Source organism: Geobacillus thermocatenulatus (assembly GCF_002217655.1).
Taxonomy (GTDB): Bacteria; Bacillota; Bacilli; order Bacillales; family Anoxybacillaceae; genus Geobacillus; species Geobacillus thermocatenulatus.
Genome location: NZ_NEWK01000001.1, coordinates 930,271 through 987,793 on the forward strand (window position 1 = coordinate 930,271; position 57,523 = coordinate 987,793).

Annotated in this window: 56 protein-coding genes and 1 other annotated feature (2 of these 57 running past the window's edge); of the genes, 53 read left to right on the top strand and 3 right to left on the bottom strand. The window is 54.3% G+C overall.

Translation table 11 applies throughout. The features are described 5' to 3' along the window. A protein-coding gene (gene rnhC, locus B9L19_RS04715; RefSeq protein WP_047752686.1) for a ribonuclease HIII crosses the window boundary here: on the bottom strand, window positions 1-571 show its 5' portion. 365 nt of this gene lie to the left of the window's left edge; only the first 571 of its 936 coding nucleotides appear in the window; its start codon is at window positions 569-571; the stop codon falls past the left edge of the window. 111 nt (window positions 572-682) lie between these two features. Here rnhC and zapA point away from each other — a divergent pair, with 111 nt between their 5' ends. From zapA to uvrC, 27 genes are all read left to right on the top strand, one after another. Then, a complete protein-coding gene (zapA, locus tag B9L19_RS04720) occupies window positions 683-958 on the top strand; it encodes a cell division protein ZapA (protein WP_021322154.1) in 276 nt (91 codons plus the stop codon). Continuing rightward, on the top strand, window positions 951-1,490 hold the full coding sequence (locus tag B9L19_RS04725; protein ID WP_025949439.1) for a CvpA family protein: 540 nt from the start codon (window positions 951-953) through the stop codon (window positions 1,488-1,490). Before zapA ends, B9L19_RS04725 begins: the two co-directional genes overlap by 8 nt. A 41-nt stretch (window positions 1,491-1,531) precedes the next feature. Continuing rightward, window positions 1,532-3,256, top strand: a complete 1,725-nt coding sequence (polX, locus tag B9L19_RS04730) for a DNA polymerase/3'-5' exonuclease PolX (RefSeq protein WP_047752687.1) — start codon at window positions 1,532-1,534, stop codon at window positions 3,254-3,256. Between the two features lie 20 nt (window positions 3,257-3,276). Beyond that, complete coding sequence (locus B9L19_RS04735; RefSeq protein WP_341864960.1) at window positions 3,277-5,631, top strand: endonuclease MutS2; 2,355 nt, start codon at window positions 3,277-3,279, stop codon at window positions 5,629-5,631. A 14-nt stretch (window positions 5,632-5,645) separates the two neighbouring features. After that, window positions 5,646-6,053 (top strand): DUF350 domain-containing protein, encoded by a 408-nt coding sequence (locus tag B9L19_RS04740; RefSeq protein ID WP_025949436.1) that lies wholly within the window; start codon window positions 5,646-5,648, stop codon window positions 6,051-6,053. A 13-nt stretch (window positions 6,054-6,066) separates the two neighbouring features. Beyond that, window positions 6,067-6,231: a hypothetical protein gene (locus B9L19_RS18960; protein ID WP_162833771.1), complete on the top strand. Its 165-nt coding sequence runs from the start codon at window positions 6,067-6,069 to the stop codon at window positions 6,229-6,231. Window positions 6,232-6,308: 77 nt separating this feature from the next. Continuing rightward, entirely contained in the window at window positions 6,309-8,009 is a 1,701-nt protein-coding gene (locus B9L19_RS04745; RefSeq protein WP_025949435.1) for a long-chain-fatty-acid--CoA ligase, read from the top strand. Between the two features lie 59 nt (window positions 8,010-8,068). Beyond that, complete coding sequence (gene fadR / locus B9L19_RS04750) at window positions 8,069-8,656, top strand: fatty acid metabolism transcriptional regulator FadR (RefSeq protein ID WP_025949434.1); 588 nt, start codon at window positions 8,069-8,071, stop codon at window positions 8,654-8,656. A gap of 25 nt (window positions 8,657-8,681) precedes the next feature. Continuing rightward, window positions 8,682-9,455, top strand: a complete 774-nt coding sequence (locus B9L19_RS04755; protein WP_025949433.1) for an enoyl-CoA hydratase — start codon at window positions 8,682-8,684, stop codon at window positions 9,453-9,455. A gap of 64 nt (window positions 9,456-9,519) precedes the next feature. Beyond that, entirely contained in the window at window positions 9,520-10,296 is a 777-nt protein-coding gene (locus tag B9L19_RS04760) for an electron transfer flavoprotein subunit beta/FixA family protein (RefSeq protein WP_025949432.1), read from the top strand. Between the two features lie 64 nt (window positions 10,297-10,360). Beyond that, complete coding sequence (locus B9L19_RS04765; RefSeq protein ID WP_025949431.1) at window positions 10,361-11,338, top strand: electron transfer flavoprotein subunit alpha/FixB family protein; 978 nt, start codon at window positions 10,361-10,363, stop codon at window positions 11,336-11,338. Between the two features lie 151 nt (window positions 11,339-11,489). Beyond that, window positions 11,490-11,804, top strand: coding sequence for a thioredoxin (gene trxA, locus B9L19_RS04770; RefSeq protein WP_025949430.1), 315 nt, complete (start codon window positions 11,490-11,492; stop codon window positions 11,802-11,804). Between the two features lie 239 nt (window positions 11,805-12,043). After that, the gene (locus tag B9L19_RS04775) at window positions 12,044-13,045 is read left to right on the top strand and encodes a sulfonate ABC transporter substrate-binding protein (protein ID WP_047752692.1); all 1,002 of its coding nucleotides are present in this window, start codon (window positions 12,044-12,046) and stop codon (window positions 13,043-13,045) included. Window positions 13,046-13,204: 159 nt separating this feature from the next. Continuing rightward, complete coding sequence (gene ssuC / locus B9L19_RS04780; RefSeq protein ID WP_015375554.1) at window positions 13,205-13,990, top strand: aliphatic sulfonate ABC transporter permease SsuC; 786 nt, start codon at window positions 13,205-13,207, stop codon at window positions 13,988-13,990. A 77-nt stretch (window positions 13,991-14,067) separates the two neighbouring features. Beyond that, complete coding sequence (locus B9L19_RS04785; RefSeq protein ID WP_047752693.1) at window positions 14,068-14,850, top strand: ATP-binding cassette domain-containing protein; 783 nt, start codon at window positions 14,068-14,070, stop codon at window positions 14,848-14,850. 255 nt (window positions 14,851-15,105) lie between these two features. Next, complete coding sequence (locus tag B9L19_RS19265; protein WP_241771956.1) at window positions 15,106-15,390, top strand: type 2 periplasmic-binding domain-containing protein; 285 nt, start codon at window positions 15,106-15,108, stop codon at window positions 15,388-15,390. 144 nt (window positions 15,391-15,534) lie between these two features. Further along, window positions 15,535-16,065, top strand: a complete 531-nt coding sequence (gene ssuE / locus B9L19_RS04795) for an NADPH-dependent FMN reductase (RefSeq protein ID WP_025949426.1) — start codon at window positions 15,535-15,537, stop codon at window positions 16,063-16,065. A 24-nt stretch (window positions 16,066-16,089) separates the two neighbouring features. Then, window positions 16,090-17,208, top strand: a complete 1,119-nt coding sequence (gene ssuD, locus B9L19_RS04800) for an FMNH2-dependent alkanesulfonate monooxygenase (RefSeq protein WP_025949425.1) — start codon at window positions 16,090-16,092, stop codon at window positions 17,206-17,208. Between the two features lie 136 nt (window positions 17,209-17,344). Further along, on the top strand, window positions 17,345-18,550 hold the full coding sequence (locus tag B9L19_RS04805; protein WP_047752694.1) for a hypothetical protein: 1,206 nt from the start codon (window positions 17,345-17,347) through the stop codon (window positions 18,548-18,550). Window positions 18,551-18,769: 219 nt separating this feature from the next. Beyond that, window positions 18,770-19,714, top strand: a complete 945-nt coding sequence (locus B9L19_RS04810) for an NAD-dependent epimerase/dehydratase family protein (RefSeq protein WP_047752695.1) — start codon at window positions 18,770-18,772, stop codon at window positions 19,712-19,714. Beyond that, the gene (locus tag B9L19_RS04815) at window positions 19,704-20,630 is read left to right on the top strand and encodes a lysylphosphatidylglycerol synthase transmembrane domain-containing protein (RefSeq protein WP_025949422.1); all 927 of its coding nucleotides are present in this window, start codon (window positions 19,704-19,706) and stop codon (window positions 20,628-20,630) included. Before B9L19_RS04810 ends, B9L19_RS04815 begins: the two co-directional genes overlap by 11 nt. After that, window positions 20,627-22,126: an alkaline phosphatase family protein gene (locus B9L19_RS04820; protein WP_047752700.1), complete on the top strand. Its 1,500-nt coding sequence runs from the start codon at window positions 20,627-20,629 to the stop codon at window positions 22,124-22,126. Before B9L19_RS04815 ends, B9L19_RS04820 begins: the two co-directional genes overlap by 4 nt. After that, window positions 22,083-22,844, top strand: a complete 762-nt coding sequence (locus B9L19_RS04825; RefSeq protein WP_025949420.1) for a glycosyltransferase family 2 protein — start codon at window positions 22,083-22,085, stop codon at window positions 22,842-22,844. The genes B9L19_RS04820 and B9L19_RS04825 overlap by 44 nt, the downstream gene beginning before the upstream one ends. A gap of 92 nt (window positions 22,845-22,936) precedes the next feature. After that, window positions 22,937-23,698 carry a hypothetical protein gene (locus B9L19_RS04830; protein ID WP_047752696.1) on the top strand — a complete coding sequence of 254 codons (762 nt, stop codon included), beginning with the start codon at window positions 22,937-22,939 and terminating at the stop codon, window positions 23,696-23,698. Window positions 23,699-23,724: 26 nt separating this feature from the next. Beyond that, window positions 23,725-24,651 carry an FTR1 family iron permease gene (locus tag B9L19_RS04835; RefSeq protein ID WP_025949418.1) on the top strand — a complete coding sequence of 309 codons (927 nt, stop codon included), beginning with the start codon at window positions 23,725-23,727 and terminating at the stop codon, window positions 24,649-24,651. A 48-nt stretch (window positions 24,652-24,699) separates the two neighbouring features. Then, complete coding sequence (locus B9L19_RS04840) at window positions 24,700-26,133, top strand: hypothetical protein (protein ID WP_047752697.1); 1,434 nt, start codon at window positions 24,700-24,702, stop codon at window positions 26,131-26,133. Window positions 26,134-26,148: 15 nt separating this feature from the next. Then, window positions 26,149-27,921, top strand: a complete 1,773-nt coding sequence (uvrC, locus tag B9L19_RS04845) for an excinuclease ABC subunit UvrC (protein ID WP_047752698.1) — start codon at window positions 26,149-26,151, stop codon at window positions 27,919-27,921. Window positions 27,922-27,968: 47 nt separating this feature from the next. Here uvrC and B9L19_RS04850 read toward each other — a convergent pair whose 3' ends face one another. Further along, complete coding sequence (locus B9L19_RS04850; RefSeq protein ID WP_025949415.1) at window positions 27,969-28,421, bottom strand: YslB family protein; 453 nt, start codon at window positions 28,419-28,421, stop codon at window positions 27,969-27,971. Window positions 28,422-28,662: 241 nt separating this feature from the next. Here B9L19_RS04850 and B9L19_RS04855 point away from each other — a divergent pair, with 241 nt between their 5' ends. From B9L19_RS04855 to yihA, 25 genes are all read left to right on the top strand, one after another. Next, entirely contained in the window at window positions 28,663-29,271 is a 609-nt protein-coding gene (locus B9L19_RS04855) for a succinate dehydrogenase cytochrome b558 subunit (protein WP_047752699.1), read from the top strand. 215 nt (window positions 29,272-29,486) lie between these two features. Next, on the top strand, window positions 29,487-31,244 hold the full coding sequence (sdhA, locus tag B9L19_RS04860) for a succinate dehydrogenase flavoprotein subunit (protein WP_025949413.1): 1,758 nt from the start codon (window positions 29,487-29,489) through the stop codon (window positions 31,242-31,244). A gap of 1 nt (window position 31,245) precedes the next feature. Then, window positions 31,246-32,007 (top strand): succinate dehydrogenase iron-sulfur subunit, encoded by a 762-nt coding sequence (sdhB, locus tag B9L19_RS04865; RefSeq protein ID WP_025949412.1) that lies wholly within the window; start codon window positions 31,246-31,248, stop codon window positions 32,005-32,007. Window positions 32,008-32,240: 233 nt separating this feature from the next. Further along, window positions 32,241-32,465 (top strand): helix-turn-helix domain-containing protein, encoded by a 225-nt coding sequence (locus B9L19_RS04870; protein ID WP_008881129.1) that lies wholly within the window; start codon window positions 32,241-32,243, stop codon window positions 32,463-32,465. Window positions 32,466-32,674: 209 nt separating this feature from the next. After that, on the top strand, window positions 32,675-33,118 hold the full coding sequence (locus B9L19_RS04875) for a MarR family winged helix-turn-helix transcriptional regulator (RefSeq protein ID WP_025949411.1): 444 nt from the start codon (window positions 32,675-32,677) through the stop codon (window positions 33,116-33,118). A gap of 9 nt (window positions 33,119-33,127) precedes the next feature. Further along, window positions 33,128-33,922 (top strand): glutamate racemase, encoded by a 795-nt coding sequence (gene racE / locus B9L19_RS04880; RefSeq protein WP_047752701.1) that lies wholly within the window; start codon window positions 33,128-33,130, stop codon window positions 33,920-33,922. Window positions 33,923-34,025: 103 nt separating this feature from the next. Beyond that, window positions 34,026-35,099 (top strand): GerMN domain-containing protein, encoded by a 1,074-nt coding sequence (locus B9L19_RS04885; protein WP_025949410.1) that lies wholly within the window; start codon window positions 34,026-34,028, stop codon window positions 35,097-35,099. Window positions 35,100-35,473: 374 nt separating this feature from the next. Further along, window positions 35,474-36,244, top strand: coding sequence for a ribonuclease PH (gene rph / locus B9L19_RS04890; RefSeq protein ID WP_047752702.1), 771 nt, complete (start codon window positions 35,474-35,476; stop codon window positions 36,242-36,244). After that, the gene (locus tag B9L19_RS04895; RefSeq protein WP_047752703.1) at window positions 36,241-36,855 is read left to right on the top strand and encodes an XTP/dITP diphosphatase; all 615 of its coding nucleotides are present in this window, start codon (window positions 36,241-36,243) and stop codon (window positions 36,853-36,855) included. The genes rph and B9L19_RS04895 overlap by 4 nt, the downstream gene beginning before the upstream one ends. Then, entirely contained in the window at window positions 36,852-37,358 is a 507-nt protein-coding gene (locus tag B9L19_RS04900; RefSeq protein WP_025949407.1) for a metallophosphoesterase family protein, read from the top strand. The genes B9L19_RS04895 and B9L19_RS04900 overlap by 4 nt, the downstream gene beginning before the upstream one ends. A 285-nt stretch (window positions 37,359-37,643) precedes the next feature. After that, complete coding sequence (ilvE, locus tag B9L19_RS04905; RefSeq protein WP_025949406.1) at window positions 37,644-38,543, top strand: branched-chain-amino-acid transaminase; 900 nt, start codon at window positions 37,644-37,646, stop codon at window positions 38,541-38,543. A 22-nt stretch (window positions 38,544-38,565) separates the two neighbouring features. Further along, window positions 38,566-38,832 (top strand) — a binding site (T-box leader). Window positions 38,833-38,903: 71 nt separating this feature from the next. Beyond that, window positions 38,904-40,643 (top strand): acetolactate synthase large subunit, encoded by a 1,740-nt coding sequence (gene ilvB / locus B9L19_RS04915; protein WP_025949404.1) that lies wholly within the window; start codon window positions 38,904-38,906, stop codon window positions 40,641-40,643. Continuing rightward, window positions 40,622-41,140 (top strand): acetolactate synthase small subunit, encoded by a 519-nt coding sequence (ilvN, locus tag B9L19_RS04920; protein ID WP_025949403.1) that lies wholly within the window; start codon window positions 40,622-40,624, stop codon window positions 41,138-41,140. Before ilvB ends, ilvN begins: the two co-directional genes overlap by 22 nt. A gap of 105 nt (window positions 41,141-41,245) precedes the next feature. Continuing rightward, the gene (gene ilvC, locus B9L19_RS04925; protein WP_025949402.1) at window positions 41,246-42,271 is read left to right on the top strand and encodes a ketol-acid reductoisomerase; all 1,026 of its coding nucleotides are present in this window, start codon (window positions 41,246-41,248) and stop codon (window positions 42,269-42,271) included. Further along, the gene (locus tag B9L19_RS04930; RefSeq protein WP_025949401.1) at window positions 42,258-43,805 is read left to right on the top strand and encodes a 2-isopropylmalate synthase; all 1,548 of its coding nucleotides are present in this window, start codon (window positions 42,258-42,260) and stop codon (window positions 43,803-43,805) included. The genes ilvC and B9L19_RS04930 overlap by 14 nt, the downstream gene beginning before the upstream one ends. Before the next feature lie 16 nt (window positions 43,806-43,821). Further along, window positions 43,822-44,937, top strand: a complete 1,116-nt coding sequence (leuB, locus tag B9L19_RS04935; protein WP_025949400.1) for a 3-isopropylmalate dehydrogenase — start codon at window positions 43,822-43,824, stop codon at window positions 44,935-44,937. Between the two features lie 20 nt (window positions 44,938-44,957). After that, a complete protein-coding gene (leuC, locus tag B9L19_RS04940; protein ID WP_047752705.1) occupies window positions 44,958-46,373 on the top strand; it encodes a 3-isopropylmalate dehydratase large subunit in 1,416 nt (471 codons plus the stop codon). 96 nt (window positions 46,374-46,469) lie between these two features. Then, on the top strand, window positions 46,470-47,063 hold the full coding sequence (gene leuD / locus B9L19_RS04945; RefSeq protein WP_047752706.1) for a 3-isopropylmalate dehydratase small subunit: 594 nt from the start codon (window positions 46,470-46,472) through the stop codon (window positions 47,061-47,063). A 204-nt stretch (window positions 47,064-47,267) separates the two neighbouring features. Further along, window positions 47,268-48,248 (top strand): tetratricopeptide repeat protein, encoded by a 981-nt coding sequence (locus B9L19_RS04950; RefSeq protein ID WP_025949397.1) that lies wholly within the window; start codon window positions 47,268-47,270, stop codon window positions 48,246-48,248. A gap of 164 nt (window positions 48,249-48,412) precedes the next feature. Further along, window positions 48,413-49,699, top strand: coding sequence for a trigger factor (gene tig / locus B9L19_RS04955; protein WP_047752707.1), 1,287 nt, complete (start codon window positions 48,413-48,415; stop codon window positions 49,697-49,699). Between the two features lie 230 nt (window positions 49,700-49,929). After that, window positions 49,930-51,195, top strand: coding sequence for an ATP-dependent protease ATP-binding subunit ClpX (gene clpX / locus B9L19_RS04960; RefSeq protein WP_011232128.1), 1,266 nt, complete (start codon window positions 49,930-49,932; stop codon window positions 51,193-51,195). A 143-nt stretch (window positions 51,196-51,338) separates the two neighbouring features. Beyond that, window positions 51,339-53,012 (top strand): ATP-dependent protease LonB, encoded by a 1,674-nt coding sequence (gene lonB, locus B9L19_RS04965; RefSeq protein WP_047752708.1) that lies wholly within the window; start codon window positions 51,339-51,341, stop codon window positions 53,010-53,012. A gap of 28 nt (window positions 53,013-53,040) precedes the next feature. After that, window positions 53,041-53,232, top strand: a complete 192-nt coding sequence (locus B9L19_RS04970) for a hypothetical protein (protein WP_025949394.1) — start codon at window positions 53,041-53,043, stop codon at window positions 53,230-53,232. Between the two features lie 9 nt (window positions 53,233-53,241). Next, window positions 53,242-55,584, top strand: coding sequence for an endopeptidase La (lon, locus tag B9L19_RS04975; protein ID WP_047752709.1), 2,343 nt, complete (start codon window positions 53,242-53,244; stop codon window positions 55,582-55,584). Next, a complete protein-coding gene (gene yihA / locus B9L19_RS04980; RefSeq protein ID WP_047752710.1) occupies window positions 55,581-56,168 on the top strand; it encodes a ribosome biogenesis GTP-binding protein YihA/YsxC in 588 nt (195 codons plus the stop codon). Before lon ends, yihA begins: the two co-directional genes overlap by 4 nt. A gap of 41 nt (window positions 56,169-56,209) precedes the next feature. Here yihA and B9L19_RS19270 read toward each other — a convergent pair whose 3' ends face one another. After that, the gene (locus B9L19_RS19270; RefSeq protein ID WP_428839045.1) at window positions 56,210-56,728 is read right to left on the bottom strand and encodes a LiaI-LiaF-like domain-containing protein; all 519 of its coding nucleotides are present in this window, start codon (window positions 56,726-56,728) and stop codon (window positions 56,210-56,212) included. A 133-nt stretch (window positions 56,729-56,861) separates the two neighbouring features. Between B9L19_RS19270 and hemA the strand changes: the two genes are divergently transcribed. Beyond that, window positions 56,862-57,523, top strand: partial view of a glutamyl-tRNA reductase gene (hemA, locus tag B9L19_RS04990; RefSeq protein WP_025949392.1) — the 5' end (the start) only. 703 nt of this gene lie beyond the right edge of the window; the window shows 662 of its 1,365 coding nt (coding positions 1-662); it begins with the start codon at window positions 56,862-56,864; its stop codon lies off the right edge, out of view.

Genomic DNA, 57,523 nt, shown 5'->3' on the forward strand with positions numbered 1-57,523 from the left:
CAACGAGTTTCACGAGCGTCCGGTTGTGAAGCAGCGCCTTCATTTTCGTCTGCGGCATGCCGCTTCGCTGCCAGCGGTTGTATTGGGGGTTATCCAGCACGGTGACCGCATGCGGCACGGTTTCCATGATGGCTGGTGCGATCCGTTTGATCGCTTCATCGTTCAATTGTTTCGAATCTTTCACGCCAAGCGCCGCGATTTTGGCGATATGCGACCGCTCAACGTAGGCAGCGGCGACGACGATCGGGCCGAAATAGTCTCCGGTGCCGACTTCATCCGAACCGATGGCAGAAAGCTTCTCGAGCCTATGTTCCAATGGGGGAGAGGCGGTCTCTCTCTCCTGTCGTTTGCCTGGATCAGCCCCCCTCTTCACCATCCATTTCCCTGCTTCTTGCTCCGCCGCTTTCCCTTGAAACAGCACTTTGCCTGAGCGGTAGGCGGTGATCACGACATCCGGGCGCTTGACGGCAAACAACGCTCCAGCCGGAAGCCGGTCGGACAAGGCGTCTTGGTAGTGAGCGCGCAAGGCGTCAAGCAGCTGTTGGTCGGCTTGAATCACATAGTTTGACAACGTTCGATCGCTCCTTTATCTTCTCTATCGTTGCTGTGTGTCGCTTCTTTCCATTATACCAGCGTTCATGATATGATAAACAGTAGGATTTGGCGAAATGGGGGAGAAAGCTTGACAGAACAGCCAAAAACGCGGGTGAGCGTCCGCATCTATGGACAAGACTACACGATCGTCGGCGCGGAAAGCCCGGCCCACATCCGGCTCGTGGCGGCGTTCGTTGACGATAAAATGCATGAATTCAGTGAGAAAAATCCGCTGCTCGATGTGCCGAAGCTGGCCGTGTTGACGGCCGTCAACATCGCCAGTGAGTATCTCAAACTGAAAGAAGAATATCAACGGCTGGCGGAAAAGCTGAAACAGGAAAAGGACGGGAAACAGGATGATTGATGTCGTGCTGCTGTTTGTCCTGTTGCTGGGGGCGATGATCGGGCTGAAGCGCGGCTTTATCCTCCAATTCATTCATATGGCCGGGTTTTTCATTGCCTTTTACGTCGCTTACCGGTATTATGAACGGTTGGTGCCGACATTGCGCCTTTGGATTCCGTATCCGACGTTCGGCGATCCGGAGACGATGAAGCTGCTGTTTCAGAGCACCCATTTAGACGATGCCTATTATCGGGCGATTTCCTTTGCGCTTTTGTTTTTTGCAGTGAAAATCGTCCTGCAAATCATCGGCTCGATGCTCGATTTTGTCGCCCAGCTGCCGCTATTGCGCAGCGTCAACCGCTTGGCGGGGGCGGCGCTCGGATTTGCGGAAGTGTACTTGCTTGTCTTTTTGCTTTTGTATATCGGGGCGCTCGTGCCGATTGACAGCGTGCAGGAGCAGCTGCAGCGTTCGCTCATGGCGACCGTGATTGTGAAACATACGCCGGTGTTGTCGGACATGCTCAATCATTGGTGGATTCATGGCCGCGTCTGACCGAGCGCGGCCGCGGTTTTGCGGGAAAGGGAGGGACGGGGATGAGCGTCCATAAAAAAGAGGTCATCCGCCTGCTTGAGACAATTGCGTTGTATATGGAGATTAAAGGGGAAAACCCGTTTAAGGTAAACGCCTTCCGCAAAGCGGCGAACGCCTTGGAAACGGATGAGCGGAGCCTCGCGGAAATTGGCGATTTCACCGCCATTCCCGGCATCGGCAAAAGCACAGCGGCGATCATCACCGAGTTTGTCGAAACCGGTTCATCATCGGTGCTTGAGGAATTAAAACGCGACATTCCGGAAACGCTTCTTTCCTTGCTTAAGATCCCGGGGCTTGGCGGCAAAAAAATCGCCAAGCTGCATCAGGAGCTTGGCATTGTTGATATGGACGGATTGAAAGAAGCGTGCTTGGCCGGGAAAGTGCGAGCGCTTCCCGGTTTTGGCGCGAAAACGGAAGAAAAGCTGCTGGCGGCGATCGAAGAGGCGGCCAAACGCCCTGAGCGGCTGCCGCTCGCCCGGGTGTTCGCGATCGCGGCGGACATTGAGCGCCAGCTCGCTTGTTTGGATGGCGTCATCCGCTTCTCGCGGGCCGGCAGTTTGCGGCGCGTAAACGAAACGGTGAAAGATTTGGATTATGTCATCGCCACCGAACGTCCGGCTGCGGTGCGCGACGGGCTTCTTCGTTTTGAACGCATCCGCAGGGTGATCGCCGCTGGGGAGACGAAAGTGTCGCTTCTGCTTGGCTATGACGATGATGTGGCCGTCGACTTTCGGCTGGTCAGCGAGGCGCAATTCGCGACCGCGCTTCATCATTTTACCGGATCGAAGGAGCATAACGTGCGCATGCGCCAACTCGCCAAAGAGCGCGGCGAGAAAATCAGCGAATACGGCGTGGAAGATGAAGCGGCAGGCAAGGTGAAAACGTTCCCGGATGAAGCGGCGTTTTACGCCCATTTTGGATTGCCGTACATTCCACCGGAGCTGCGTGAAGACGGAACAGAAGTCGAGCGCTACTCGGACCGATATCCGCTTGTCCGCTTTGAAGACATTCAAGGCGATTTGCATATGCATTCGGCGTGGAGCGACGGGGCGTGTTCCCTTGCGGAGCTCGCTGAGGCGTGCCGCCGCCGCGGCTACCGGTATATCGCCATCACCGATCATTCGCAATTTTTGAAAGTCGCCAACGGTTTGACGCCTGACCGATTGCGGCGCCAGCGCGAGGAAATCGAACGGCTGAACGCCCGCTATTCCGATTTTACCATCCTCGCCGGCATCGAGATGGATATTTTGCCGGACGGGACGCTCGATTACGACGATGACGTGCTCAAGGAGCTTGATTTTGTCATCGCCGCCATTCACTCTGCGTTCAAACAGCCGCGCGAGACGATCATGAAACGGCTTGAGGCGGCGCTTCGCCATCCGTATGTCGATGTCATCGCCCACCCGACCGGAAGGCTCATCGGCCAGCGCGACGGCTATGACGTCGATATCGAGCGGCTCATGGAACTCGCGGCGGAGACGAACACGGTGCTTGAGTTAAACGCCAACCCAAACCGGCTCGACTTGTCGGCGGCCTACGTGAAAAAAGCCGAGGAAGCGGGGGCGTATATTGCCATTAACACGGACGCGCACCATTTGGACATGCTTGATGATATGGCCATCGGCGTAGCGACGGCACGGAAAGGCTGGATCAAGAGCGAAACGGTCATCAACACATGGCCGCTTGACAAGCTGCGGCAGTTTTTGCGCGACAAACGAACGAAATGAATGAGCTGGGGGTCAGATACGTGCAACGAAAAGTGCTTCACACCTTGGAGTTTGACAAAGTGAAAGAGCAGTTGGCCGAGCATGCGTCCTCGCCGCTCGGTTTGGAAAAAATCAACGCGCTCATGCCGTCATCCGATTTGGAGGAGGTGGCCGCTTGGCTTGACGAAACGGATGAAGCCGCCGCTGTTTTGCGGCTTGCTGGCTATGCGCCGCTTGACGGAGCGGTGGACATTCGCCCACATTTGAAACGGGCGGCGATCGGCGGCGCGCTCAGTCCGCTTGAGCTGCTCGAGGTGGCGGCGACGGCCGCGGCGAGCCGGCAGATGAAACGGCTGATTATGGATCTTTATGAAGAGCACGGGGGATTGGACCGTCTGTCCACTTATGCCGATGAGCTTGTGGAGGCGCCGATGCTTGAACATGACATTCGCCGCTCGATCGACGACCATGGCGAAGTGCTCGATGCCGCAAGCGACCGCCTTCGTTCGCTCCGCGGGCAAATTCGGTCAGTGGAAGCGCGCATCCGAGAGAAACTTGAGAGCATTATTCGCTCGCCGTCGGCGCAAAAGCGGCTGTCGGACGCCATCATTACGATCCGCAATGACCGATATGTCATCCCCGTGAAACAAGAGTATCGCGGCGCTTACGGCGGCATCGTCCACGACCAGTCGGCGTCCGGGACGACGCTGTTTATCGAGCCGCAGGCGGTCGTCGAGTTGAACAACGCCTTGCGCGAGGCGCGGGCGAAAGAAAAGCAAGAAATCGAACGCATTTTGCGCGAACTTTCGGCAAAAGTCGCTGAGCAGGCCGAGCCGCTTGCGCGGGCGGTTGAGTCGCTTGCGGCGCTTGATTTTGCGTTTGCCAAGGCGAAATACGCCCGCCGGCTGCAAGCCGCGAAGCCAGCGGTCAATAGCCGAGGCTATCTTCGTTTTGTGCAAGCCCGCCATCCACTGCTGGATCAAGAAAAGGCGGTGCCCAATGACATTGAACTCGGCGGCGACTATACGACGATCGTCATCACCGGGCCGAACACCGGCGGGAAAACGGTGACGTTGAAAACGGTCGGCCTGTTGACATTAATGGCGCAAGCCGGGCTGTTCATCCCGGCGGTCGACGGGTCGGAAGCGGCGGTGTTCCGTTCCGTGTTCGCCGATATCGGCGACGAACAGTCGATCGAACAAAGCTTGAGCACGTTCTCGTCCCATATGGTCAATATCGTCGACATTTTGCGCCATGTCGATGGCCAAAGCCTTGTGCTGTTTGATGAGCTTGGCGCTGGCACCGATCCGCAGGAAGGGGCGGCGCTCGCCATCGCCATCTTGGATGAAGTGCATGGGCGCGGAGCGCGGACGGTGGCGACGACGCATTATCCGGAGTTGAAAGCGTACGGCTACAACCGCCCCGGTGTCGTGAATGCGAGCGTCGAGTTTGACACCGAAACGCTCCGCCCGACGTATAAACTGTTGATCGGCATCCCCGGCCGCAGCAACGCCTTTGACATCTCGCGCCGCCTTGGGCTTGATGAACGCATCATTGAGCGGGCGAAAGCGCAAGTGAGCGCGGAAAGCCATAACGTCGAAAACATGATCGCGTCGCTTGAACGAAGCAAAAAGCAAGCGGAGGAAGATGAAGCGCGGGCGCGGGCGGCGCTGGAGGAGGCTGAGCGTCTGCGCGCCGAGTGGGAGCAAAAGCTCGAAGCGCTGGAGGAGGAAAAAGAAGAGCGGCTTGCTGAAGCGGCGAAGCAGGCAACGGACATCATCCGCGCCGCTGAGCGCGAAGCTGAGCGGATCATTCAAGAGTTGCGCCGCTTGCAAAAAGAAAAGCAGGCGGAAGTGAAAGAGCATGAGCTCGTCGAGGCGAAACAGCGGCTCGCTGCTGCGCTGCCGAAAGTGGAGAAGCGAAAAAAAGCGAAAAAGGCTGCCGCACGTCATGTGTTCCAGCCGGGTGATGAAGTGAAGGTGACGAGCCTCAACCAAAAAGGCTACTTGATCGAAAAAGTGTCGGACGACGAATGGCAAGTGCAGCTTGGCATTTTAAAAATGAAAATTCATGAGCGTGATTTGGAATATATCGGCAGTGCGCCGGCGAAAGAAGTGACGCCGATTGCGACGGTGAAAGGCAAGGACGCCCATGTGAGCCTCGAGCTTGACTTGCGCGGCGAACGGTACGAAGACGCTCTCCTTCGGCTTGAGAAGTACTTGGATGATGCTGTGCTCGCTGGCTATGCGCGTGTTTCGATCATTCACGGCAAAGGAACGGGCGCGCTCCGCCAAGGAGTGCAGCAGTTTTTGAAGCAGCATCGGGCGGTGAAAAGCTTCCGATTTGGTGAGGCGAATGAAGGCGGCACTGGGGTGACGATCGTGGAACTGAAATGATGGGGGCGATGGCAATGGCGTCGTTTTGGGAGCACGACATGGTGAAAACGGCGGCCAATTTCAGCGTCGCCGTGCTGTGCATCGTCGTCTTTTTAGCCGTATTTGAATTAGTGACGAAATACAAAAACTGGGAAGAGATTCGCAAAGGAAATGTGGCGGTAGCGATGGCAACCGGCGGAAAGATTTTTGGCATTGCCAACATTTTCCGCTATGCGCTCGCCCGCCATGAATCGCTGCCGTCGATGATCGGCTGGGGGCTGTACGGGTTTTTGCTTCTGCTTGCGGCGTACTTTATTTATGAATTTTTGACGCCGAAGTTTAATATTGACGATGAAATCGCCCGCGACAACCGGGCGGTCGGCTTTATTTCGCTGTCCATTTCCGTCGGTTTGTCGTTTGTCATCGGCGAAGGGATTCAGTAAAGGGGAACAACGAATGAACGCAGTAGTCAAATGGTTGTTGATCGCAGTCGGACTGCTTTTGATCGCCGGCATCGTCTATATGGCGGTGCGCAACCGATCGGTTGATGTGTTGGCGAAAATCTTGTTTGTCATTTGCGCGTGCTTTTTCTTCATTGGTTTGGTGTACTGGTTTTGGTGACGTCTCGCTCAGGCGAGGCGTTTTTTTGATGAAAAATTACAAAAAGTGAAATAAAATAGAAACAAGGAGGGATGCATATGGAAAAACCGTGGCTCGCTCATTATCCGCCGTCCATTCCTGCTACGCTCGACTATCCAAAGAAAACGCTTTCCGACTATTTGCGGGAGACGGCGGAACAATTCGGAGACCATGAGGCGATCGACTTTTTGGGCAAAACGATGACGTTTCGCGATTTGTACGAGCAGGCTTTGACGTTCGCGCATTATTTGCGGACGATCGGATTGAAAAAAGGGGATCGGGTGGCGGTGATGCTGCCAAACTGCCCGCAGGCGGTGATCAGCTACTATGGGACGCTCCTAGCCGGCGGCATCGTCGTGCAGACGAATCCGCTTTACACCGAGTATGAGCTTGAATACCAGCTGAACGACAGCGGCGCCTCGGTGCTCGTGACGATGGATCTTTTGTATCCAAAGACGGAAAAGGTGAAAGGGAGGACGCCGGTCAAACATTGGATTGTCACGAGAATGCAAGATTATTTGCCCACGGTGAAGAAATGGCTGTATCCGTTTGTGCAGCGGAAGCAAAACATGCCGATTGTCCGCATTGCGGAAAGCGAAACTGTTCATCTGTTCCGCACGATCATGAGCCGCAAAGAAACGGCGCCGATCGGGGTGGACATCGATCCGGTGGAAGATGTGGCGCTGCTGCAATATACAGGCGGCACGACGGGGCATCCGAAAGCCGCCATGTTGACGCATCGCAATTTGATCGCCAATACGCTCATGTGCGCTCATTGGGTGTATAAATGCGAAAAAGGGAAAGAAACAGTGCTCGGTGTGCTTCCGTTTTTCCACGTGTACGGCATGACGACAGTGATGAATTTATCTGTCATGATGGCGAGCAAAATGGTGCTGCTCCCGCGCTTTGATGTCAAGCAAACATTAAAAGCAATCGAGCGCACCCGGCCGACGATGTTTCCTGGCGCGCCGACGATGTATATCGCTTTGTTGAATGAGCCCGACTTGGCCAAATATGATTTATCCTCGATCAACGTCTGCATCAGCGGCTCCGCTCCGTTGCCGGTTGAGGTGCAGGAGCAGTTTGAACGGGTGACGGGCGGAAAATTGATTGAAGGATATGGGTTGACCGAGGCGTCCCCTGTCACCCACAGCAACTTCCTTTGGGACGGGGAGCGGGTGAAAGGAAGCATCGGCGTTCCGTGGCCGGATACGGACGCGAAAATCGTTTCCTTGGAAACGGGTGAGGAAGCAAAGCCGGGCGAGCGTGGAGAACTCGTCGTGCGTGGGCCGCAAGTGATGAAAGGCTATTGGAACCGTCCGGAGGAGACCGAGCAAGTGCTGCGCGACGGTTGGCTGTATACAGGTGACATCGGCTATATGGATGAGAGGGGGTATTTTTATATCGTCGACCGCAAGAAAGATGTCATTATCGCCGGCGGTTACAACATTTACCCGCGTGAAGTCGAAGAAGCGCTGTACGAACACCCGAAAGTGCAGGAAGCGGCCGTGATCGGCGTTCCGGACCCGTACCGCGGCGAGACGGTGAAAGCGTTCGTCGTGTTAAAGCCGGGGGAGATGTGCAGCGAACAGGAGCTTGACGCGTTTATGCGCCAGCGCCTGGCTGCTTACAAAGTGCCGCGCATCTACGAGTTCCGCAGCGAACTGCCGAAGACGGCGGTTGGCAAAATTTTGCGCCGCGTATTGGTGGAGGAAGAGAAAAAGAAGCTTGACAAATCGGCAGAATTGCCCATAAAATGAAAATATGAATGATGATTCATTCATTTTGTGGATGGAACGTGAGAAAGGGAGAATCTATATTGCGGAGGGAAAAGCCGAAGTTTAAGCAAATCATTGACGCTGCCGTCGTCGTCATCGCCGAGCACGGCTACCATCAGGCGCAAGTGTCGAAAATCGCCAAGCAGGCCGGCGTCGCCGACGGCACGATCTATCTTTATTTTAAAAACAAAGAGGATATTTTAATTTCGCTTTTTCAGGAAAAGATGGGGGCGTTCATCGAGAAAATTGAACAAGAGACAGAAGGAATTTCAAGCCCCTTAGAGAAATTGTATGTGTTGGTGAAGACTCATTTTTCCGCCCTCGCCGCCGATCCGCATATGGCGGTCGTGACGCAGCTTGAGCTGCGCCAGTCGAACAAAGAGCTGCGTCATCGAATCAATGAGGTGCTGAAAGGATATTTACGACTCATCGACCGCATCATCATGGAGGGAATGGAAAAAGGGGAGTTTCGCCAAGATTTAGACGTCCGGCTCACCCGGCAAATGATTTTCGGCACCTTGGACGAAACCGTGACGACGTGGGTGATGAACGAGCAAAAGTATGACTTGGCTGCCCTCGCCGAACCGGTGTACGAACTGCTCGTCAAAGGGTGTGCCGCCGGGCGTTAGAACAGGCAGAAAGGGGAGAGGCTTCATGGAGCATTTTCGCATAGCGAAAGAGGAGTTCGTCGCCGTCGTAACGTTTTCCCGGCCGCCGGCGAACGCTCTTGCATCAGCTGTTTTGAAAGAGCTTTCAACCTTATTGGACGAGCTTGAGACCGACCCGGACGTGCGCGTCGTGCTGCTTCATGGCGAAGGAAGATTTTTCTCAGCCGGCGCTGACATCAAAGAATTCACGTCCATCGCTTCCGCTGAGGAGGCATCCGACTTGTCGCGCAACGGCCAGCTCGTGATGGAGCGGATCGAACGCTTTTCCAAACCAGTCATTGCGGCGATTCACGGCGCCGCATTAGGCGGTGGGTTGGAGCTGGCCATGAGCTGCCATATCCGCATCGTGGCGGAAAACGCTAAACTCGGCCTTCCGGAGCTGCAGCTTGGCATCATCCCTGGATTTGCCGGCACGCAGCGGCTCATGCGCTACGTCGGCTTTGGCAAAGCAGCCGAAATGATGTGGACGAGCGAGCCGATCACCGGCGCAGAGGCTGTGCAATGGGGGCTTGCCAACAAGGCGGTGCCGGAAGAGCGGCTTCTTGACGAGGCCAAAGCGCTGGCGAAAAAGATCGCCGCCAAAAGTCCGCTTTCCGTTCGGGCGGTTATTGAGTTGCTTAACGCCGCCAAGGAAAAAACGTTCGTTGAGGCCGTGCGCGAGGAAGCGGAATGGTTTGGCCGCGTGTTTGGATCCGAGGATGCAAAAGAAGGCGTGCAGGCGTTTTTGGAAAAACGGCCGCCCGTCTTTAAAGGGAAATAATCTTTGTCAATATCTGAATGTTGGAATATGAAACAATGTTCAATCAAACCGAGGAGGGAACGACATGAACATTTTTGTGTTGATGAAACGCACGTTTGACACGGAAGAAAAAATCTCCATCGTCAACGGCAAGATTAACGAGGAAGGGGCAGAATTCATCATCAATCCGTACGACGAATACGCCATTGAAGAAGCGATTCAAGTGCGCGACAAACACGGCGGCGAAGTGACGGTCGTCACCGTCGGCAGCGAAGAGGCGGAAAAAGAACTCCGCACAGCGCTCGCCATGGGCTGCGACAAAGCGGTGCTCATCAACATTGACGATGATGTCGAAGAACAAGACCAATATACGACGGCGAAAGTGCTCGCTGAATACTTAAAAGACAAAAACCCGGACTTGATTTTAGCCGGCAACGTCGCCATTGACGGCGGCTCCGGCCAAGTCGGCCCGCGCGTCGCCGAACTGCTTGGCATTCCGTATGTGACGACGATCACGAAGCTCGACATTGCCGACGGCGGCAACGTGACGGTCGTGCGCGACGTCGAGGGGGATGAGGAAATCATCGAAACGTCGCTGCCGCTCCTTGTCACGGCTCAACAAGGACTGAATGAACCGCGCTATCCGTCGCTGCCGGGCATTATGAAGGCGAAGAAAAAGCCGCTTGACGAGTTAGAGCTTGACGACCTAGATCTTGATGAAGAGGATGTCGAAGCAAAAACGAAAACGATTGAAGTGTTCTTGCCGCCGAAGCGCGAAGCGGGCAAAATTTTGCAAGGCGAGATCACCGATCAAGTGAAGGAACTCGTTCAGCTGCTTCGCTCCGAAGCGAAAGTGGTATAAGCCGGACCGTCGTCGGCGTTCGGATGAAAAACAACGGGGAATCAAAGGATAGGGGGACTGAAACATGGCACGCAAAGTATTGACATTGGCGGAAGTACGGGACGGATCGCTGCGAAACGTTTCCTTTGAAGCCATTGCAGCAGCTAAAACGATCGCCGAAGGCGGGGAAGTCGTCTCGGTGCTTGTCGGCGACCAAGTGCAGGCGCATGCGAATGAACTCATTTTCCGCGGGGCGGATCGAGTCGTGGTCGTCGAACATCCAAATTTGAAGTTTTATACGTCGGACGGCTATTCGCAAGCGTTAAAAGCAGTCATTGACAAAGAACAGCCGGAAGGGATCGTCTTCGGCCATACGGCGCTTGGCAAAGACTTGTCGCCGAAGCTCGCCATCAAATTGGATGCGGGCCTTGTGTCCGACGTCATCGCCGTCGAAGAGGCGGGCGGCAACATCGTTTTCACGCGTCCGATCTACTCCGGAAAAGCGTTTGAAAAGAAAATCGTCACCAATGGCATCATCTTCGCGACCGTGCGTCCGAACAACATCGCGCCGCTTGAGCGCGACGAGTCGCGCTCAGGCAGCGTGGAAGCGCTCGCCGTCGAGATCAAAGACTTGCGCGCGATTGTCAAAGAGGTCGTCCGCAAAACGGCGGAAGGCGTCGACTTGACGGAGGCGAAAGTGATCGTTGCCGGCGGCCGCGGCGTCAAAAGCGCCGAAGGCTTTAAGCCGCTCCAAGAGCTCGCCGAAGTGTTGGGCGGTGCGGTCGGCGCTTCGCGCGGGGCGTGCGATGCCGGCTATTGCGACTACTCGCTGCAAATCGGGCAAACGGGAAAAGTCGTCACGCCGGACCTTTACATCGCCTGCGGCATCTCAGGCGCCATCCAGCATTTAGCAGGGATGTCCAACTCGAAAGTCATCGTCGCCATTAACAAAGACCCGGAAGCCAACATCTTTAAAGTCGCGGACTACGGCATTGTCGGCGATTTGTTCGAAGTCGTTCCGCTCCTCACCGAAGAGTTCAAAAAACTGAAAGTGCATTCGTAATGAACAACACGGGCGGCTTGATCCGCCCGTTTTTTGACGGATAAATTCCGCGGCAAAAGCGAATAGTAGAAACGAAGCAAAACATTCGCGCCGACATGCATTCCATGGTATACTTTGCTTGCAGCATTCAATGAAGATGGGAGGGAATGACATGGCCATTGTCAATGCCACGGACCAAACGTTCGCCGCGGAAACGAAAGACGGCCTCACGCTCGTTGACTTCTGGGCGCCATGGTGCGGACCGTGCCGCATGATCGCTCCGGTGTTGGAAGAGCTTGACCGCGAAATGGGCGACAAAGTGAAAATCGTCAAAGTGAATGTCGATGAAAACCAAGAAACAGCGTCGAAGTTCGGCGTCATGAGCATCCCGACGCTGCTTCTGTTCAAAAATGGGCAGCTTGTCGACAAAGCGGTCGGCTATCAGCCGAAAGAGGCGCTTGTGGAGTTTGTGAGCAAGCATGCCTAATATCGACGACAACAAATCCAGAGGGAGGAACCCTCTGGATTTTTTTGATGACCTCAAAAAAATGATTGACAGCAGGAAACATTTTCTTTATATTAATAACCAACAATTCCTATTTGTTATATAGGAATTGCGTATTCATTATTCATAGTTTTTCTATCTTTATAGTTTTATTTTTTAGGGGGGATGCCGCTTCGCTTTATTCCGCCGCTAGTCAAGGAGGAAAACGAGGAGGGACAATGATGGGTCAATGGTTGAAACAGAAGAAAGCATTATGGATACTAGTCATCGCCTTTTTTCTATGGATGGTCTCTGGATGCGACGGACATAGCAGGAAGGAAGACAAAGGATCTGCATTGCCGCGAAAAGAGGGAGCAAGCGAGGTCATTCGCATCGGCTATCAAAAATATGGCACGCTCAATATGCTAAAGGCGCGCGGGGATTTGGAAAAACGATTGAAAAAGTTAGGATATACGGTGCAATGGTCGCTGTTTCCTGGAGGGCCTCAGCTGCTTGAGGCCATGAACGCGGGTAGCTTGGATTTTGGCCATACAGGTGAAGCGCCGCCTGTGTTTGCCCAAGCGGCTGGAACACCTCTTTTGTATGTGGCGACCACGCCGCCGAATCCGGCAGCGGAGGCGATTTTAGTCCGGAAAGATTCTCCAATTCGCACGATCGCGGACTTGAAAGGAAAAAAAGTGGCGTTGAATAAAGGGTCGAACGTTCACTATTTGCTTGTTCAAGCATTGGAAAAAGCAGGATTGAAGCTTTCTGACATCCGGCCGGTTTATTTGCCGCCCGCGGATGCGCGCGCCGCATTTGAGCAAGGAAGCGTCGATGCGTGGGTCATTTGGGATCCGTTCTACGCCGCGGCGGAGCAAGGCGGAAAGGCGCGTGTCATAGCAGACGGGCAAGGATTGGCGGCCAACCGGGAGTTTTTCTTTGCTTCTCGATCGTTTGCGGAAAAGCATGCGGATGTTGTCAACATCATTTTGGAAGAACTGAAGAAGGTCGATCGCTGGGCAAGCAGTGATCCGAAAGGAGTAGCCGCGTTTTTGGCTCCGGAGCTTGGCATTGATGAACAGGCGCTGGAGACGGCAGCCAAACGGCGCACATACAGCATTGAGCCGATCACCGATGAAGTCGTGGCTCAACAGCAGCAAATCGCTGATCAATTTTATCGGTTAGGGCTGCTGCCAAAGAAAATAGACGTGAAAGAGGCAGTTTGGCGTGAAGGGAAATGAAGAAATGCGCACAAGAGTGACGAGAGGCTGAATGTATGATGGAAAGCCGGTCTGCCTCTTTGACAACATGATCGTGGTTAGGTTCGAATGCGCCATCCAACAGGCTGAAAGGGCAGGCAACGTTCGGACGAGAATTGATGGAAAGGAGTGGAAAATGAAATGAAATTATCAAGGTGGACGGGATGGGCTGGGGGGAAGGCTGTGCCCTGGGCGCTGCCGATCGGTTTACTCGCTGCATGGCAAGCGGCAGCGGCAGCTGGTTGGCTGTCTTCGCGAGTGTTGCCGGCGCCGACTGATGTGATTGTTGCGGCGTGGAATCTCGCTTCCAACGGAGAATTATGGAAACATTTGTCCGTCAGTTTTTGGAGAGCGCTGACTGGCTTTGCCATCGGCGGATCGATCGGATTTCTTCTCGGCTTGCTGAATGGAGTGTTTCGCCCGGCTGAGCGATTGTTAGACACATCGATCCAGATGATTCGCAATATTCCGCATTTAGCATTGATCCCGCTCGTTATCTTATGGTTTGGCATTGGAGAGGAGGCGAAAGTGTTTCTTGTCGCGTTGGGCGTGCTGTTCCCGATGTATGTCAACACCTTGCACGGCATCCGCAATGTCGATGCCGGTTTACTTGAAATGGGGCGCGTCTATGGGCTTGGACCATGGCAACTGTTTTGGCGCATTTGGCTGCCTGGTGCGTTGCCTTCGATTTTAGTTGGATTGCGCTATGCCCTTGGCATTATGTGGCTGACGCTCATCGTCGCGGAAACGATCGCCGCCGACCGCGGCATTGGATATTTGGCCATGAATGCGCGCGAGTTTATGCAGACCGATGTCGTTGTTTTCAGCATTTTGCTTTACGCGCTGTTCGGCAAGCTGGCCGACAGCATCGCCCGTTTTCTAGAAAGAAGATGGCTTCGTTGGAACGTCAATTATCAGCATATATGAAAATCGGCAAACGATGTCAAGCGCTTCAACAAATGTCCATAAGGCTTGGAAACGAATGTTGGAAGGAGGATTAATGAATGGGACCGGGACGAGGGGCGGAGTTGGTTTTGGAACAAGTGGGAAAACAGTTTGGGGACAAACACGCGCTGCGCCGCGTCAATTTGGCGGTGAAGAGGGGAGAGTTTGTCGCCATCATTGGCCGCAGCGGATGCGGCAAAAGCACCCTGTTGCGCTTGGCCGCCGGATTGGAGGAGCCGACGTCCGGCCGGATCTTGGTGGATGGGGAGGAGCTGCGAGGGCTCAACGAGAAGGCGCGTGTCATGTTTCAGGACGCCCGCTTGCTGCCGTGGCGGCGCGTCATGGATAACGTCGGGCTCGGATTGAAAGGGGAATGGGAGCCGAAAGCGCTGGAGGCGCTCGAGCAAGTAGGGCTGGCTGACCGTGCGGACGATTGGCCGGCCGTGTTGTCAGGAGGACAGCGCCAGCGCGTGGCCCTTGCCCGCGCCCTCATCAGCCGACCTCAGCTATTGTTGCTCGATGAACCGCTGGGAGCTCTTGATGCGCTCACTCGGATTGACATGCAGCGTCTCATTGAACAGCTTTGGCTTGAACAGAAATTTACCGCTTTGCTCGTTACGCACGATGTCGATGAAGCGGTGATGCTCGCTGATCGTATCGTCCTCATTGAGGACGGAGCATGCGCGCTTGATGTGCCTGTGCGTCTGCCGCGGCCGCGCCAGCGCGGCGATGCTGCTTTCGCTGATTTGGTGGACGCGATTTTGCGCCGCATTTTAGGCGGAGAAACAGACGAGAATGCGGCTGTTTCCCTTTCTGTCGGTGAGAAAAGGAGGGCGTTATGATGAGAAACCGGATTGTTGTCTCCCTTTTCTGCGCGTTTTTGTTTCTCATGTCGGCGGCTTGCGGTCGGAATGAGTCATCTTCTTCCGCTTCTTCCGTTTCAAAACAGGAATGGCCGAGCGAATTGCACATCGGCTACCAAAAATCGTCGTTTTCTTTATTTTTAAAAGAGAAAGGATACTTGGAAAAACAATTGCAAAAGCATGGCACTCGGGCTTCCAAAACAATATGGATTTATCGTAGGACGGAAGGAGTATGTGAAACAGTATCCCGATGCAGTTCAGACGGTCATAGATCAATTGAACAAAGTTCATCAAGAAATTCACTCTTCTCCTGAGGAAGCAGCCCAACTGCTTGCGAAGGAAACAAAAATTGGAACAGAAATTTGGAAACGAACGTTGAGTCGAAGAGGGTATGGAGTGTTTCCGCTGACGAAGGAGGTGGTCGACGCCCAGCAACGCATTGCGGATCGTTTTTATGAGGTCGGGTTGATTCCAAAACGAATCGAGGTGAAAGATGCTGTGGCCGTCATAAAACAATGACAAGGACATCAAGCTGTCACAGCCGTTCATGAACACAAGCCGTTCTGTTAAACGATGGGCGTTGTAGACCTCTTTTGAGCAATGCATTGCCGAAACAAGCGATGTCCAGGACGATGGGGCCAAAAAGAATGTGGAGGGAATCACATGACAACGGTGGCCATTATTTCTGGAAGTCCGTCGCGCGCCTCGAAAACGAATCGAGTGGCCGAATGGGTGAGCGAGCAATTGCAACAGATCGGCCACACGGTATATGTCATCCGATTGCGCGATTTGCCGGCGGAAGATTTGCTTTATGCGCATTCATCAAGCGATTCGATTGTGAAAACACACGATTGGATCCGCCAGTCACGAGTGGTGGTTGTACTAAGTCCAGTGTATAAGGGAAGTTACACCGGCATTTTAAAAGCGTATTTGGATTTGCTGCCGGAAAAGGCGTTTTCTGGGAAGCTGGTTGTGCCGATTGTTACGGGAGGGACTATTGCTCATCTGTTGGCTCTCGAATATGCGCTCAAACCGATTTTCTCCATTTTGGGAGCGCGGGAAATCTTGCATGGCGTCTTTATTTTGGATTGGACATTGGGGCATGATGACGAAGGCCGCCTTGTTTTTTCTGACGATTTGTTGTCGAGGATGGAAGAGGTGATTCATTCCATTTCCCATGGCTCTGAAAAATGATCATGAGATAAGGAGGAAAGCAGTATGAAAGTTCTTTGGTTTATTCCTTCTCATGGCGACGGACGGTATTTAGGGACGGCAAAAGGCGGCCGCTCGCCGGAATACAGCTATTTCAAACAAGTGGCCCAAGCGGCTGACCGATTGGGATACGAAGGGGTGCTCATTCCAACGGGAAAATCGTGCGAAGATCCATGGCTGTTGGCGGCAGCGCTGGCGGCGGAAACGAAGCGATTGCGTTTTCTTGTCGCTGTTCGCCCAGGATTGATGACGCCAACATTGGCGGCGCGTATGGCCTCCACCTTCGATCGCATTTCCGATGGCCGTCTGCTTGTGAATGTCGTCGCCGGCGGCGATCCCGTTGAGTTGGCGGGGGATGGGCTGTTTTTGTCGCATGACGAACGGTATGAAGCGACGGATGAGTTTTTGACGATTTGGCGCCGATTGCTTGAAGGGGAAGAAGTGACGTTTGCAGGAAAGCACGTGTCAGTCAAAGGGGCGAAATTGTTGTTCCCGGCTGTGCAAAAACCGTATCCGCGCCTCTTTTTTGGCGGATCGTCCGATGCCGGGCAACAGGTTGCCGCCCGCCATGCGGACGTCTACTTGACTTGGGGGGAGCCGCCTAGACAGGTGAAAGAAAAAATAGAGCGGGTCAAGGAACTCGCTCGCCAAGAAGGAAGGGAAATGGAATTTGGCATTCGTCTCCACATTATTGTTCGCGAAACAGAAAAAGAAGCGTGGAAAGCGGCAGAGCGGTTGATTCAGCATGTAGATGGCCGGACGATTGAAGAGGCGCAGCGGGTGTTTGCCCGCTACGATTCCGTCGGGCAGCAACGGATGCGCGAGTTGCACAGGGGGAGGAAAGAGTCGTTGGAGATCAGCCCGAACCTTTGGGCGGGGATCGGGCTCGTGCGTGGCGGCGCGGGCACCGCACTGGTCGGCGATCCGGAAACAGTCGCTGAGCGTCTCCATGAATACGAGCAGCTTGGCATCCGCTACTTCATTTTATCGGGGTATCCGCATTTGGAAGAGGCGTATCGCGTGGCGGAATTGCTATTCCCGCTGTTGTCATTGGATGTTCCTTCTTCTTCCATTCGCGGCGAGGTGGTAGGTCACGAGTTTTTTCCAAATGTGATTAAGGTGTGATCGGTTCTAAAAAAGGGGATGCGCTGTGCACATCCCCCTTTTTTATTTTTGATTGACATTGAAATTCATGTTCTCTTATAATCATGCTTGTGTGATATTGATTATCATTTTTAGTGGGTGTGTGGGGGGATCGATCATGTCATGGAAATGGAAGTGGCTCGCTATATTCGCCGCCGCGGCGTTGGCGCTTGGCGCGTGCGGCCAGAGCAAGCAGACGGCGGGAACAGAAAAAGAAAGCAGCAACCAAACGGCTGTGGAGAAACAAGAAAAGCCGAACGAGGAAGAGAAGGCGGAGAATGAGAAAGAAGAAGCGGAAGTCGATTATGCCGCCGCCTTCAGCGAAGCGCTGGCAGAGCTTGAGAAAGCGAAACAAGGCGGAGCGGTCGACTTCGGCAAAGTGGAGAACATCTACAAAGAAAAGCTGCAGCCGCTTGTACAAAAACGTGACGCGGAATTTGAAGATACGCTTGACCAGCATATTACCACCGCGTTGACGGCCGGCAAAGACGGGTCGCTTGAGCCGTTGGTTGTCAAGCAAATTTTTGACAAACTGATGCAAAAAGTGTTTTACACGACGATCAAACATGAGTTTACCGAAGCAGAAGAGCATTGGGCCAATAAGGAAGAAGTAAAGGAAGAGCTTGAGGAAGCGAAGGCATTTTACGCGATTTTGCAGTCGACCGTGGAAAAGCGCGATGCGGCTTACGGAACGAAGTTGGTTGACGCGATCAACGGGGCGTTTGCCCAACTGGAGCAAGCGGTGCAAAACGATGATGCGCTCTCATTTGCCCTCGGCAAGCAAGTCGTGGACAAAACATTGATGAAAACATTCTATTTAGCGAGCGGAGCGCTGCCGCACGGTTATGCAGCGAAGGCGGCAGCCGAGGCGAAAGAAAACGGGGAAGACGCGAAAGTGGAACAGGCGGAAGGCTGGGCGTTTTATCAATCCGTCTATCCGTATATGAAACGGCATGCTGCGGAGGAGGCGGACTACATTTTGAAACAGTTTGACCTGCAAACCGATGTCAAAACGCTCGATCCGAAAGCGGTGAACCATGCGTTCGTGCGCGGATGGGCGAAAGTGGCGCTTCACGAATATGAAGAAAGCAAAGAAAATTGGGGGCAAGACAAGTCGGTGATCACCGCCTTAGAAGGCGCGCTCTTTATTAACATGATCGAACAGGATATCAAAACGCTGCTCGGCGACAAAGCATACACCGACTTGAACGAACAGGCGACACGCTACCTAGAGGCGGCAAAGGCAAAAAACAAAGCTGAGGGTGACAAATGGCTGCCGCAAATTGAAGCCGCCCTGCAACAAGTGATCGAAAAAGCGAAATAACCTAGCAAACAAGGGCGTCCACAGGACGCCCTTGTTTGACGAAGGAGGCAGCAGATTTGATGTCGGCAGAGTGCTCGAGGGTGGATGTCAGGCAGCTTGTGTGCCTTCAGGGCAGCCGTCTGTCCGGAAACGTTTGGTTTTTTTCATGACGCCGCGACTTTTCCGAGCGGCTGTGGTAAGATGCTGATGGATAGTCCATTTTGTAATGGGGTGAAACCGTTGAAAATCGTTGTCACTGGAGGAGCCGGATTTATTGGCAGCCATCTAGCCGCCCGGTTAAGCGGACTCGGATATGACGTGGCTGCAGTGGATTGTTTTCATCCCTATTATCCTGCCGAACGGAAAGCGCGGCAGTTTCAGGCGCTCACGGGCGGGCGGGTGCCGCTTGCCCGCTTCGATTTGCTCGACCGGGAACAAACGATGCGCTGGTTTGCCCAATGCCGCCCGGATGTCGTCTACCATTTGGCGGCGCTGCCGGGCGTGCCGTATTCCCTCGAGGAGCCGCTCGCGTATATCGATTATGACATCAAAGCGACGGTCAATGTGTTGGCGGCGGCGGGGGAAGCGGGGGCGGCGCATGTGCTGTTTGCCTCATCGTCATCGGTGTACGGCGACCGCGGCAATGTGCCGCTCCGGGAAGAGATGGCTGACGGCCGCGTCGTGTCGCCGTATGCGGCGGCGAAATACGGAGCGGAATCGTTTTGTCATGCCTATGCCCATTTGTATGGCTACCAAATGACGATTTTCCGCTATTTCACCGTTTACGGGCCGTGGGGTCGTCCGGATATGGCGATCGGCACGTTTTTGCACCGATTGCTGGCGGGCGAGGAGATTGTCGTGTATGGCAAGGGGACGGCGCGCGATTATACGTACATCGATGATATTGTGGAGGGCATGATCGCAGCACTTCACCGCAGCGGCGGGCGAAGCGAAGTGTTCAACTTGGGCGCCGGGGCGCCCGTCACCATGGAGCAGTTGCTCGCTGAGTTGCGGAAGCACTTTCCCGATATGAAAATCGTGCACGCGCCGGAGCGAAAAGGGGACGTGAAGGCAACATGGGCGGACATCACAAAGGCGGAAAGGGCGTTTGGTTACCGGCCGAACGTGCCGTTTGCCGAAGGGCTCGCCCGTACGGTGGCGTGGGCGCGTGAATATGAGCGGTAGGGCGGCCAAGGCGGGGCTCCAGGTTGCCGGAGCGGCCATGGTTGTTCTGTTTGGTTGGCTGACGTATCGCTATTTCGACGGCCGTGCGTTGCTTCGGCATCTCTCCGGGCTGGCCCGCCATCCGGCTGCCGTGGCTGCTGCGGTCTTCGTGTATGGCACGTCCTTTTGGCTGCGGGCATGGGCATGGAAGCAATATGTCGGGAAACCGCTCGTCTTTTCCATCTATTGGCGTGGGGTGTTGCTTAGCTTGTTGATCAATCATCTCGTCCCCGTCAAAATGGGCGATGCCGCCCGCGTCGCTGTGCTTGCCCGTCAGCCGGGTGTTTCCGCCGCTGAGGCGATTGAGTCGGTTGCGGTCATGCGGCTATTGGACATGGCCGTGCTGGGCGTTTTTGCGGCAGCGGGGGTGTATGTGTACATGCATTGGATTCCCGGCCTTCCGCTGGCGGGGGCGGCCGCCGCAGGGGGAGCGCTTGTGCTCGTGATGTTTCGCCGTCCGCTCCGCCTCGAACGGTTATGGCGCCGGTGGCGGACGGTGTTGCAGGGCCGCCGCGGTGTGGAGATCGCTGCGGCTGTGGCGGCGAGCTGGTTGTGTGAAGCGGCCGTCATTGGCGTGATCGCGAAAGCAGTCGGCATCCCGCTTTCCTTTGGACAGGCGGTGTGGGCAAACAGCGCGACCGTTTCCGGCCAGATCGCCCAAGTCGCCCCCGGCGGGATCGGAACATACGAGGCGGTGATGGCGTTTGCGTTGACCCGGCTCGGCGCACCGTGGGAGAAAGCATATGCGGCGGCAGTGTTGACCCATGCGTTTAAGTTTTTGTTTTCTTACGCCGCTGGTGCCGCGGTATTGTGGTTTTGGCGGTCCGACTGGCAGATGGTGCGGGGTGTATGGAAAAAGGAAAGGGAGAAGCGATGAAACAAGCATCACGATTCGAAAAAATCGCGGCGCGCTGCTGGAATTTGTTGAACGAAGGGAAACCGTTCACGCCGATTTTTGTCGCCGGAACGATGATGATCTACCATGCCGCTGATTGGATGGGCGGCTCATGGGGGTGGCTGCTCGGTCTGGCGGCGGCGTTGCCGCTGTTTGTCATCTACTATGTCTACGATTATCCATTGTTTTTGCGCAATTATTTATGGATCCCTTATGTGGTGTTTCTCATCGTTTGGTCGTTCGCTGATGCTTCGTTGTTGTTGTTGTTGGCGTCGGGGCTTTACTTTTTCTTTACCGTCTTTTTTTGGGGAACGCTTTATTACCATTTGCGCATCGGCACGTCGTGGTGGAATTTCACCCGCTTTTGGAAGCTGGTGCTGAAAAACAGCGATTCGACAAGCGGCAACGCCCAAGAGCAGCTGCCAAAATGTTTTCTTCTTTTGTCTGTATGGGAATACGCTTCACGGCAGATCGAGCAAGGAACGGCTTTGGCGCCGCTGTGTGGGGCGCTTTGGCTGTTTGCCGCTGGGGTGTGGCTGTTTTCATGGATTTTGCATCGGAATTTATTCGACTGGCAGCCGGAGATCATTCCGACTTATACGAACAATGTGCCGAGTCCAACCGTGCCGATCAGTGACAAAGTGTATGTCATTGTCATTGACGGCATGCGCAAAGACCGGTTTGAAGCGGCCAACGCCCCGTTTTTAAAGCAGTTGCGCGCGCAAGGGACGGAATTTGCGCAAATGGAGACCGTGTACCCGGCGCGCACGGTCGTTTGCTTCACCTCCATGTTCACCGGCACGTATCCGTTTGAGCACGGGATTCGCTCGAATATGGTGTGGAAGCTTGGGGCGAAAGTCGAAACGATTTTCGATTCGCTCCGAAAGATAGGGAAAACGGGCCGCTTGCTTGGCATCGCTCATTTGGTCGATTCGTTCGGCGATGATGTTGAAACGGTGACGGCCGTCATGCCGAACGACCTCGCCGACCGCTATATCATCGAGCGGGCGAAACGCATTGTGGAAGAGCAGCACCCGGACTTGCTCGTTGTGCAATTGATCGCCACCGACCAGACCGGCCATAGCCGTGGGGTGCTGTATGACGAGTATATCGAAAAAATTGAAGAAGCCGATGCGCTGATCGCAGAGTTTGTCGGTTGGCTTGAGGAGCGAGGCGAGCTTGAGCGCGCGACGCTGATCGTCTGCGCCGATCATGGCCAAGCGGATGGAATCGGCGGCCACGGCCACCTCGATGAAGGGGAGCGGTATGTGCCGTTTTTTCTATACGGCCCGGCGATTGAAGCAGGAAAACGAGTCGATGAGAAAAAAAGCCTTGTTTCGCTGGCGCCGACGATTGCCTATTTGCTTGGCGCGCCGTATCCGAGCCATAGCCGCGGCCCGGTTTTAATCGAAGCGATGCGGAAGGAGGAGAGCGATGAAGAAGCAGCGCGTCATCGTTTTTTTGCCGGCGCACAATGAAGAAGAAGCGATTAGGGAAGTGATTCGCCGCATTCCGCGTCATTTCCATCCCGATGTAGAGGTCAGCGTCTTGGTCATTGATGACGGGTCAACCGACCGGACCGCTGAAGCGGCGAAAGAAGCGGGAGCGGACTACATTTGCCGCTGGCCGGAAAACCGCGGCCTCGGCGCGGCGGTGCGGCGGGGGCTTAAAGAGTGTGTCCGTCTTGGCGCGGATATCGCGGTCATGATCGATGCCGACAACGAATATCCGCCCGAGCAAATTCCCGATCTGTTGGCGCCGATTTTCGCCGGTGAGGCCGACTATACGATCGGCTCGCGCTTCCTTGGCACGATTCGCGGCATGAAATGGCACCGCCGCCTCGGCAACTATGCCTTTACGTGGCTGCAGTCGCTCCTTCTCGGCCAGCGGCTGTACGACGGGCAATCCGGCATGCGTGCGTTTTCCCGCCAAGCGATGGAAGAGGCGGAAATCATTCATGATTACAACTACGCCCAAGTGCTGACGCTCAACTTAGTGCGCAAAGGGTTTCGACTAAAGGAAGTGCCGATCCGCTACCAAGTGCGGACGACCGGCCGCTCGTTCATCAAGTTCACCGCCTATATGACCGCGGTCATCCCGGCCATCTGGAAGGAAATGCGCCGCCCGGTAACAAAAGCGGTCATTGACCGAAAAGCGCATCTGCTTTCTTTGGAGGAGGAACGCCATTGTTCGTGAGGCGGCCCCCTTGGGCCGCTGGCCATTTTTCCACTATTGACAATGATGATGATAATGATTATCATTGATCTTGATGGAGGGGGATCAGAAACGTGAAAACATCCCGTTTCTTTTTTTACATAGCAGTGATCATTATTCTCAATCTCATTCCGCTGAAAGCATTCGCCTATTCATATGGAGACCCCAATAAAGAAGCAGTTGCCGAAGCTTACAAACAAATGAAGGAAAAGTTGAACGAACAGCCGCCGGATTTTGCCGAAGCGAAGGAAATTTTCGGAACCGTAAAAGAAGAAATCGATATGCATATGGGACCTGAGCCGTCCAAGGCGGTGCTTGCCGCCATCGAAGCGAAGGACCGCCAGGCGGTGATCAAGGACATGGAAAACATTTTAGTGCTCAATATCGCCCGCCGGTTGGACAATATTGAGGCGAACTTTGATCAGTACGACACGAGCAAGCGGCTGTTGGCAAAGGCGTTTGCGACGTATGAAGCGCTGTCGCCAATCATCCAAGGGAAAGACGCCGCGCTTGACAAACAGTTGCGCACCGAGTTTGACAAGGCGTTGCAGTCGCTTGGCAACCCGGGGCTGTTTGGCGTCGGCGAGAAAAAATCAGACATCAAAACGTTCAAGAAAAGCAAGGAAGCCATTTTATCGGCGTTGCAAAAGCAATTTGGCCTCAAAAGCCTAAAAGTCGGCCATTTTTCGGAAAGCGCCACGGAAAAGCCGGATGCAGTGCAAAAGAAAGAGTGGACCGATTTGTCCGAGGCCAAAAACTGGATTCCGATCATCGTCATCGTTGTCGTGGTTCTTGGCGCGGCCCTCATTTATGTGTGGCGTCGGAAGCGGGTTTAGTCCAAATATAAAGGGGAGGCGGGGGCATGGAAGTTCAAGCGCTGCTCATTACGTTTCGCGAAGCGCTGGAAGCGCTGCTTATCGTCGGCATCATCACGTCGTATTTGAAACGGGTCGGTCACCGCGAATACACGAAATACGTATGGCTTGGCGCCGCTCTCGCTGTGGCGGCGAGCGTCGGCGTCGCCATGTTGTTTCAGCTCGTCTTTACCGGTTTTGCGGCAATGGGAAGCGAGACGTATTTGAAAATCGGCATCATGATCGTCTCCGCGTTGCTCTTGACGCAAATGGTGTTCTGGATGGCCGAGCATAGCCGGGACATGAAAAAAAGCGTCGAAGGGAAAATGGACCAGTTTATTACCGCCGGCAATGTCGCCGGCATGGTCATCCACTCGTTTTTGGTCGTGCTGCGCGAAGGAGTGGAAACGGTCTTCTTCTTCGCCGCCATTACGCACGGCAACATCGGCGCGGCGATGCAAGGCTGGGGAGCGGCGACCGGGGTCGTCATTGCCGCTTTGGTCAGCTACTTCTTCTTTAAAGGAACGATGCGCATTCCGTTGAAGACGTTCTTTAAAGTGACCGGCGCATTTATCGTCCTGATCGCCGCTGGGCTGCTCGTGCAAGCGATTTCGATGATGCAGGACATTGGCCTCATTGGCAGCGTCATGCCGCATGTATATGATTTGACATGGCTGCTTCCAGAACATCCGATCGATTACGAACATTACGTGCGCGATCATGGCGTCGCCCCCGTCTTTTCCGGCGAAGTCGGCGTCTTTTTAAAAGCGCTGTTTGGCTATTCAGCGATGCCGTCGCTCGAGGAAATGATCGCCTATATCGGCTACTTCGTCGTCGTGTATTTGTTGGTGGCGAGCCGCCGCGGTCAAAAGAGCGCTGTGGTCGAGAAACCGCCGGCTGCCGTGTTGGATGAAAATAAAAAACGCGTCATGTAAACGTACAAGGCAGCAGCGCCTTGTACGTTTTCTTTGGAGGGGGATACGGTGGACAAACGGTTCGGCGACCGCTTTTGGATGGGCTCTGGTGTCGGAACGGCCGCTTGGTTGGTTGGCGCCTGTTTGTATTGGGCGAGCCCATATGCGGCCACATGGGATGAAGTGGATTTTGCCTTGGCGCTTAGACGCTATGATGTGTTGGCCATGCAGCCGCATTTCCCGGGCTATCCGTATTTTATTCTTGGCGGCATGGCAGTGCACGCTCTGGTCGCCAATCCGGCCAAAGCGCTTTCGATCTTGAATGTGCTCGTGTTGTGTTCCGCCGCCTTTCCCATCGTTTGGCTGCTCGCTCGCCATATGCCGCGTTCAGCGGCGCTATGGGCGGCGCTTTCGGTGCTTTCTTCAAGCTACGTGCTCCTGGCCGCCGCCAGACCGATGTCGGACGGCGCGGCGCTTGGCGTGCTTTGGTGGTACATATGGGCGGTGGAATGGGCGCGGCGGCGAACAACATGGCCGGCGCAGCTTTGGCCGGCCGTGTTGTTTAGCCTCCTCATGGGCATCCGTTTGTCTTATGCCCCGTTTGCTGCCGCGTTGTTGATCCTTTGGCATGAAGACTGGAAAACGCACCGCCGCCTTGGCCGCGTGGCGGCATCGCTGTTGGCGGCGGCCGCCTTTCAATTTGTTTGGGTGGCGGCGGTCGCGGCGACGGAAGGCGGCCTTTGGCCGTTTTTCAAGCTTGGCTGGGCGTTTGTCGTCGGTCATTTCAGCGACTGGGGGGGAACGGCGACGAGTCCGCTTCCATTTTGGGAGCGGGTGTGCCGCTTTGTCCTTGACAACTTTCTTTGGACCGGCATGGCCAGCCGAAACGCTTGGCTGCTGGCCGCCTATGCAGTGGTCGGCGCCATCGCCTGGCGCACGGGGCGGTTTCAGCGGCCGCGCCCGCTTGTCGTTTCCGCGTTGCTGTATGCCGTCTGGGCGCTATTGGCGCAAAACATTGAAAAGCCGCGCCACCTTCTTCCGTTGGTTCATTTTGCGCTGTTTTATGTGTGGGGCCGCTTTTTGGCTGCGCCGAAGGCATGGAGATTAGCGCTGGCGGCGGCGGTTGTGCTGCTGCAGTCTGCAATCGGCATCGGGCTGTTGCACGAGCAGGCAAAGACGCCCCCGGCTGTGTATCAGCTTGCCGACGATTTGCGTGACAAGCCGCAGCCGTTTGTGGTATATACGTGGGAGGAGACGCGCGTGTTCGATTATTTGCACGTTCCGTTTCCGCATAAAGATGTGTTCCATTTTTCCTTCTTTTTGCAAGACAAAGAAAACTATCGCCATGCTACAATTTATATGACCAATCATGTTGTTGACGGGTTTCGCGCCCAAGGAGTCGATGTTTCCCGCCATGTGCGCAAAGTGAAGACGTATCGTTCCAGTCCTCTTGCCGATCCGGTGTACGGAACGATTACGCTGTACGAATGGGTCGAGGAATAGGATGGAGTGATGGCCATGAACGACCGGCTGAAGGAAAAGCTGTCCGTGCTCCCGGAACAGCCGGGCTGCTATTTAATGAAAGACAAACACGGAACGGTCATTTATGTCGGCAAGGCGAAGTCGTTGAAGGCGCGCGTCCGCTCGTATTTTACCGGGACGCATGATGGCAAAACGCAGCGGCTTGTGGAGGAAATCGCCGATTTCGAATACATCGTCACCTCGTCAAACGCCGAGGCGCTCATTTTGGAGATGAATTTGATCAAAAAGCATGATCCGAAATACAACGTCATGCTCAAGGATGATAAAAGCTATCCGTTTATTAAAATCACCGCGGAACAACATCCGCGCCTGCTCATCACCCGCAAGGTGAAAAAAGACGGCGGCAAATATTTCGGCCCGTATCCGAACGTGCAGGCGGCGAACGAAACGAAAAAGCTGCTCGACCGTTTGTATCCGCTCCGCAAATGTTCGACGCTGCCTTCGCGCGCCTGTTTGTATTACCATATGGGCCAATGCCTCGCCCCGTGCGTCCACCCGGTGTCGGACGAACAAAATAAGGCGATGGTTGAACAAATCGTCCGCTTTTTAAACGGCGGGTATGAAGACGTAAAGCAGGAGTTGGCCGAGAAAATGCACGAGGCGGCCGAAGCGCTCGAGTTTGAGCGGGCGAAAGAATACCGCGATCAAATTGCAGCGATTGAGATGACGATGGAAAAGCAAAAAATGATGCTCAACGACTTCATCGACCGCGATGTATTCGGCTATGCGTACGACAAGGGCTGGATGTGCGTGCAAGTGTTTTTCCTTCGCCAAGGGAAGCTGATTGAGCGCGACGTGTCGATCTTCCCGCTTTACCAAGACCCGGATGAGGAAATGCTTACGTTTTTGGGTCAGTTTTATGCGAAAGCGCATCATTTGAAGCCAAAAGAAGTCGTCCTCCCGTCCGACATTGACGGCGAGCTCGCCCGCGAATTGCTCGGCGTTGCCGTCGTCCAGCCGAAAAAAGGGAAGAAAAAAGAGCTTGTTGAGCTGGCGAGCCAAAACGCGGCCATTGCTCTGAAAGAAAAATTTTATTTCATCGAGCGGGACGAAGAACGGACGATCAAAGCGGTCGAACGTCTCGGAGAGCGTCTTGGCATTCCGGCGCCGCGCCGCATCGAGGCGTTTGACAACTCGAACATTTACGGGGCCGATCCAGTCTCAGCGCTCGTCGTTTTCCTTGACGGAAAGCCGGCGAAAAAAGAATACCGAAAATATAAGGTGAAAACGGTCGCGGGGCCGAACGATTATGAAACGATGCGCGAAGTCGTGCGCCGCCGCTATACGCGCGTGTTGAAAGAAGGATTGCCGCTTCCTGACCTCATCATCATCGACGGCGGCAAAGGCCACCTGTCGGCGGTGCGGGATGTGCTCGAAAACGAACTTGGACTGGATGTGCCGCTGGCTGGATTGGCGAAAGACGAAAAACATCGCACATCAGAGCTTTTGGCGGGCGACCCGCCGGATGTCGTGCCGCTTGACCGGCAAAGCCAAGAGTTTTATTTGTTGCAGCGCATTCAAGACGAAGTGCACCGGTTTGCGGTCACGTTCCACCGTCAGACGCGGCAGAAGACGATGTTCCATTCCGTGCTTGATGACATTCCCGGCGTCGGGGAAAAGCGGAAAAAAGCGCTCTTGAATTATTTCGGCTCGGTGAAAAAGATGAAAGAGGCGACGGTGGAAGAGCTGCAGCGGGCGAACATTCCACGGGCGGTGGCGGAGAACATCTATGAAAAACTGCATGAATAATGCGGAACGGGCGCCTGTTTTGCGAGCGGGCGCCCGTTCGTTGCATGTCATTCGACCGCCTGCTTCCGATCCCATTTCACCAAAATGCGCGCTTTGCCGTCCCGCTTTGGCGGCAGTTCGACCGCTTCGGTGACGAACCGCTTTTGTTGTTCGATTTGCTGGGCGAGAAATCCCGCCTCAAGCTGGAACGAGCAGCTGCCGTACAAGGAAAAGCGGGCGGCGATGATAGGACCCGACAGCTCGATATCGAGTTCGTCGTTTCGCTCTTCGCCGGTTGAGAGCTCCCCCCAGCCCGCCCGTTCAAAAAATACGGCGACGTCATCGAGCGTTCCGAGCGGGTAGCGCCGCGCCAGCTGTTTGCCGGCCCAGTACAGCAGCGAAGCGGCATCTTTGCCAAGCAGCTCGGGAAGAAGCGAATGGCGGAGCAGCTCAACACCGAAGGCGGACTGCGTGATGGCGCTGAACGCCTGATATAGATCCTCGAATGATGGCTGTTTCATTATGTCCCCCTCTTTCTTTCCATTTTCCCATTATAGCGGAATTGCTGCCGAAGTGCATCCTCTTTCCTAAGGTGGCGCAACTATGAGAATGTTTGAACATTTTGTGTCAGTGTTTTCTTGACGCTTGTACAATGTGGGAGTACAATGAATGTGACAAGCGAATCGGGAATGGAAGACGTTTCCGTTTCCGCATGGCGAGCGAGAGGGACATATTTTTATTCAATTGAAGGGGGTTTACATAATGGCAGGGAATCGCGAGTTTTACTATCGCCGGCTCCATTCGCTGCTCGGGGTTATCCCCGTTGGGGTTTTCTTAGTGCAGCACTTGGTCGTCAACCATTTTGCGACCCGTGGGCCGGAAGCGTTTAACCGGGCGGCGGCGTTTATGGAAAACTTGCCGTTCCGCTATTTTCTTGAAATTTTTGTTATTTTTCTTCCGTTGTTGTTCCACGCTGTATACGGCATTTATATCGCGTTTACAGCCAAATTCAACACTCGCCAGTACGGCTATTTTCGCAACTGGATGTTCATGCTTCAGCGGATCACCGGCATCATTACATTGATTTTTGTCGTCTGGCATGTGTATGAAACGCGGGTGCAGGCTGCATTCGGCGTCCAAGTGAACTACGACATGATGGCCAACATTGTCGACAATCCGTTTATGCTCGGATTTTATATCGTTGGAATCTTGTCCACGGTCTTTCACTTCGCCAACGGCTTATGGTCGTTCTGCGTCAGCTGGGGGTTGACGGTGTCCCCTCGTTCACAGCAAGTATTTACGTACATTACGATGATTATTTTCATCGCGCTTTCCATTGTCGGCATTCGCGCCATCTTGGCGTTTGCGTGAAATCAATTTGACAGGGAACGATGTCGCTTCTACAAAGGAAGCGGTTGAAGTCACTTAGGTTGGTGTGAGATCAATTTGACGACGAATCGCTGCGTTGGCGCGCGGTGGATCACGTCTCAGCCGCCTCCGAACGATCGCTTGGTCGATGGCGGGCCGGCAAGGCAAAACGTGCGGCATGCAAGCAAAAGCAGCAATCTATTAGGGAGTGAGTAGCTATGAAAAAAGGGAAAATCATCGTTGTTGGCGGTGGATTGGCCGGTTTGATGGCCACGATTAAAATCGCCGAAGCGGGAGTGCCTGTCGAGCTGTTTTCGCTCGTTCCGGTAAAGCGTTCTCACTCCGTCTGTGCCCAAGGCGGCATTAACGGAGCGGTCAACACGAAAGGGGAAGGCGACTCGCCGTGGGAGCATTTTGACGACACCGTCTATGGCGGGGACTTCTTGGCGAACCAGCCTCCGGTCAAAGCGATGTGTGAAGCGGCGCCGGGGATCATTTACATGCTCGATCGGATGGGTGTCATGTTCAACCGGACGCCGGAAGGGTTGCTTGACTTCCGCCGTTTTGGGGGGACGCAGCACCATCGGACCGCTTATGCTGGGGCGACGACCGGGCAGCAAATTTTGTATGCGCTTGACGAACAAGTGCGCCGCCATGAAGTGGCCGGGCTCGTCACGAAATATGAGCATTGGGAGTTTTTAGGCGTCGTTTTGGATGACGAGCAAATTTGCCGCGGCATCGTCGCACAAGATTTGCGGTCCATGGAAATCAAAGCGTTTCCAGCTGATGCCGTCATTTTGGCGACCGGCGGCCCGGGGATTATTTTTGGGAAATCGACGAATTCGGTCATCAACACTGGTTCAGCGGCTTCGATCGCCTATCAGCAAGGCGTTTACTACGCGAACGGCGAGTTCATCCAAATTCACCCGACCGCCATTCCAGGCGACGACAAGCTCCGCCTGATGAGTGAATCGGCGCGCGGGGAAGGTGGACGGGTTTGGACATATAAAGACGGCAAGCCGTGGTACTTCCTTGAGGAAAAATATCCGGCTTACGGGAACTTGGTGCCGCGCGACATCGCCGCTCGGGAAATTTTCCACGTTTGCGTCGATTTGAAGCTCGGCATCAATGGCGAAAACATGGTGTATTTGGATTTGTCACATAAAGATCCGAAAGAGTTGGATGTTAAGCTCGGCGGCATTATCGAAATTTACGAGAAGTTCATGGGCGAAGACCCGCGCAAAGTGCCGATGAAGGTGTTCCCGGCCGTTCACTACTCGATGGGCGGCTTATGGGTCGACTATGACCAAATGACGAACATCAAAGGGTTGTTTGCTGCCGGCGAGTGCGACTATTCGATTCACGGGGCGAACCGCCTCGGGGCGAACTCGCTTCTGTCGGCGATTTACGGCGGAATGGTCGCCGGCCCGAACGCCGTCCGCTACATCCGCGGCCTCGAGAAATCGGCCGATGCGATGCCGTCGACGTTGTACGATCGTTATGTCAAACAAGAGCAGGAAAAATGGGAAAACATTTTGGCGATGGACGGCACGGAAAACGCCTATGTGCTGCATAAAGAACTCGGTGAATGGATGACGGCGAACGTGACGATCGTCCGCTACAATGACCGGCTGCTCAAAACAGATGAAAAAATTCAAGAGTTGATGGAGCGGTACAAAAACATCAGCGTCACCGACACGTCGAGATGGAGCAACCAAGGAGCGACGTTTATCCGCCAGCTGTACAACATGCTGCAGCTTGCCCGCGTCATTACGCTTGGCGCTTATTATCGCAATGAAAGCCGCGGCGCGCACTACAAGCCGGAGTTTCCGGAGCGCAACGACGAAGAATGGCTGAAAACGACGATGGCCCGCTACACGCCAGATGGTCCGGCGTTCCATTATGAAGACGTTGACGTCTCGTTGATTAAACCGCGCAAGCGCGACTACAGCAAAAAGAAAGAGGAAGTGAAGTAAGATGAGCGAGAACAAAACGGTTCGATTCATCATCACCCGTCAAGATCGCCCGGATTCCGATCCGTATGAAGAGGAGTTTGTCATCCCATACCGCCCGAACATGAACGTTATTTCGGCGCTCATGGAAATTCGCCGCAATCCGGTCAACGCCAAAGGGGAAAAAACGACGCCGGTCGCTTGGGAAATGAACTGTCTCGAAGAAGTGTGCGGAGCCTGTTCGATGGTCATTAACGGCAAACCGCGCCAAGCGTGCGCCGCGCTCATTGACAAACTCGAGCAGCCGATCCGCCTGGAGCCGATGCGCACATTCCCGGTCATCCGCGACTTGGTCATCGATCGGAGCCGGATGTTTGATGCGCTAAAACGCGTCAAAGCATGGATTCCGATCGACGGAACGTACGACTTGGGCCCGGGGCCGCGCATGCCCGAGCGGAAGCGGCAATGGGCGTACGAGCTGTCCAAATGCATGACGTGCGGCGTCTGCTTGGAAGCGTGCCCGAACGTCAACAGCAAGTCCAACTTTATTGGCCCGGCGCCGCTGTCGCAAGTGCGGCTGTTTAACGCTCACCCGACCGGGGCGATGCATAAAGCCGAACGGTTGCGGGCGATTATGGGCGACGGTGGACTGGCCAACTGCGGCAACTCGCAAAACTGCGTGCAATCGTGCCCGAAGGGCATTCCGTTGACGACATCGATCGCGGCGTTAAACCGCGAAACGACGATTCAAATGTTCCGCGATTTCTTTGGCAGCGACGAAGTGTAGCGGCAGAATCAAAAATCCCCTTCATTCGAATAGACATGAGGGGGATTTTTTGTTTTGCTAGACAAGCGGCAGCCAACCGCCTCCGGCGAACCGAAAGATGAAGAAAAAAAGACCCATTTTTCTAGTAGATAAGCAAATTTTCGTCACCGCCGCTCTTGCTCTCACATACGATATGGCGAGGAAATACCCATCCGGCAGTTCGGGCCCATTGAGAGCAAGGAGGGTTACAACCGTTGAAGGACAAATCGTTTCAATCGAAGCCGCTTTTGACCAAAAGAGAAAAAGAAGTCTTCGAATTGCTCGTGCAAGACAAGACGACGAAAGAGATCGCCAAAGAGCTGTTTATCAGCGAGAAAACGGTTCGCAACCATATTTCGAATGCGATGCAAAAGCTTGGGGTCAAGGGGCGCTCGCAAGCTGTCATTGAATTGCTTCGAATGGGCGAACTTGAACTATAAACGATGCCGGCTTTCCTTGTTGGACAGCCGGCTGTTATGTTCCCTTGCGGCCGGACGAGGCTTGGCGCCCGTCCGGCCTTCGTCCGCGGCGGCCGCCGCATTTTTTTTGTTGATTCTCTTTTTTAGTGTTGTAAAATGAAAAGTAAGAATAGCTGTTGACGCAAGCCGCCGTTTGAGGCTGGCCGCGGAAACGATCAAGGAGAGATGGTATGCCGTCTGCGATGAATGAAAGAACGGTCGCCGAGTTGGAAAAATTGCTTCGCTATATCGCCGCCAATTTGAAACAGCGCGGCCGTGAAATTTTAACCAACTATCCGATCACCCCACCGCAATTTGTCGCCCTGCAGTGGCTGCTTGAAGAAGGGGACTTGACGGTCGGCGAGTTATCGAACAAAATGTATTTGGCGTGCAGCACGACGACCGACTTGGTCGATCGCATGGAGCGGAACGGACTTGTCGCCAGAGTCCGCGATGAACACGACCGCCGCGTTGTCCGCATTCACTTGTTGGAAAAAGGCGAGCGCATCATTGAGGAAGTGATTGAAAAACGCCAGAGAGATTTAGCCAAAGTGCTAGAAAATTTTTCAGACGAGGAAATCGTCCTCTTTGAGCGATGTTTGCGCAAATTGCATCAAGAAATGACGAAAGAATGAGGCGATCACTTGGAAAGAGCAATTGGTGTCATTGACTCAGGAGTCGGCGGTTTGACCGTCGCCAAAGAAATTATGAGGCAGCTGCCGAAAGAACAAATTATTTACTTAGGCGACACCGCCCGTTGCCCGTACGGGCCGCGGCCGGTGGAAGAAGTCCGTCGATTTACGTGGCAAATGATTGATTACTTGCGGCAATATCCCTTGAAAATGCTTGTTATCGCCTGCAACACCGCGACGGCGGTCGCGCTTGACGACGTGCGGGCGAAGCTTGACATTCCTGTGCTTGGCGTTATTCATCCCGGCGCTCGCGCCGCCCTGAAAGCGACTCGGCGCGGGCACATCGGCGTTATCGGCACGATTGGCACGATCCGAAGCCGGGCGTATGAAAAGGCGCTTCAATCCATCAATCCGCGCGTCCAAGTCGAGAGCTTGGCCTGTCCGAAATTCGTTCCGCTTGTGGAAAGCGGCGACTTTGAAGGGCAGGAGGCGATGGCGATCGTCGCCGAATCGCTCGCTCCGCTCCGTCCGCTGCTGATCGATGTGCTGATTTTAGGCTGCACGCATTATCCGCTGCTCGCGCCGCTCATTCGCACGTATATGGGCAAACGCGTGAAGCTCATTTGCTCGGGCGGTGAGACGGCTCGTGAAGTGAGCGCGATTTTGCACCACAGCCAGCTCCTTTACACCGGCGAGCGCGAACCGGAGCATTTGTTTTTCACGACTGGGCCGAAAGAGCTGTTTGAAAAGATTTCGGGGAAGTGGTTTGGCAAGCCGATCGGCACGGTCGAAGCGATTCGGCTGTAACCAACCAATCCTTTAGCGTTCATGCGCTAAAGGATTTTTTATTCTATTTTGGAAAACGGCTCGTATACATAGTAGTACAAACTACGAGTAGGAGGGAACGTCAATGAAACGGACGACTCACATATGGGCGGCGCCGCTGCTCGCCTCGCTGTTGTTGCTTGGCGGCTGCGGTTTGTTTGGGCGAGATGAGGCGGTGAAGGAGATCGATCCCCCGCAAGAGACGAGTTATGTCAAAGACGGCCAAGCGCTTCAGGAAGCGACGGAAAGCCAGAAGGAAGGAAAAGAGAAAGCGAAGGCTGCCGAGACGGTGAAAAGAGAGCTGTACTTGATTGACAAAAACGGCTTTGTCGTGCCGCAAACAGTGGAATTGCCGAAAACGCAGGCTGTGGCCAAACAAGTGCTCGAATATTTGGTTGAAGATGGACCCGTGTCAGAAATGCTGCCGAACGGCTTCCGCGCGGTCATTCCGGCTGGAACGACGGTGCTTGGCACAAAATTGGAAAAAGACGGGACGTTGATCGCTGACTTTTCGCCGGAATTTAAAAACTATAAGCCGGAGGACGAAAAACGAATTTTGCAGTCCATTACGTGGACATTGACGCAGTTTGACAATATCAAGCGTGTCAAAATCCGCATTAACGGTTACGATCAAAACGTGATGCCGGTCAATAAAACGCCGATCCAAGATGGGGTAAGCCGCGCCGACGGCATCAATATGGAAGCGAACGGGGTGCCAGACATTACGAATACGCATCCAGTCACCGTTTATTTTGTCGCCCAACAAGGGAACAGCACCTACTATGTGCCGGTGACACGGCGTGTGTCCAATAAGGAGAAAGATGATATTGCCGCGGCCGTCAACGAGCTGATTCAAGGACCAGAGCAAGGAAGCGGGCTTGTCGGCGTCTTTCAGCCGGATGCGAAGCTTGTCGATGCCCCGAAATATGAGGATGGGAAAGTGACGCTCAACTTTAACGAAGGCATTTATGGCAGCAACAAGAAAAATGTCATTTCCGACGTTGTGTTGAATTCTCTCGTTTTGTCGCTCACAGAGCAAAAAGGAGTCGAAAGCGTGGCGATCACCGTCAACGGCAAAGCCAATCTTGTCACGGAAGACGGCAAGCCGCTCACCAAACCGGTCGCTCGGCCGCAAAACGTCAATACCGGGACATTTTAACATCTTTCTTCCGAAAGAAGTCTCCCACTTCAAAACGAAGTGAAAGTGGGAGATGAATGTCGGTTGGCGTCAGCCAACGAATAGGATAGAATAGGGCTAGAACGGACACCTTCGGAACGAAGGGAAGTGTAAAGGGTTCTTGTGTGTGGCTTACCGTTCGGCCAACACACAAGTCGCTTGAAGCCCCCACCTCTCAGCGAAGCGTAGGTGGTGGGTCGTTCAACCGATTGGTGCTGACAGGCTGGAAACGAATAGGACGTTATGGTATAACAAAGAGGTGGAAACGTATTCCGCCTCTTTCTTTTTTTCGCTAGGCGGAAAGAAATGCGGCGTCTGGCATTCCGTTGAAGATGGAGAAAAGGAGGACTCAGCTGATGAGAGCGGACGGACGAAGCAGTTGCGAGCTGCGCCCTGTACATATACACCCGCATTACATGAAGCATGCTGAAGGGTCGGTGCTCATTGAAATCGGCGACACGAAAGTCATTTGCACGGCGACGGTCGAAGAGAAAGTGCCGTCGTTTATGCGCGGCGGCGGCAAAGGATGGATTACGGCCGAATATGGGATGCTGCCGCGGGCGACAGAGCAGCGGAATGTGAGGGAAGCGAGCAAAGGAAAAGTGTCGGGGCGGACGATGGAAATTCAGCGCTTAATCGGCCGTGCGCTTCGCTCGGTTGTTGATCTTGAACAACTTGGCGAGCGGACCATTTGGATCGATTGCGACGTCATTCAGGCGGATGGCGGAACGCGGACGGCGTCGATCACCGGTGCGTATGTGGCGCTTGTGTTGGCGCTTGCCAAACTGGTGGAAGAAGGGAAGCTCGAGGCGCTTCCGATCCGCGATTTTCTCGCCGCCACCTCGGTCGGCATCGATCCGGAGCATGGGGTGATTCTTGATTTAGATTACAACGAGGATGCGCGGGCGAAAGTGGATATGAACGTCGTCATGACCGGAGCGGGTCAATTTGTCGAGATCCAAGGGACCGGAGAGGAAGCGGTTTTTTCGCGCGCCGAGCTCGATGAATTGCTTGAAGCGGCGCAAATCGGCATCGAGCAGCTCATCGCCGTTCAGCGCCGCGCATTGGGCGAGTGGGCGGCGCGCATCGGCGAAAAAAAAGAAGCGGCAGAGGAGGACACAGAGTGAAGGAGATTGTCATCGCTACAAAAAATGCCGGCAAAGTGCGCGAATTCACCGCTTTGTTCGCCAAGCGGGGCGTCGAAGTGAAATCGCTGCTTGACTTTCCGGACGCTCCGGATGTCGCAGAAACGGGAAGCACGTTTGCGGAAAATGCCGTGCTCAAAGCAGAAGCGGCGTCGCGGCGTCTAAAGCGGCCGGTGATCGCCGATGATTCCGGGCTCGTGGTCGATGCGCTCGGCGGCCGGCCGGGCGTTCATTCGGCCCGTTATGCCGGGGAAGATAAAAACGATGCACGCAACATCGCCAAGCTGCTTCGCGAGCTTGACGGGGTGCCGATGGAGCAGCGCACGGCTCGTTTTCATTGCGCGCTCGCCGTCGCGATCCCAGGGCGGCCGACCGCCGTTGTTGAAGCGACATGCGATGGGTATATCGCCGAAGCGCCGCGTGGGGAGGGGGGCTTTGGCTATGATCCAATCTTTTACCTTCCGGAGTGGGGAAAAACGATGGCGGAGCTTGCGCCGGAGGAAAAAAATCAAATCAGTCATCGCGCCAAGGCGCTGACGAAGCTCGATGAGCAGTGGGAGGAGATCGTCGGTGGAAAGGGGCGGACGGAATGAAGGCGGTGATTGTGAGCGACAGCCATGGGCTGACTGCCGAACTTGCTGAAATTGTCAACCGTCATCGCCATGAAGCGGATTTGTTTATCCATTGCGGCGACTCGGAGTTGGAGGTGGGGGCGGACGAGATCGCCCCGTTTGCCGTCGTGCGCGGCAACTGCGATTTCGCCGCGTTTCCTGCTGAGCGCATCGAAGAGGCAGGTGGCGTTCGGTTGTTTGTCACCCACGGCCATTTATACGGGGTGAAAACGTCGCTTTTGCGTTTATCCTATCGCGCGCAAGAAACAGGGGCTCGCGTTGTTTGTTTCGGCCACTCGCATTTGGCCGGCGCCGAGCAAATGGATGGGCTGTTGTTCATCAACCCCGGCAGCATTGCTTTGCCGCGCGGAAGAAAAGAAAAAACGTACGCGGTGTTGACCATCGGCGGCGGGCGCGCGCATGTTCAATTTTATGAAGTGAATGGGCAGCCCGTTTCCAGAATGGAACGAACCTTTTCGATCTAAGCGGACAAAACGTCCGCTGTTTTTTGTTTTTTCGCTTTGGCAGTTAGAGAGCGTCCGCTTTCGATGAGCCGTCAAGAAAGAAAAAATTTTTTGAATCGGCAAAACCTTGATTCTATCATAATGTAAGCGCATTCAAATAGTTTGACCAATCGGAATTTTCAAAAAACGTTATTGACGGCGCAAAGGTTTCGGATTATTATAATGTTCAAATAAGAGAAACGACTCAATATAATGATCGAGCCGTTCAAAGCAACTGCTGACTGATCAAGGAAGAGGGGAACCGAAGTGGGCGAACAATGGATCTTTTTAAACGGAGAATTTGTGACAAAAGAAAACGCCAAAATTTCCGTGTATGACCATGGATTTTTGTATGGCGATGGGGTATTTGAAGGCATTCGCGTCTATAGCGGCAACGTATTCCGCCTCGAAGAACATATAGATCGGCTATACAATTCCGCGAAGTCGATTTTGCTCGACATTCCGTACACGAAGGAAGAAATGATTGGCCACGTGCTCGAAACGATCCGCCGCAACGGCTATCAAGATGCATACATCCGCCTGGTCGTTTCGCGCGGGATCGGCGATTTAGGACTGGATCCGTACAAATGCAAAACGCCGCAAATTGTGATTATCGTCGAGCCGCTCGCGCTCTTCCCGAAACATTTATATGAAACCGGCATCGAAGTGGTGACAGTGGCGACGCGCCGCAACCGCTCTGATGTGCTGAGCCCGAAAGTCAAATCGCTCAACTACCTAAACAATGTGCTTGTCAAAATCGAGGCGCATTTGGCGAACGTAAGCGAAGCGCTGATCTTAAACGATCAAGGCTATGTCGCGGAAGGTTCGGGAGACAACGTTTTCATCATCAAAAACGGCGTCATTTACACGCCGCCAGGGTATGTGGGGGCGCTTGAAGGCATTACACGTCAAGCGATCATCGAAATCGCGGAGGATCTCGGCTATACGGTGAAAGAGGAGCCGTTTACCCGCCATGATGTCTATGTCGCGGATGAAGTGTTTTTGACGGGGACGGCGGCCGAAGTCATTTCGGTCATTAAAGTCGATGGCCGGATGATCGGCGACGGGACGCCGGGACCGCATACAAAGCGGTTGCTTGAAGAATTTCGCCGCCGCGTGGTCGTCGAAGGAGTAAAGGTGTATCCGACGAACGCCAATGTCGGTTGATCGTCCATGACAAGTGGATAGCGAAAAAGCGTTGACGAGGATAAGTAGTCAGCGGGGCCAACATCCACAGAGAGCCGGGGGAGCTGCGAACCGGTGATGTTGCCGCTTGATGAACTCACCTCTGAGCGCCAGCCTGAACGCCGGACGGCTAGTAGGGCTGGACGAGTGGAGACGCGCGCTTCACTCGTTACCAAAATGAGCGGCCGGCTTCGGCTGGCCGCTCCTGAGGCGGCCGTCATGGCCGTGAAGAAGGGTGGTACCGCGGAAAGGAAACCTTTTCGCCCCTTTGGCTGGAAATGACAGCCATCGTGGGTGGAAAGGTTTTTTTATATGGATGACAAATTACAGGGAGGATCGATGATGACAAAAATGAAAGTCGAGGAACAAGAAAAAGCGAGGACGAAGGCGAGAATGAGCGGGTCGCTGATGCTCATTGAAGCGCTCAAGGAAGAAAAAGTCGAAGTCATCTTCGGCTATCCGGGGGGGGCGGTGCTCCCACTGTATGACGAGTTGTATAAAGCCGGCGTGTTCCACGTGCTGACGCGGCATGAGCAAGGGGCCATCCATGCGGCGGAAGGATATGCGCGCATTTCGGGAAAACCAGGGGTCGTCATCGCCACCTCCGGCCCGGGAGCGACCAACATCGTCACCGGGTTGACCGACGCGATGATGGATTCGCTGCCGCTCGTCGTCTTTACCGGGCAAGTGGCGACAAGCGTCATCGGTTCGGATGCGTTTCAGGAGGCGGACGTTGTCGGCATTACGATGCCGATTACGAAACACAACTACCAAGTGCGCGACATCAGCGAGCTGCCGAGAATCATTAAAGAGGCGTTTCACATTGCGACAACCGGGCGCCCCGGACCGGTGTTGATCGATATTCCAAAAGACATTACGACGGCGGAAGGGGAATTCGATTATGATCAAGAGGTTCACTTGCCCGGCTATCAGCCGACGACGCAGCCGAACCATTGGCAAATCCGCCGGCTTGTCGAGGCGGTCAGCCAATCAAAGCGGCCGGTCATTTTAGCCGGCGCTGGCGTCTTGCACGCCAATGCGTCCAATGAATTGCGGCAATACGCCGAACAGCAAAACATTCCGGTCATTCATACGCTCCTTGGCCTTGGCGGTTTCCCGGCCGACCATCCGCTGTTTTTAGGCATGGCGGGCATGCACGGTACGTATACGGCGAATATGGCGCTGTGTGAATGCGATTTGCTCATCAACATCGGCGCCCGCTTCGATGACCGGGTCACCGGCAACTTGAAATACTTCGCGCCAAAGGCGACCGTCGCCCATATCGACATCGACCCGGCGGAAATCGGCAAAAACGTGCCGACGAAAATTCCAATCGTTAGCGATGCAAAAGCCGCCTTGCAAGAGCTGATCGCCCAGCAAGGCAAGCCGGCGGACACCGCGGCGTGGCTTAAGCAGCTTGATGAATGGAAGCGGCGCTTCCCACTCCATTATGAGCCGGAAGCCGGCACGATCAAACCGCAAAAACTGATCGAGATGATCTATGAAATGACAAACGGCGAGGCGATCGTGACGACGGACGTCGGCCAGCATCAAATGTGGGCGGCGCAATATTACAAGTTCAACCGGCCGCACCGGTGGGTGACGTCCGGGGGGCTCGGCACGATGGGCTTCGGGCTTCCGGCAGCGATCGGCGCCCAGCTCGCCGACCGGAGCGCTACGGTCGTTTCGATCGTCGGCGACGGCGGCTTCCAAATGACGCTTCAAGAACTGTCGGTCATCCAGGAGCTAGGGCTGCCGATCAAAATCGTCATCGTCAACAACCAGGCGCTCGGCATGGTGCGGCAATGGCAGGAGCTGTTCTATGACAAACGGTACTCCCATTCGCTCATTCCGAACCAACCGGATTTCGTCAAGCTTGCCGAAGCATACGGGATGCTAGGTCTGCGGGCGAAGACGGAGGCGGAAGCGGCCGAAGTGTTAAAACAAGCGTTTGCGATGGATGGGCCGGTGCTGCTGGATTTCCATGTCCGTGCCGACGAGAACGTCTATCCGATGGTGGCGCCCGGCAAAGGGCTTCATGAAATGGTGGGGGTGAAAGCATGCGAAGAATCATCACGATGACAGTCAACAACCGCCCCGGCGTCTTAAACCGCATTACCGGGTTGTTTACAAAGCGGCATTACAATATCGAAAGCATTACGGTCGGGCATACGGAAATCGAGGGCGTTTCGCGGATGACGTTCGTCGTCAACGTTGACGATGAACGGACGGCGGAGCAAATCATTAAGCAGCTGAACAAGCAGATTGATGTGTTGAAGGTGAATGACATCACCGACCAAGCGATCGTCGCCCGCGAGCTGGCGCTTATTAAGGTCGCCGCTCCTCCGGCGGTCCGCCAGGAAATTTACACGCTCATCGAGCCGTTTCGCGCCTCGATCGTCGACGTAAGCAAAGACAGCCTCGTCATTCAAGTGACCGGCGAGCCGGAGAAAGTCGAGGCGTTGATTGAACTGTTGCGCCCGTACGGCATTAAGGAAGTGGCGCGCACGGGAACGACCGCGTTCACCCGCGGGGCGCAAAAAGCGACGACGAACCAGAAAACGGTGTTTATCATTTAACAACCATCAATACAAAACCGTGCTACGTTCAAACATGGGGCAACCGCGGCGTTCGCGCCGTTTCTTGACCAATATTTACACTACAGGACAAAGGAGAGGGTAATCATGGCAAAAGTCTACTATAACGGGGATGCAAACGAACAATATTTGCAAGGGAAAACGGTCGCGATCATCGGCTACGGCTCACAAGGCCACGCCCATGCGCAAAACTTGCGCGACAGCGGCGTCCGCGTCATCGTCGGACTGCGAAAAGGAAAATCGTGGGAGCAAGCAGAGCAAGACGGGTTTGAGGTGTATTCCGTCCGCGAAGCGGCGAAGCAGGCTGATATCGTCATGGTGTTGCTGCCGGATGAGAAGCAGCCGGCCGTGTACAAAGAGGAGATCGAGCCGGAACTCGATCCAGGCAATGCGCTTGTGTTTGCGCACGGCTTTAACATCCATTTCAGCCAAATCGTCCCGCCGAATCATGTTGACGTCTTCTTAGTTGCGCCGAAAGGCCCAGGCCATCTCGTGCGGCGCACATATACGGAAGGAGCGGGCGTGCCGGCGCTCATCGCCGTCTACCAAGATGTGACCGGACACGCGAGAGAAACGGCGCTCGCCTACGCGAAAGCGATCGGCGCTGCTCGAGCTGGGGTGTTGGAGACGACGTTCAAAGAAGAGACGGAAACCGACTTGTTCGGTGAACAAGCGGTGCTGTGCGGTGGGCTGACGGCGCTCATCAAAGCCGGGTTTGAAACGCTTGTTGAAGCCGGGTATCAGCCGGAGGTCGCCTATTTCGAGTGTTTGCATGAGATGAAGCTCATCGTCGATCTCCTTTACGAAGGCGGTTTGTCGTGGATGCGCTATTCGATTTCCGATACGGCGCAATGGGGCGACTTTATCACCGGACCGCGCATTATTAACGACGCTGTGAAAGCGGAAATGAAAAAGGTGCTCGATGACATTCAAACCGGCAAATTCGCGAAGAGCTGGATTTTGGAAAACCAAGCGAACCGTCCGGAGTTCAACGCCATCAACCGGCGTGAGAATGAGCATTTGATTGAGATTGTCGGACGCGAACTGCGAAGCATGATGCCGTTTGTGAAGGCAAAACAAATCGAGGCGGTGGTGCCAGGTGCGAAAAATTAAGTTTTTTGATACCACATTGCGCGATGGGGAACAATCTGCTGGTGTGAACTTGAATTTGCAAGAAAAATTGGAAATTGCCCGTCAGCTTGAACGGCTGCGGGTTGACATCATCGAGGCGGGTTTCCCCGCCTCATCGAAAGGCGATTTTGAGGCGGTCAAACAAATCGCCGAAACGGTGAGAACATGCTCGGTCACCGGGCTGTCGCGCTCGGTCCGAAGCGATATTGATGCGGCGTGGGAGGCGTTAAAAGGCGGCGCGGAGCCGCGGCTCCACTTATTTATCGCCACCTCGCCGATCCATATGGTGCATAAATTGCGGATGACGCCGGAACAAGTGATTGAAGCGGCGGTTGACGCGGTGAAATACGCGAAGCGCTTTTTCCCGATCGTCCAATGGTCGGCAGAAGATGCGTGCCGAAGCGAGTTGCCGTTTTTGGCGAAAATCGTCGCCGAAGTGATCAAAGCCGGGGCCTCGGTGATCAACATTCCGGATACGGTCGGCTATATTACGCCGAAAGAATACGGGGAAATTTTCCTCTATTTGCAAAACAATGTTCCGAATATTGAAAATGTTTCGCTCTCCGCTCATTGTCATGATGACTTGGGCATGGCGGTGGTGAACTCGCTATCGGCCATTGAACATGGAGCAACGCAGGTCGAGTGCACGATCAACGGCATCGGCGAGCGGGCCGGCAATGCGGCGCTTGAGGAAATCGCTGTCGCCCTTCACATCCGCAAAGACTACTATCAAGTAGAAACGCGCCTCAATTTGCAGGAAATTAAGCGCACAAGCAATCTTGTCAGCAAGCTGACCGGGGTCGTCGTTCCACCCAACAAAGCGGTCGTCGGCAAAAATGCGTTTGCGCACGAATCGGGCATCCATCAAGACGGCGTCTTAAAAGAAAAAACGACATACGAAATCATTTCGCCGGAGCTCGTCGGCGTGCCGTCGAATTCGATGGTGCTCGGCAAACATTCCGGCCGCCATGCGCTTCGCAACCGGGTTGAGGAGCTCGGCTACACGTTGTCCGATGAAGAAATCAATCAGCTGTTTGTCCGTTTTAAAGAATTGGCGGACAAAAAGAAGGACATTACCGACGACGATTTAATCGCGTTGATTTTCGAAGAGAAGTTCGACCACTTTCAAGATTTTTACCAATTGTCTTCCATCCAAGTGCAATACGGGACGAATCAAATTCCGACAGCGGTCGTTGTACTGAAAGACGGGAAGGGGAACGAAATCCAAGAAGCGGCGACCGGCGCCGGCAGCGTCGAGGCGCTGTACAATACATTGGAACGTTGCTTCCAAACGCCGGTGACGCTGCTTGACTACCGGATCGAATCGGTCGGCGGCGGCCGCGATGCGTTGGCCCAAGTGTTCGTCAAAGTGCGCGCCCATGACATCGAGACGAGCGGGCGCGGCACTGCACAAGACGTGTTAGAAGCATCGGCGAAAGCGTACATCAACGCCATCAACCGTGTGTTTATGATCGAAGCGATGCGCGGCGAAAACGAGAAAGTGGCAACACCATAAAACGGGGGGATTTAGAATGGGAAACTATCGGATTGCCGTCTTGCCAGGGGATGGCATCGGCAAAGAAGTGACGTCCGGAGCGGTCGAGGTATTGAAAGCGGTCGGCATCCGGTTTGGCCACGAGTTTACGTTTGAATATGGATTGATCGGTGGAGCGGCGATCGATGAGGCGGGGACGCCGCTCCCCGAGGAAACGCTCCGCCTTTGCCGAGAAAGCGATGCGGTGCTGCTTGGGGCGGTCGGCGGTCCGAAGTGGGATGACAACCCTCCGCATTTGCGCCCGGAAAAAGGATTGCTTGCCATTCGCAAGCAGCTCGACTTATATGCCAACTTGCGGCCGGTTGTGTGCTATGACAGTTTGGTTTCCGCTTCGCCGTTAAAACCGGATCTCGTGCAAGACGTCGATTTTGTCATCGTCCGTGAGCTGACCGGCGGCATTTACTTCGGCCAGCCGAGCGGCCGCGTCGTCGAAAACGGCGAAGAAAAAGCAGTGGACACCTTGTTATATAAAAAAGAAGAAATTGAGCGAATCGTCCGCATGGCGTTTATACTCGCACGCGGGCGGAAGAAAAAAGTGACTTCGGTCGACAAGGCGAACGTCCTTTCGTCAAGCCGTCTATGGCGGGAAGTGGCCGAAGAGGTGGCGAAGCAGTTTCCGGACGTCACGCTTGAGCATATGCTTGTTGACAATGCCGCAATGCAGCTCATCCGCGCGCCGAAGCAGTTTGATGTCATGGTGACCGAAAACATGTTTGGCGACATTTTAAGCGATGAAGCCTCCATGTTGTCCGGTTCGCTCGGGATGCTGCCGTCAGCCAGCTTATCCGCTTCCGGTCCGAGCTTGTATGAGCCGGTGCACGGTTCAGCGCCTGATATCGCCGGCATGAACAAAGCCAATCCGATTGCGGCGATTTTGTCAGCTGCGATGATGCTTCGCCTGTCGTTCGGGCTCACCGCGGAAGCGGAGGCGGTCGAGCACGCGGTGCGGCAGGCGCTCGATCAAGGTTTGCGCACTGCCGACTTGGCGCCAAGCGGCGGCCGCATCGTATCAACGAACGAAATGGTCGAAGAAATCAAAACAGCGGTGCTGGATTATACGGCCATTGCTCAAATTATGACCGTTTATGCCTAAGACGTGCGAGGTGAAAGCCAATGAAGCCGAAAACGATCATCGATAAAATTTGGGAAAACCACGTCGTCTACCGTGAGGAGGGCAAACCGGATTTATTGTACATCGATTTGCACTTAGTGCATGAAGTGACCTCGCCGCAAGCGTTTGAAGGGTTGCGGCAAAAAGGACGGAAGGTGCGGCGGCCGGATTTGACCTTTGCGACGATGGACCATAACGTGCCGACCGTTAACCGATTTGTGATTACCGACGAAGTGGCGCGCAACCAAATCGCTGCGCTTGAGCGCAACTGCCGCGAGTTCGGCATTCCGCTCGCCGACCTAAACAGCGAAGAGCAAGGAATCGTTCACGTCATCGGTCCAGAGCTCGGGTTGACCCAGCCGGGAAAAACGATCGTTTGCGGCGACAGCCATACGTCGACGCACGGGGCGTTTGGCGCCTTGGCGTTTGGCATCGGCACGAGCGAAGTCGAGCATGTATTGGCTACACAAACGCTTTGGCAGCATAAACCGAAAACGCTGCAAATCTGCATCAACGGCCGCCTCGGCAAAGGAGTGACCGCCAAAGACGTCATCTTGGCCATTATCGGCCGCTATGGCGTTGGCGTCGGCACCGGTTATATTATCGAATTTACAGGCGAAGCGATCCGACGCATGTCGATGGAAGAGCGAATGACGATTTGCAACATGTCGATTGAAGCGGGGGCGAGAGCCGGCCTCATCAGCCCGGATGAAACGACGTTTGCCTATTTGCGCGGCCGCAAATATGCGCCAAAAGGCGAGGAGTTTGACAAGGCGGTGGAACGGTGGCGGGCGTTAGCCAGCGATGAGGGGGCAAAATACGATAAAACGATTGAAATCGATGCGTCGACGATCGCTCCGATGGTGACGTGGGGGACGAACCCCGCGATGAGCACTTCCGTCGATGGCGTCGTGCCGCATCCCGAGCAATTTGAAAGCAAAACAGAGCAAAACGCGGTGCGCCGGGCGCTTGAGTACATGGGGCTTGAGCCGGGCACGCCGATTACGGATATTCCGGTGCAGCACGTCTTCATCGGTTCGTGCACCAACTCACGCCTCAGCGATTTGCGCGCGGCGGCGAGCATCGTGAAAGGGAAAAAAGTGGCTCCGGGTGTACGGGCGCTCGTCGTGCCTGGATCGCAGCAAGTGAAAAAACAAGCCGAAGCGGAAGGGTTGGCGCAAATTTTCATCGACGCCGGTTTTGAATGGCGCGACTCCGGCTGCAGCGCCTGTTTGGGCATGAACCCGGACATCATCCCAGAAGGCGAGCACTGTGCGTCAACGTCGAACCGCAACTTTGAAGGGCGGCAAGGAAAAGGGGCGCGCACGCATCTCGTCAGCCCGGTGATGGCCGCAGCGGCTGCGATTTACGGACATTTTGTCGATGTGCGCCAGCTTGAAGCCGAGCCGGTCTGTTAAATTGACGATCGTGATGGCAAAAGAGGCGGCGCGGCATCCTAGGAAGCCGAGCTCCTTTGCCATCAGCGACATCCATAACGGAAGGGGGAAAGGACGATGAAGCCGTTTACGATCCATCGCGGAAAAACCGCCGGCATCGATCGGGCGAATATTGATACCGATCAAATCATTCCAAAGCAGTTTTTGAAACGGATTGAACGCACTGGCTTTGGCCAGTTTCTCTTTTACGATTGGCGGTATTTGAGCGACGGCACGCCAAATCCGGCGTTTGAGCTCAACCGCCCGGAAAACGAAGGGGCGACGATTTTAGTCGCCGATGAAAACTTCGGTTGCGGCTCATCGCGCGAACATGCGCCGTGGGCGCTGCAAGATTACGGATTCCGCGTAATCATTGCCCCATCGTTTGCCGACATTTTTTACAACAATTGCTTAAAAAATGGGCTGTTGCCGATCCGGCTGGATAAAGAGGATGTCCGCTACTTGCTGCGCCAAAGCGAGCGCGCAGACTATGAACTGACGGTTTCGCTTGAAGAACAGCGGGTATTTGACGATGAAGGATTTTCGCGTCCGTTTGACATCGACCCGTATCGAAAACAGCTGTTGCTAAAAGGATGGGACGAAATTGATTTGACGTTTGTGTACGAAGCGCATATCGCCGCCTACGAACGACGGCATTGTCCACGGCCGTAAGCGCCATGTGTTCCGGGCGGCAAGGAGAGATGGGCTGCTCTGCCAATCGGCGGGAGCAGCCTTTTTCGTGTTTGACGGCGCCTGCGTTCAGGGGCCGGCTGCTTTTTGGCAAACAAGCGGTTTGTGTTACCCAGCAAGGCGCGGGTTGTTTCGCCAGGGAAAACTTGTTACACTGATGGTAAATGCAAATGGGAGCGGGCGAAGATGACCGGGAAAAAAGGAAAAATCATCATGTTTCCGCAAACGAAAGAACGGCTGATGGAAGAAGCGTTTGCGGCGCTTGAAGCGAAACGCTACAAAGAAGCGCTCCGCTTTTTGCGCGCTGCTGAACAGCTTGGCGACCACAGTTTTCCTGTTCGCCTTGGGCTGGCTGTCTGTTGCTATGAGCTTGGAGACTACGATGAGGCGGAGTGGCGCCTCGCCGCCTTGCTTGACGAACAGCCGAACAACAGCGATCTGTTGCAAATGTATCTCGCTGTGCTGCTGCAAACGAATCGATACAGCAAGGCGGAAACGGTGATCCGCGCCGCCTTGCGCCATCCGTCGCTATCCGCTTCGTTGCGCGAACAGCTTCATCAGCTGCTCCGGTTTAGTGAAAAAATGAATGCCCGCATGCTTCCGCCCGCGGAGTGGAAGCGGGTGAGACGGCTGCTGGAGTCCGGGGACATTGCTGAGCAGCTGCAACTGATTAAACAACTGGAAAAAGAAGACATCGATCCGGTGCTGCCGTTGCTCAAGCAATATTTACGCGCACCGGAAAAAAGCCCGATGGCGAAAACGATGCTTCTTCGCCTGTTGACAGGGAAGCGAGTCAACGAAACGGTGACGGTTGAAAAATTTGGCCGTTGCATGGAGGTCGTCCCGTCAGCGTTGGACGAACAGATGGAAACAAAATTTGCTTCCGAACTGCTGGGTCGGCTTGAACAGCAGCTCGCGGCGGAAAGCCCGAGTTTGTACGAAACGGCGGCGGAAATTTGGCTTCGCTATGCATATGTGTTGTATCCGTTTCCGCCAGAGCCCGCGGATGCAGCGGCCTGGCTTGCTGCTCTCCATTGGATGGCGAGCCGGTTTTTAGGCTTGGATGCTGACGCGGCCGCCTTGGCCGACCGCTACGGTGTGGAGGCGGCGGAGATGGCAAGGCTTTGCCAAAAGCTATACGAAATAGAGGAACTTTCCTCCCTCTAATGGCTCGTTCTCTGTTGAAACATGGCTGTTGTATGGTATAATATAATGGCTGTGCTATGTATCTGTTTTCGCATACTTGTCTACATAATCGGGCATCATAAAAAGATCTGGACAAGCGGAGTGCGCTATGGTCCGAGCAATGATTTCAGGTGGAGGGAACAAGGATGTCAGTCAAATGGGAAAAGCTTGAAGGAAACGAAGGCGTATTGACTGTTGAGGTCGACGCCGAGAAAGTGAACAAAGGCTTGGACGCCGCGTTTAAAAAAGTGGTGAAAAACATCACGCTTCCGGGCTTCCGCAAGGGGAAAGTGCCGCGCGTTCTGTTTGAAAAACGCTTCGGCGTCGAAGCGCTCTATCAAGATGCGCTCGACATTTTGCTGCCAGAGGCGTATGCCAAAGCCGTCGAAGAGGCGGGCATCGAACCGGTGTCAATGCCGGAGATTGACATTGAGCAAATGGAAAAAGGCAAAAGCTTAATTTTCAAAGCGAAAGTGACCGTAAAGCCGGAAGTGAAGCTCGGCCAATACAAAGGGCTTGAAGTGGAAAAAATGGATGCGACGGTAACGGATGAAGACGTCGAAAACGAGCTGAAACGCCTGCAAGAAAATTACGCCGAACTTGTCGTGAAAGAAGACGGAACGGTGGAAAACGGCGATACGGTCGTCATCGATTTCGAAGGGTTTGTCGACGGCGAGCCGTTTGAAGGCGGCAAGGCGGAAAACTATTCGCTTGAAATCGGCTCTGGAACGTTCATTCCGGGGTTTGAAGAACAGCTTGTCGGGATGAAAGCCGGCGAAGAAAAAGAAATTCAAGTGACGTTCCCGGAAGAATACCACGCGGAGCAGCTGGCCGGCAAACCGGCGACGTTTAAAGTGAAAGTGCATGAAGTGAAAGCGAAGCAATTGCCGGCTTTGGACGACGAGTTTGCCAAAGACGTCGATGAAGAAGTCGAAACGCTTGACGAACTGAAGGCGAAAATTCGCGCCCGTTTGGAAGAGGCGAAAAAGAACGAGGCGGAGACTGCCTTGCGCAATGCGGTTATCGAAAAAGCGGCAGCCAACGCCGAAATGGATATTCCGGAGGTTATGATCAAAAACGAAACCGACCGGATGCTTCGCGAATTTGACCAACGCCTGCAAATGCAAGGTTTGAACTTGCAGTTGTATTATCAATTCTCCGGCCAAGATGAAGCGTCGTTGCGCGAGCAAATGAAAGAAGATGCCGAAAAACGGGTGCGCGCGGCGTTGACGCTTGAAGCGATCGCGAAGGCCGAAAACATTGAAGTGACCGACGAGGAAGTAAACAAAGAGCTCGAAAAAATGGCGGAAGCCTACAAGCTGAGCGTGGACAAGCTGAAAGAGCTGCTCGGCAGCTTAGATGGCGTCAAAGAAGATTTGAAATGGCGGAAAACAGTTGATTTTCTTGTAGAGCACAGCAAGGTTGCGGCATAATATATCTTAAGGAAAGAACAAGGCGCGAGACGTTCGTGCCTTGTTCTTTATCCACAACCATGGCGCCTAAGCAGCAATTTCTAAACGTTTACAAACGGACGACGGTTTTTTCATTCGCTTTCTCAGGAACATGTATGGTAAAATAGCGGATACATACGTTTTTACGACATAAGAGATGGCGGAAATGGATACATAAGCAGGCGCGATTTCGTTGGCAAGGGGTGAAGAATATGTTTAAATTCAATGATGAAAAAGGGCAGTTGAAATGCTCGTTCTGCGGCAAAACCCAGGATCAAGTGCGAAAGCTCGTTGCCGGTCCGGGGGTTTACATTTGCGACGAGTGCATTGAACTATGCACAGAAATTGTTGAAGAGGAGCTCGGCAATGAAGAGGAATTTGAATTTAAAGACGTGCCGAAGCCGTTGGAAATTCGGGAAATTCTAGATGAGTACGTCATCGGCCAAGATGAGGCGAAAAAATCGCTCGCCGTTGCGGTTTACAACCATTATAAACGGATCAATTCCGGCAGCAAAATCGATGATGTTGAGCTGTCGAAAAGCAACATTTTGATGATCGGGCCGACCGGGAGCGGGAAAACGCTGCTGGCGCAAACATTGGCGCGCATTTTGAACGTGCCGTTTGCCATCGCCGATGCCACCTCGCTTACAGAGGCCGGCTATGTTGGCGAAGACGTTGAAAACATTTTGTTAAAGCTCATCCAAGCGGCTGATTATGACGTCGAACGGGCGGAAAAAGGCATTATTTACATCGATGAAATTGACAAAATCGCCCGTAAATCGGAAAACCCTTCCATCACTCGCGACGTATCCGGCGAAGGGGTGCAACAGGCGCTGTTGAAAATTTTAGAAGGCACCATTGCCAGCGTTCCGCCGCAGGGCGGCCGCAAACATCCGCATCAAGAATTCATTCAAATCGATACGACGAACATTTTGTTCATTTGCGGTGGAGCGTTTGATGGCATTGAGCCGATCATCAAGCGCCGTCTTGGCAAAAAAGTGATCGGTTTTGGCGCGGAAATGAACCAGACGGATGTCGACGAGAAAAATTTGTTGTCGAAAGTGCTGCCGGAAGACTTGCTCAAATTCGGACTTATTCCGGAGTTCATCGGCCGTCTGCCGGTCATTACGACGCTCGAGCCGCTCGACGAACAGGCGTTGATCGACATTTTGACGAAACCGAAAAATGCCATTGTGAAGCAATACCAAAAAATGCTTGAGCTTGACGGCGTTGAGCTCGAGTTTGAAGAAGCGGCGCTCCGTGAAATCGCGAAAAAAGCGATTGAGCGGAAAACGGGCGCGCGTGGCCTTCGCTCGATCATCGAAGGCATTATGCTTGATGTCATGTTTGAGCTGCCGTCGCGCGAAGATGTGCAAAAGTGCATCATCACGCTCGACACGGTGCGCGGCACAAAGCCGCCGACGCTGATCCGTCATGATGGCACCGTCATCGAGCTGGAACGGAAAACATCTGCCTGATGGGAAAACCGCCTTTTTTCGGCGGTTTCTTTTTTTGCCGCCCATGCCCTGGGCGCCGGTCGGCGCTTTTTTGGTTTATTCCCGCCAGTTCGCGGAGATACTATCATACTACATACCATCTAAAGGCAGGAGGATATCGGGGCATGGATTGGACGAACATCGTACTGGTCATCCAGCTGTTTTTCGGGGTCATCATCGGCCTTTATTTTTGGAATTTGCTAAGAGGGCAGCGTGTGCAAAAAGTTTCGATTGATAAAGAGTCGCGCAAAGAGATGGAACAGCTCCGCAAGCTGCGTTCGATTTCGCTCACGGAGCCGCTGGCGGAAAAAGTGCGGCCGAAAAGTTTTGACGACATCGTCGGTCAGGAAGACGGCATCAAGGCGTTAAAAGCCGCTTTATGCGGCCCCAACCCGCAACATGTCATCATTTACGGGCCGCCTGGCGTCGGCAAGACGGCAGCTGCCCGGCTCGTGCTTGAGGAAGCGAAAAAAAATCCGCTCTCCCCGTTTAAGAAGAATGCGGTGTTCGTGGAGCTTGACGCGACGACGGCGCGCTTTGACGAGCGCGGCATCGCCGACCCCCTCATCGGTTCGGTGCACGACCCGATTTACCAAGGGGCCGGGGCGATGGGGCAAGCCGGCATTCCCCAGCCGAAGCAAGGTGCGGTGACGAACGCCCACGGCGGCGTTTTATTCATCGACGAAATCGGCGAGCTTCATCCGATCCAAATGAACAAGCTGCTGAAAGTGCTTGAGGACCGGAAAGTATTTTTTGAAAGCGCCTATTACAGCAAAGAAAACCCGCAAATCCCAAGCCATATTCACGATATTTTCCAAAATGGACTGCCGGCTGATTTCCGTCTTGTCGGGGCGACGACGCGCACGCCGAACGAAATTCCTCCGGCCATTCGCTCTCGCTGCCTGGAAGTATTTTTTCGTGAATTGGACCAAGATGAAATCGCCCTCATCGCGAAAAAGGCGGCGGAAAAAATCCGCTTGAACGTGTCAGAAAGCGGCATTCGCCTGCTTGCCGCCTATGCGCGCAACGGGCGGGAGGCGGTCAACATGATGCAAATTGCCGCTGGACTGGCCATTACGGAAAACCGAGAACACATTTTGGACAAAGATATTGAATGGGTCATTCAATCGAGCCAAATGACTCCGCGCTATGAGAAGAAAATCGCTTCCGCTCCGGCGGTCGGCGTCGTCAACGGTCTGGCTGTGTACGGCCCGAACACCGGTGCGCTGTTGGAAATTGAGGTGACCGCTTTGCCGGCCAAAGGGAAAGGGGCGATCAATGTCACCGGCATTGTCGAGGAGGAAAGCATCGGCAGTGCAGAAAAATCGGTGCGGCGCAAAAGCATGGCGCGCGGCTCGGCGGAAAACGTCATTACGGTGTTGCGGGCGATGGGCGTGCCAGCGGACCGCTACGACATTCATGTCAACTTTCCGGGCGGGGTGCCGGTTGACGGTCCTTCGGCCGGGGTGGCGATTGCCGTCGGCATTTATTCTGCCATTTATCAACTGCCAGTCGATCATACGGTCGCGATGACCGGAGAAATCAGCATTCGTGGCTGCGTGAAACCGGTCGGCGGCGTGTTTGCCAAAATCAAAGCGGCCAAACAAGCCGGGGCGAAAAAAGTGATCATCCCGATTGAGAATATGCAATCATTGCTAGGCGAAGTCAGCGGCATTCAAATCATCGCCGTCCGCCGCCTCGAGGAAGTGCTCGTTCATGTGTTCGGCGAAGAGGCGCTCCGCCGCGGCCCCGCGCTGCTGCCAGCGGCTATGGACCGCTCGGAGAAAAAGCTCGTCTAGCCAAAGGAAACGGCGGCAAGGCGAACGATTGGCAACGAAAGCGGGCGATCCGCTCGCAACCGAGTCGGGCGGTTCGTCCGGCCTCTCTTTTATGTACGGCTTCGGCGCAAGCGGATCGTCGCTGAAGTCGGTTTTTCTTTGCCTGCAAACGGAGCGCCGCGCGCTTTTCGTTCGTCAAATTTTACAAACCCTGCTGCCGTACTATACAATAAACGAATAGAAGCGAGAGATGGAGGTGTTCGGCGTGAACGGAAAGAAAAAGGAGACGGTCGTTCCACTTTTGCCGCTGCGTGGGCTGCTCGTGTTTCCGACGATGGTGCTCCATTTAGATGTCGGGCGCGAGAAATCGGTCAAAGCGCTCGAACAAGCCATGGTTGAGGATCATATGATTTTGCTGACGTCGCAAAAAGACGTTGCCATCGACGAACCGGACATGGATGACTTATATAAAATGGGAACGATCGCGCGCGTCAAGCAACTTCTAAAACTCCCGAACGGCACGTTCCGCGTGCTTGTCGAAGGCGTCGCTCGGGCGCTCATTACGGAAGTGATCAGCGAGGAGCCGTACTTTCTCGTCAAAGTCGAAAAGTTTGCTGATCGGGCGGCGAAAGATTTAGAAGATGAGGCGCTCAAGCGGACGATGCTTGAATATTTCGAGCAGTACATAAACTTGTCCAAGCGGCTGTCGGTCGACATTTACGCCTCGATCGTCGACATCGATGAGCCGGGGCGAATGGCGGACATCATCGCCTCGCACTTGCCGCTTAAGCTTGAGGAAAAGCAGCGCATTTTAGAAACGATCGACGTGAAAGAGCGCCTCAATAAAATCATCCAAATTTTGCACAACGAAAAAGAAGTGCTCCAGCTTGAGAAAAAGATCAGCGCCCGCGTCAAGCAGTCGATGGAGCGGACGCAAAAAGAGTATTATTTGCGCGAGCAAATGAAGGCGATTCAAAAAGAGCTTGGCGAAAAAGAAGGAAAAACGGGCGAAGTCGAGGAGCTGAAAGAAAAAATCGAGGCGGCCGGCATGCCGGAGCATGTGAAACAAACGGCATTGAAAGAGCTTGACCGCTATGAAAAAATTCCGGCGACCTCAGCGGAAAGCGCAGTCATTCGCAACTACCTCGATTGGCTCATCGCCTTGCCGTGGTCGAAAGAAACGGAAGACATCCACGACATTAAGCGGGCGGAAGCGATTTTAAACGAGGAGCATTACGGGCTCGATAAAGTGAAAGAACGGGTGCTTGAATTTTTATCCGTCAAGCAGCTGACGAAATCGTTAAAAGGTCCGATTCTTTGCCTCGCTGGACCGCCGGGGGTCGGCAAAACGTCGCTCGCCCGCTCGATCGCCAAAGCGCTCGGCCGCCGCTTCGTCCGCGTTTCGCTCGGCGGCGTCCGCGACGAATCGGAAATTCGCGGCCATCGCCGCACGTATGTCGGCGCCATGCCGGGACGCATTATCCAGGGGATGAAAAAAGCAGGCACGATCAACCCCGTCTTCTTGCTTGATGAAATCGACAAAATGTCGAGCGATTTCCGCGGCGATCCATCGGCGGCCATGCTGGAGGTGCTGGATCCAGAGCAAAATCATACGTTCAGCGACCATTACATTGAAGAGCCGTACGATCTATCGAAAGTCATGTTTATCGCCACGGCCAACCATTTGGCGGCGATTCCGCAGCCGCTCTTGGACCGGATGGAAGTGATCCACATACCAGGCTACACAGAAGTGGAGAAGCTGCATATCGCCAAGCGGCATTTGCTGCCGAAACAAATCACCGAGCACGGGCTGAAAAAGGCGGCGTTGCACATTCGCGATGACGCGATGCTCGATATCATCCGCCATTATACGCGCGAAGCCGGGGTGCGGGAGCTTGAGCGGCAGCTCGCCGCGATCTGCCGAAAAGCGGCCCGGCTCATCGTTTCCGGCGAGAAAAAGCGGGTTGTGATCACAGAAAACAATCTTGAGGAATTTTTAGGGAAGCGAAAATACCGCTACGGCCGAGCGGAGGCGGAAGACCAAGTCGGCGTGGCGACCGGGCTGGCGTATACGGCGTTTGGCGGCGATACGCTCGCCATCGAAGTGTCGCTCGCGCCAGGCAATGGGAAACTCGTGCTGACCGGCAAGCTCGGCGATGTCATGAAAGAATCAGCGCAAGCGGCGTTCAGCTACGTGCGGTCGCGCGCTGAGGAGCTTGACATTGATCCGAAGTTCCATGAGAAATATGATATTCACATCCACGTTCCGGAAGGAGCGGTGCCGAAAGACGGGCCATCGGCCGGCATTACGATTGCGACCGCACTCATTTCCGCTTTGACGGGCAAGCCGGTGAGCCGCTTTGTCGGCATGACCGGGGAAATTACGCTGCGCGGCCGCGTTCTTGCGATCGGGGGGCTGAAAGAGAAAACGTTAAGCGCCCATCGCGCCGGATTGAAAACCGTCATTTTGCCGAAAGACAATGAAAAAGATTTGGCTGACATTCCGGAAACGGTGAAGCGCGACTTGCGCTTTGTGCTCGTCTCTCATCTCGATGAGGTGCTGCCGCACGCGCTGGTGGGGTGGAAGCGATGAATGTGAAGAAAGCAGAGCTTGTGACCAGTGCCGTCAAGCTGGAACAATATCCGGACGGCGGACGGCCGGAGGTGGCGCTCGCCGGCCGTTCGAACGTCGGCAAATCATCCTTCATCAACAAAATGATCAATCGGAAAAACTTGGCGCGCACCTCCTCAAAGCCAGGTAAAACGCAAACGTTGAATTTTTATTTGATTAACGACTCGTTTTATTTTGTGGACGTGCCAGGTTATGGTTTCGCCCGCGTGTCGAAGCAGGAGCGGCAAAAATGGGGGAACATGATGGAGACGTACTTTACGACGCGCGAGGTGCTGAAGGCGGCGGTCCTGCTCGTTGATTTGCGCCATCCGCCGACGAAAGACGATGTGATGATGTACGAGTTTTTGAAACACTACGAGATCCCGGTGATCGTCATCGCGACGAAAGCGGATAAAGTGCCGCGCGGCAAGCATCAAAAACATGCGAAAATCGCGCGCGAGACGCTGCGGATGGCTGACGGCGACCCGCTCATTTTGTTTTCCGCCGAGACCGGACAAGGGAAAGACGAAGCATGGGCGGCGCTTTTGCCGTTTGTGGCTTCATGACGAAAACACCAGCGATTCCGCTGGTGTTTTCACTTCCAAGGCTATTTTCGCCTAGTCCATAATAGATAGACGCCGATGGCGATGAGTCCGAGCGGCCAAAACTTCCAGACAGAGGAAAGTCCGGCTTGGACGAGGTGAAAGAATGGCTGGCCGCGCCCGGAAAACGTCAGCACGACAGCGAGAAGCAAAAAAAGCACGCCAAAGCCGGCCCCGCCTTTTTGTTTGCGGCTGCTGGCGAAAAAAGCGAGCGCGATGAGGAAAAAAAACATGTTTACGCCGCGGGGCCAGGCCGAAAATGCACTCGCAAGGAGCAGTTCAACGCCAAATCCAAGCAAAAGGAATCCGGGGAAAAGGTAAGCATATTCGCGCGCTGCATGCGCCTGGCCAAGCAAAGCCGCGCCGCAAATGGCAAGCAAGGCCGGCCATCCTTGGAAGAAATGGAAAAGGGGGGATTCCAACTGTCCGGCGAGAAAATACAGCCCGAGGCCGATGAACAAGATGCCGGCGAATACCGTTCGGGTTTTCATGATCGTCGCGTCCTCCGTTTCCCTTTTGGACATGTTTATGATAGAATGATCACTGTCTACAGTTTAGCATAGCTTTGGAGGCATGTTCACAATTTTTTCAAACCGGAACGATGGACGATTGTGATATAATGATAAAAGGGATTCGGTCAATAAGGGGGTTGGCATCGTGCAAATCGTAGTCGTTGGCGTCGACTATAAAACCGCCCCTGTAGAAATCCGCGAAAAGCTCGCGTTTGCGGAAGCGGAACTCGGTGCGGCGATGAAACAGCTCGCCAAGCAAAAAAGCGTGCTCGAAAACGTGATCGTCTCGACGTGCAACCGGACGGAAGTTTATGCAGTGGTTGATCAACTGCATACCGGCCGTTACTATATGAAAGCATTTTTAGCCGAATGGTTTGGCGTCAAAGTGGAAGCGATTGCTCCGTATTTGCGTGTGCTTGAAGGAGAGGCGGCCATCAAGCATTTGTTCCGCGTGGCGGCCGGCCTTGATTCGATGGTGCTTGGGGAAACGCAAATTTTAGGGCAAGTGAAAGACAGCTATTTGCTCGCTCAAGAGGTCGGGACGAGCGGCACGATTTTTAATCATCTGTTCAAGCAGGCGGTGACGTTTGCGAAGCGCGCCCACTCGGAAACGGGCATCGGCGCGCACGCTGTATCGGTCAGCTATGCGGCGGTTGAGCTGGCGAAGAAGATTTTCGGCCGCCTTGCCGGCAAGCACGTCTTGATTATCGGGGCTGGCAAAATGGGGACGCTGGCGGCGCAAAACTTGTACGGCAGCGGCGTCGGGAAGGTGACGGTCGTCAATCGGACGCTTGAAAAAGCCAAACA

What these genes read in the sequence shown, in the direction of transcription:
- leuB (WP_025949400.1), top strand. Translation starts at nt 43,822, where the DNA reads ATGGGAAACTATCGGATTGCCGTCTTGCCAGGGGATGGCATCGGCAAA.
- B9L19_RS04755 (WP_025949433.1), top strand. Translation starts at nt 8,682, where the DNA reads ATGGAGCATTTTCGCATAGCGAAAGAGGAGTTCGTCGCCGTCGTAACG.
- B9L19_RS04885 (WP_025949410.1), top strand. Translation starts at nt 34,026, where the DNA reads ATGAAACGGACGACTCACATATGGGCGGCGCCGCTGCTCGCCTCGCTG.
- B9L19_RS04850 (WP_025949415.1), bottom strand. Translation starts at nt 28,421, where the DNA reads ATGAAACAGCCATCATTCGAGGATCTATATCAGGCGTTCAGCGCCATC.
- B9L19_RS19270 (WP_428839045.1), bottom strand. Translation starts at nt 56,728, where the DNA reads ATGTCCAAAAGGGAAACGGAGGACGCGACGATCATGAAAACCCGAACG.
- B9L19_RS04950 (WP_025949397.1), top strand. Translation starts at nt 47,268, where the DNA reads ATGACCGGGAAAAAAGGAAAAATCATCATGTTTCCGCAAACGAAAGAA.
- sdhB (WP_025949412.1), top strand. Translation starts at nt 31,246, where the DNA reads ATGAGCGAGAACAAAACGGTTCGATTCATCATCACCCGTCAAGATCGC.
- rph (WP_047752702.1), top strand. Translation starts at nt 35,474, where the DNA reads ATGAGAGCGGACGGACGAAGCAGTTGCGAGCTGCGCCCTGTACATATA.
- ilvN (WP_025949403.1), top strand. Translation starts at nt 40,622, where the DNA reads ATGCGAAGAATCATCACGATGACAGTCAACAACCGCCCCGGCGTCTTA.
- leuD (WP_047752706.1), top strand. Translation starts at nt 46,470, where the DNA reads ATGAAGCCGTTTACGATCCATCGCGGAAAAACCGCCGGCATCGATCGG.
- ilvB (WP_025949404.1), top strand. Translation starts at nt 38,904, where the DNA reads ATGACAAAAATGAAAGTCGAGGAACAAGAAAAAGCGAGGACGAAGGCG.
- B9L19_RS04855 (WP_047752699.1), top strand. Translation starts at nt 28,663, where the DNA reads ATGGCAGGGAATCGCGAGTTTTACTATCGCCGGCTCCATTCGCTGCTC.
- tig (WP_047752707.1), top strand. Translation starts at nt 48,413, where the DNA reads ATGTCAGTCAAATGGGAAAAGCTTGAAGGAAACGAAGGCGTATTGACT.
- B9L19_RS18960 (WP_162833771.1), top strand. Translation starts at nt 6,067, where the DNA reads ATGAACGCAGTAGTCAAATGGTTGTTGATCGCAGTCGGACTGCTTTTG.
- B9L19_RS04900 (WP_025949407.1), top strand. Translation starts at nt 36,852, where the DNA reads ATGAAGGCGGTGATTGTGAGCGACAGCCATGGGCTGACTGCCGAACTT.
- B9L19_RS04785 (WP_047752693.1), top strand. Translation starts at nt 14,068, where the DNA reads ATGGGACCGGGACGAGGGGCGGAGTTGGTTTTGGAACAAGTGGGAAAA.
- B9L19_RS04760 (WP_025949432.1), top strand. Translation starts at nt 9,520, where the DNA reads ATGAACATTTTTGTGTTGATGAAACGCACGTTTGACACGGAAGAAAAA.
- uvrC (WP_047752698.1), top strand. Translation starts at nt 26,149, where the DNA reads ATGAACGACCGGCTGAAGGAAAAGCTGTCCGTGCTCCCGGAACAGCCG.
- trxA (WP_025949430.1), top strand. Translation starts at nt 11,490, where the DNA reads ATGGCCATTGTCAATGCCACGGACCAAACGTTCGCCGCGGAAACGAAA.
- lon (WP_047752709.1), top strand. Translation starts at nt 53,242, where the DNA reads ATGGAGGTGTTCGGCGTGAACGGAAAGAAAAAGGAGACGGTCGTTCCA.
- B9L19_RS04740 (WP_025949436.1), top strand. Translation starts at nt 5,646, where the DNA reads ATGGCGTCGTTTTGGGAGCACGACATGGTGAAAACGGCGGCCAATTTC.
- B9L19_RS04745 (WP_025949435.1), top strand. Translation starts at nt 6,309, where the DNA reads ATGGAAAAACCGTGGCTCGCTCATTATCCGCCGTCCATTCCTGCTACG.
- polX (WP_047752687.1), top strand. Translation starts at nt 1,532, where the DNA reads ATGAGCGTCCATAAAAAAGAGGTCATCCGCCTGCTTGAGACAATTGCG.
- B9L19_RS04805 (WP_047752694.1), top strand. Translation starts at nt 17,345, where the DNA reads ATGTCATGGAAATGGAAGTGGCTCGCTATATTCGCCGCCGCGGCGTTG.
- B9L19_RS04815 (WP_025949422.1), top strand. Translation starts at nt 19,704, where the DNA reads ATGAGCGGTAGGGCGGCCAAGGCGGGGCTCCAGGTTGCCGGAGCGGCC.
- B9L19_RS04835 (WP_025949418.1), top strand. Translation starts at nt 23,725, where the DNA reads ATGGAAGTTCAAGCGCTGCTCATTACGTTTCGCGAAGCGCTGGAAGCG.
- B9L19_RS04820 (WP_047752700.1), top strand. Translation starts at nt 20,627, where the DNA reads ATGAAACAAGCATCACGATTCGAAAAAATCGCGGCGCGCTGCTGGAAT.
- lonB (WP_047752708.1), top strand. Translation starts at nt 51,339, where the DNA reads ATGGATTGGACGAACATCGTACTGGTCATCCAGCTGTTTTTCGGGGTC.
- leuC (WP_047752705.1), top strand. Translation starts at nt 44,958, where the DNA reads ATGAAGCCGAAAACGATCATCGATAAAATTTGGGAAAACCACGTCGTC.
- sdhA (WP_025949413.1), top strand. Translation starts at nt 29,487, where the DNA reads ATGAAAAAAGGGAAAATCATCGTTGTTGGCGGTGGATTGGCCGGTTTG.
- clpX (WP_011232128.1), top strand. Translation starts at nt 49,930, where the DNA reads ATGTTTAAATTCAATGATGAAAAAGGGCAGTTGAAATGCTCGTTCTGC.
- ssuE (WP_025949426.1), top strand. Translation starts at nt 15,535, where the DNA reads ATGACAACGGTGGCCATTATTTCTGGAAGTCCGTCGCGCGCCTCGAAA.
- ilvC (WP_025949402.1), top strand. Translation starts at nt 41,246, where the DNA reads ATGGCAAAAGTCTACTATAACGGGGATGCAAACGAACAATATTTGCAA.
- ssuD (WP_025949425.1), top strand. Translation starts at nt 16,090, where the DNA reads ATGAAAGTTCTTTGGTTTATTCCTTCTCATGGCGACGGACGGTATTTA.
- ssuC (WP_015375554.1), top strand. Translation starts at nt 13,205, where the DNA reads ATGAAATTATCAAGGTGGACGGGATGGGCTGGGGGGAAGGCTGTGCCC.
- B9L19_RS04775 (WP_047752692.1), top strand. Translation starts at nt 12,044, where the DNA reads ATGGGTCAATGGTTGAAACAGAAGAAAGCATTATGGATACTAGTCATC.
- B9L19_RS04875 (WP_025949411.1), top strand. Translation starts at nt 32,675, where the DNA reads ATGCCGTCTGCGATGAATGAAAGAACGGTCGCCGAGTTGGAAAAATTG.
- B9L19_RS04765 (WP_025949431.1), top strand. Translation starts at nt 10,361, where the DNA reads ATGGCACGCAAAGTATTGACATTGGCGGAAGTACGGGACGGATCGCTG.
- yihA (WP_047752710.1), top strand. Translation starts at nt 55,581, where the DNA reads ATGAATGTGAAGAAAGCAGAGCTTGTGACCAGTGCCGTCAAGCTGGAA.
- B9L19_RS04725 (WP_025949439.1), top strand. Translation starts at nt 951, where the DNA reads ATGATTGATGTCGTGCTGCTGTTTGTCCTGTTGCTGGGGGCGATGATC.
- B9L19_RS04825 (WP_025949420.1), top strand. Translation starts at nt 22,083, where the DNA reads ATGAAGAAGCAGCGCGTCATCGTTTTTTTGCCGGCGCACAATGAAGAA.